Source organism: Haloactinomyces albus, from assembly GCF_031458135.1.
In the GTDB taxonomy this organism is placed as follows: domain Bacteria; phylum Actinomycetota; class Actinomycetes; order Mycobacteriales; family Pseudonocardiaceae; genus Haloactinomyces; species Haloactinomyces albus.
Genome location: NZ_JAVDXW010000001.1, coordinates 3663575 through 3718756 on the forward strand (window position 1 = coordinate 3663575; position 55182 = coordinate 3718756).

Here is a 55182-nt window from a genome sequence, read left to right on the forward strand (position 1 = left end):
GAGTGCACCACGCGTACTTGCTCGCCCCTTTCGCGATCGATGTAGTTGTGGCAGAGGCAGCCGTTGGCGAGATAGTGCCGATCATTGATCGCGGGGTATTCGCGGGCGATCGCGTCGTGGATATCGGTGGAGTCCAGGCCGGGCGGCACGGTGTGGAGTTCGCTGGGCACGGGGTTATTCCTGTGGTGATGGGGGTGGGGTTTCGGTGGTCGGGGAGCTTTCCGGGGAGTGCGGCAGGTTGTGTAGTCCGTTGAGGACGCGTTCCAGCAGTTCGTGTTCCGGACCTGCGTGGGGCTCGCGGGTGCTGCCGGGGTCGCTGTGTGACGTGTTGGACCGGCCGGTGCCGAACCAGCCGCCGTCGACAGGTTCGAGCTCGCTGCCGAGTTCGCCCTCGCGTCGCAGGGACAGGCCGGGGGTGCGCTTGTCGAGTTCGTCAGGCATAGCGCGCCCGCCAGACGATCAGGCACTCGGTGCAGGGACCCGTCGTGCTCGGTGCGTCGGCCCGGGGCAGCAGCGCCTCGCGCAGGGTGTGGAACTGCCTGCCGCAGGCGGTCAGTTCGTAGAGCGCGACGTAGCGGTCGCGGCGAAACCACGCGGCGTGGACGTGCACTCCCAGCGCGACGAAGGCGTAGGGCGCTTCGGCGAGGTCGGCCACCGGTTTCCAGCGAGCCGGGAGGCCGTACTCGTGAAGCAGCGCGTGCACCGAGGCGGCGGCGCCGGGGATTCCTTCCACGCCGATCGTGAAGGTCGTCGTGGTGACCAGACACGGCACGGTCCACGGTGGAGGTCGTGTGCTGAGCGGAGTTGCCATGTATCACTCCTTGGCTGTGCTGCGGAGGTGGAAGGCAGCGGACCGGTCGGGTCGGGGTCACGGCCGGTCCGCTGCCGTCTGGCGGCCAGGCGGCGGAGCAGCGACGGAGGGGAGACGCTCCGGTCAGGCATTCGGGTGTGCCCGCGCTCCGCCACCTGGCGGGTCTACGATCACCACTTAACGGAGCCCGTTACGAAGCGATCGCTCTATGCGGAGCAATTTACACATGGAGCATGCTCCATTGGTAGTCCTCCAATAGGGTGATGATGGCGGCGTGATCGAGAAGGGCACACTCCAAGTCGTCATCCACCGATGAAGGGAGCCGCCGTGGCCGCATCACAGAGCAGTCCGACCGCGTTGAAACGCTGGATCGCAGGTGAACTGACCAAGCTGCGCGAGCGCAACGGCTACAGCCGCGCCGACGCAGCCGCAGCCATCCACGGCAGCGTCCAGGGCATGGGGCACTTCGAGAATGCCCGGCGGCTACCGAAGCCACTGGAACTCAAGACGTTGCTGGAGTTCTACGGTGTCCCGGAGCGGGCAGACTTCTTCCTGTCGCTGCGCGAGCGCGCCAAGAAGGGCCGGGACTGGTGGATCGGATTCGATACCAACAATGGCGCGCTTCCGGAGTACTTCAAGCTCTTCCTGGGACTGGAAGCGATGGCCGCCAGGATCGAGAGTTGGGATGTGCAGGTCACCCCCGGCTTATTCCAAACCAGGGACTATGCGGAAGCGATCATCCGCGATGGCGAGCCGGAACTCTCCGACGATGAGGTGCAGCGCCGGCTGGAACTGCGGATGGCTCGGCAACAAGAGGTCCTGGAAGACGGCGACCAACCTTCGGTGTGGGCGGTGATCGACGAGGCGGCCGTCCGCCGTGTTGTCGGCGGGCCGACAGTGCACCGCGACCAGCTTGATCATCTGCTGAAGCTGGCCGAGCGGCCGAACATCGACGTGCAGGTGTTGCCGTTTGCCGCAGGCGCGCACACTGGTACCGAGGGTGCCTTCACACTCCTGACCTATCCGGCCGAGTTCGAAGGTGACCCCGGCACGGTGTACGCGGAGACCCGTGTCCGGGGTATCTATTACGAGGAGCCGGAGGAGGTCATGAACTACCGTGATGTCCTCACCCGGTTGCGCGTGAAGGCGTGCGACCAGCCAGACTCCCTGGCGTTGATCAATCGGATAGCGAAGGAACTCTCATGAGCTACGAGGACGCCCTTACCGCCCTCGGCAACGCGACCAACTGGCACAAGTCCAGCCGCAGCCAAGCCCAGAACGGTTGTGTGGAAGTCGGCTCCACCGGGGGTTACGTCGGTGTGCGCGACAGCAAGATCGGAGCGGAGAGTCCGGTCCTCCCGTTCACGGCGGCCGAATGGGCGGCGTTCACCGAGAAGGCGAAGGCGGGCTCCTTCGACCGGTAAGCGAGTACCGGGGCAGCGAGCACCTGGGACAGCCCGCCGGCTCATCTCACAGGGGCCGGAGGGCCGGGCGTCCCTGCTACCGCCGCGGTGGTGATCCCTACCGACCTACGTCACGGTGAGGATTCGGTCACTGATCGGATAACGATTCGTGGCGATGGATGACCTGCGACAGGGCGCGTTGGATCGCTCAGCGTGGCTCAACCGCCCGGAAATCGGACAGTTCGGAAAAGTTTTGGCCCCGGTTAGTGCACTTCAGCGCCTTAGTTGGTAGTACTTGCAGCGGCCGAAGTGCTCGTGCACGCCTTGTACGGGTTCTGCGGCAAGCTCGGCGACGGGAGTCAGGATGAAACCGACTCGGAAAAGTCGGACCCGCCTTTCAGCGGTCTGACCAGGGGCGGTACTGTCGCCGCACCGATCAAGAGAAACCCCACATCACGGAGGACATGGTGGCCCTTCCCCAGCTGACCGAGGAGCAGCGGGCAGCGGCACTGGAAAAGGCGGCTGCCGCCCGTCGCGCCCGAGCTGAGCTCAAGGAGCGCCTCAAGCGCGGTGGGACCAGCCTGGCCGAGGTTCTGGACAGTGCCGACAACGACGAGACCCTCGGCAAGATGAAGGTCTCCGCGCTGCTCGAGGCTCTTCCCGGCGTGGGCAAAGTCCGCGCTCAACAGATCATGGAGCGGCTGGAGATCGCCAACAGCCGTCGGCTACGCGGACTGGGCGAGCGCCAGCGCAAGGCGCTGCTCGCCGAGTTCAACGGCGCGTGATCGACGTAGGTACCGGCGTGGAGTCGGGGTCCGCCCGCACGGGCAGGCCCCGACTCACCGTCGTTTCCGGGCCTTCCGGGGTCGGCAAATCGAGCGTGATCGACGAATTGCGCAGTCAGGCCCCGGACGTCTACTTCAGCGTGTCGATGACGACCCGGCCTCCCCGCACGGGTGAGGTGAACGGTGTGCACTACCACTTCGTCGACCTCGGTGAGTTCCGGCGCATGGTCGATGACGGGGAGATGCTGGAGTACGCCCAGTATGCGGGCAACTACTACGGCACCCCCCGGATGCCGGTCGAGCGGGCGCTGGCCGCGGGCCGCTCCGCCGTACTGGAGATCGAACTGCAGGGCGCGCGCCAGGTCCGTGAGAGCATGCCGGAGGCACAACTCGTCATGCTGCTCCCGCCGTCCTGGGAAGACCTGGTGGAGCGGTTGACCGGGCGCCGTACCGAGGACTCGGAGCTCGTCCGGCAGCGGCTGGACACGGCACAGCGGGAACTCGCCGCTCAAACCGAGTTCGACGCGACCGTGGTCAACGCCGATGTGCGATCGGCGGCCGACGAGTTGGTACGATTGGTGACCGGTCACGGTTCGAAGTAGGTGCCCCCATGGCGGAATCCGGACTGCCGGAAACTCGGCTGTCGGAAACTCGGCGTTCCGCGCTGGTCGTTCCTACTGCGAGTCGTTCCCGCACAGAAGGTGTGACCCGGTGACCCGGTCGTTGCACACTGCCCGTACCGGATCGCCGAACGAGCTGCCGGTGCGGTCCGGACGGGTTCCAAAGTGCCGACATCGTTACCGACGTCCCATCGCAACCACCCGAGAGCAGGAGCCACGCACGTGAGCACGCCCAACGCTCTGGCTGCGTTCACCGGCAGCCAACCGACGAACGCTCAGCCGCGCAGCACCCCGGAGGGCATCACGAACCCTCCGATCGACGACCTGCTGGAGCAGGTCAGCTCGAAGTACGCACTGGCGATCTACTCCGCCAAGCGTGCGCGGCAGATCCAGGACTACTACGCGCAGCTCGGTGAGGGCTTGCTGGAGTACGTGGGTCCACTGGTCGAGCCGGGCCCGCGCGAGAAGCCACTGTCGATCGCGCTGCGTGAGATCCACGCAGGCGTGCTTCAGCACACCGAGGGCGAATGAGTCAGGAATCCTCCGAGGACCGCCCGCCGCGGGTGGTCCTCGGGGTCAGTGGTGGCATCGCCGCGTACAAGGCGTGTGATGTGCTGCGGAGGCTGACCGAATCCGGTCATGAGGTGCGGGTGGCACCGACCGAGGCCGCGCTGCGTTTCGTCGGCGCGGCCACCTTCGAGGCGCTGTCCGGTCAACCGGTGGCCACCGGGGTCTTCACCGACGTCGAGGACGTGCCACACGTGCGCCTCGGCCAGGAGGCCGACCTGGTCGTCGTGGTTCCCACCACCGCGGATCTGTTGGGCCGTGCTGCCCACGGCCTCGCCGATGACCTGCTGACCTCCACCCTGCTCACCGCGCGCTGCCCGGTGCTGATGGTGCCCGCGATGCACACGGAGATGTGGGAGCACGCGGCGACGCAGGACAACATCGCGCTGCTCAGGCGCCGTGGGGTGGTCGTCGCCGAGCCCGCAAGCGGGCGCCTGACGGGGGCCGATACCGGTAAGGGACGCTTGCCGGATCCCGCGGAGATCGTCGATCTCGCGCGGCTGCTGCTGACCAAGCGCGCCGCGCTGCCTCGCGATCTCGAAGGTCGCCGGGTGGTGATCTCGGCTGGTGGCACCCGGGAGCCGATGGATCCGGTGCGCTATCTGGGTAACCGTTCTTCGGGGCGCCAGGGATATGCCCTGGCACGCGTGGCCGCCCATCGTGGTGCGCACGTCACACTGGTCTCGGCCAACACCGCCGACCTCGTGGAACCCTCCGGGGTGCGGATGGTGCGCGTCGGTACGGCCGAGCAGATGCGGGCGTCGATGCTGACCGAGTCGGACGGGGCCGACGTGGTGGTGATGGCCGCTGCCGTGGCCGATTTCCGCCCGGTGGACAGGACCGGACACAAGATCAAGAAGACCGACCGGGATCCCGGAGCCCTCGAACTGACCCGCAATCCCGACATCCTCGCCGAGCTCGTCGAGGCGCGGGAGGCGGGCCGCCTGAGTGCGGAGGTCATCGCCGGTTTCGCCGCGGAGACGGGCGACCCCGACACGACCGTGCTGGAGCACGGTCGCACGAAACTGACGCGCAAGCGGTGCGATCTGCTGGTGGTCAATGCCGTGGGCGACGGCCGGGCTTTCGAGGTCGAGGACAACGACGGGTGGCTGCTGGCCGCCGACGGTGCCGAGTACCCGATCCTGCACGGCGCGAAATCACACCTGGCTTCCATACTGTGGGATGCCGTGTCCGAACAGTTCGCGCGTCATGAGAAACCGTCCGTAAGCTGAGTTCCCAGGGCCTCCGGTGTGGCCAGGGCTGTGTACATGGGCCGGGTCCGGAATGGATGAGGGTCTGCGGCGAACGGAGTCGGTGAGCGTAGTGGCCAATGCGATGAGTCGGCACTCGGCGGGGACCGGTCGAGTCGATCGTCGGCTGTTCACGAGTGAGTCGGTGACCGAGGGTCACCCGGACAAGATGGCGGACTCGATCAGTGATGCGCTTCTGGACGCGATGCTGGCGCAGGACCCGCGCAGCCGCGTGGCCATGGAGACCATGATCACCACTGGTCAGGTGCACCTTGCCGGTGAGGTCACCACCGAGGCCGACGTGGACCTCCCGACCATCGTGCGGGACAAGGTTCTGGAGATCGGCTACGACAACTCGGCCAAGGGCTTCGACGGCAACACCTGCGGCATCAACATCTCCATCGACCAGCAGTCCCCCGACATCGGCCAGGGTGTGGACACCGCCCACGAGTCCCGTGTCGAGGGCGCCATCGACGAGATTGCCAGCCAGGGCGCCGGTGACCAGGGCCTGATGTTCGGCTACGCCACCAACGAGACCGACGAGCTCATGCCGCTGCCGATCGCGCTGGCCCACCGCATGTCGCGGCGGCTGACCCGGGTGCGCAACGACGGCACGGTGCCGTACCTGCGCGCCGACGGCAAGACGCAGGTCACCGTCGAGTACGCCGGTGACCAGCCGGTGCGGCTGGACACCGCGGTGCTGTCCACCCAGCACGCCGAGGACGTCGACCTCGACAAGACGCTGACCAACGACATCCGCGAGAAGGTCATCAACCCCGAGATCGAGCGGGTCAACCTGGACACCGCCGATCTGCGTCTGTTGGTGAACCCGACCGGCCGGTTCGTCACCGGTGGTCCGATGGGTGACTGCGGTCTGACCGGCCGGAAGATCATCGTCGACACCTACGGCGGCATGGCCCGCCACGGTGGCGGTGCCTTCTCCGGGAAGGACCCGTCGAAGGTGGACCGCTCGGCGGCGTATGCCACGCGCTGGGTGGCCAAGAACGTGGTCGCGGCGGGGCTGGCCAGCCGGGTGGAGGTCCAGACCGCCTTCGCGATCGGCAAGGCCGCTCCGGTGGGTCTGTTCGTGGAGACCTTCGGCACCGAGAACGTGGATCCGGACAAGATCCAGGCTGCGATCAACGAGGTCTTCGACCTGCGTCCGGCGGCGATCATCCGGGACCTGGACCTGCTGCACCCGATCTACGCGCCGACGGCGGCCTACGGTCACTTCGGTCGCACCGACGTGGACCTGCCCTGGGAGCGCACCAACCGCGTCGAAGCCCTTCAGGCGGTTGCTCGTCCCTGAGCACCGTTCTCCGCTGCGGAGCCGTTGACCAATTTCGCGAGAAATTGACCGGACCAGGCCGGGGACGTTACTCGGCGTGATCGGGCATGGCAAAGTCCTGCCGACGCCATGCCTCGTAGACGGCGACGGCCGCCGAGTTCGCCAGGTTCATCGACCGGATCCCCGGGATCATGGGGATGCGGACCCGATCGGTGATCCGCTCGGAGTGCAGCACCTCCTCCGGAAGCCCGGTCGATTCGCGGCCGAACAGCAGCACATCACCGGGCCGGTAATCGATCGTCTCGTAGGACCGCTGTGCCGAGGCGGTGAACGCGATCACCCGTTGTGGCCGCAGGTGTTGCCACGCCGCTTCGAGATCGGTGTGCACGTGCAGGACGGCCTTGTCGTGGTAGTCCAGCCCGGCGCGTCGCAGCTGGGCGTCGTCGACGGAGAAGCCCAGCGGTTCGATGAGGTGCAGTGCACAGCCGGCTCCCGCGACCATTCGGATCGCGTTGCCCGCATTACCCGGGATCTCGGGGTGGTGGAAGACGACGTGGAACACCCGTGCTGCCTTTCGCGTCGTCGGCACCGAAACCGCCCTGCCGTGCGCGCGTCATCGTAACGAGCCCGCTGCGGGGCGCGTACCGCGCCCCGCATGATCGAGTGCCCTACGCACCGGCTGGTGACCTACGGTCTCCTCGGTTTCTGGTAAACAGGTGCGTATGGCAGCTGCGGGTTCCCAGCGCGGGAAAGCGCGGGGGACACCCCGGAAGCGCTCTCAGCGCGAGGAAGAGCGGGTGGCTGCGCCGTCCCTGCCGGTCGCGCGTGTCGCCGTCGATGTCTCGCCCCCGCATCTGGATCGTCTCTTCGACTACCTCATCTCCGAACGCCTCGACGCCGACGCCGTACCCGGCTGCCGTGTCCGGGTGCGTTTCAACCGTCAGCTGCTCGACGGCTTCCTGGTGGAACGTGTCGCCGAATCCGACTTTCCCGGCAGGCTGTCCTGGCTGGAGCGGGTGGTTTCCGCCGAACCGGTGCTCTCCGGTGATCTGCTGACTCTCGCCCGATCCGTGGCAGGCCGGTACGGGGGGACGCTCAGCGACGTGCTGCGGCTGGCGATACCGCCGCGGCACGCACGGGTGGAGCAGGAATCTCCGTGGGAGCGGGCAGCCTCCCCGCAACGCCCTCCCACCGGCGGCTGGTCGCGGTATCAGCACGGGACCTCGTTCCTGGATGCCGTGTCCGAGGGAAAGCCGGCTCGGGCGGTGTGGCAGGCATTGCCGGGCGAGCTGTGGCCGGAGCGACTGGCCGAGGCAGCCGCCACGGCTGCTGCCTCGGGACGCTCCGCGGTGATCGTCGTGCCGGATCACCGGGATGTGCGCCGGCTGGAAGCGGCCTGCGCCCACCTGGTCGGACGGCGTGGCGTGGTGGCGTTGACCTCCGAGTCGGGTCCTGCCGAGCGGTACCGCCGCTGGCTTGCGGTGCTGCGTGGCGCGGTGCGGATCGTGGTCGGGACCCGTGCGGCCATGTTCGCGCCGGTGCACGAACTGGGACTGGCCGTGGTGTGGGACGACGGGGACGAGTTGCACGCCTATCCGCAGGCGCCGTATCCGCACGCCCGGGACGTGCTGACCCATCGCGCGCATGCCGCGGGGGCGGCTCTGGTGATCGGTGGGTTCGCCCGGACGGCCGAAGCGGCACTGCTGGTCGAATCGGGGTGGGCCCGTGAAATCGTGGCTCGCCGCGACGACGTGCGGGATGCTGCTCCTCGCGTCACCGCGATCGGCGAGGACGACAAGCAGATCGCGCGGGATCCGGCCGCGCGGGCGGCCCGGCTGCCGTCGGTGGCCTTCGAGGCGGCACGTGCCGCTCTGCGCTCGGACGCTCCCGTTCTCGTGCAGGTTCCGCGGCGTGGTTACGTCCCCGCGCTCGCGTGTGCGCGGTGCCGTGAACGCGCGCGGTGCCGCCGGTGCGCGGGGCCGCTCGCATTGCCGGGAGGCACCGAGCAGGGCGCTCCGAAACCGGCCGCGTGCCGATGGTGCGGTGCGACGGAGGCGGCCTTTCGGTGCGACTCGTGCGGGGACCGGCGATTGCGGGCCGTGGTGGTCGGAGCCGGACGAACCGCCGAGGAACTGGGACGGGCCTTCAGCGGCGTGACCGTGCGCACCTCGGGTGGTGGGGACGTGCTCACCTCGGTTCCCGCTAAGGCCGCCCTGGTCGTGTCGACGCCGGGTGCCGAACCGGTCGCCGAGGGCGGCTACGGTGCCGCACTCCTGCTGGATGGCCGGGCTCTGCTGGCCAGGCCCGATCTGCGCTCCTCCGAACAGGCACTGCGCCTGTGGTTCGCCGCGGCGGCGATGGTGCGTTCCGCCCGCGACGGAGGGCGTGTCGTGGTCATGGCCGACTCCACGCTGCAGCCTGTGCAGGCACTGGTGCGGTGGGATCCGTCCTGGTACGCGGCGCTGGAGTTGGCAGATCGCGAGGAACTGGGCTTTCCTCCCGCGAAGCGGGTCGCCTCGGTGGACGGATCCCCGGAGGCCGTGGCGGACATGCTGGATTCGGTGGAACTTCCGGACAGCGGGGAGATCCTGGGGCCGGTGCCGATGGGCGAGATCGACGAAGATGGCCGGTCCGACCGTGAACGCGTCCTGCTGCGGGTCCCGCGCCGGGACGGACGGTCGCTGGCCGATTGCCTGCATTCCGCCCAGGCCGTGCGTGCTGCCCGGAAAGGCACCGAGCCGGTGCGCGTTCAACTCGATCCTCTGGAACTCCTCTGATCGGTGACTTCACCCTCCGGAGTGGTCCGGTTTCGGATGAAACTTTCGACCCCGGCCCCGGGGTGTGCAGTTCTGCCGGCAACTGCCACAGCCCTGCTCGCCGGACAGGCTCTAGTACGGATGGGCACGTTCCGCGGCCGATTCGACGATGCTTGCCTCCGTGCCGTCCGGGAAGGAAATGCGCTCGGGGTTCCCGTCCGAGGTGTAGCGGCTTTCCGGATTCGCCGCGAGTTTGTCCAGCCAGGACGTCGACCCGAATTTCGCTCCCTTGCCGGAATCGCCCTGGGATCGGATACGCGGCACGTTGAGCGGGTCGAACTCCTGCGAGAACGGCGACGGTGCCGGGGACGCGCCCACCAGTAGGACCGCCTCATGCCGGTATTGCACTCCCTCGAAATTGCCGGACCGGGCGAGTTCCTCGTTGTCGGGAGAGATTCCGTGCGGCAGGGCCAGGGTGCGAACCCGAGCATCGGGGACGGCGGAGGTGATCTCCTGCTGCATGGTCACGAGCTGGCGTTGCACCTCCCGCGCCGACACCTGGCTGAGCGTGGGGTGCTCCTTGGTGTGGTTGCCGATTTCGAAGCCGTGCTCGTGCAGCCAGCGCAGAGTGCGTTGGTTGTCCTGCTTCCCGAATACCGGCTCGGTGACGTAGAACGAAGCGACCGGGCGGAAATCCGGATGGCGGGCGGCAACGTCGAGCAGGATGCGTACCGCGGTGCCTTGCGCCGGTTCACCGTTGGCGTTGAGGGAGAACTGCGTGACCGAGGAGTCGTCGAACGTCAGCACCACGGGATGGGTGCCTGCCGGAATGTCCATGTTTCCGGTGGCGTACTCGGTGGTGGTGACGGGAACGTAGTTCTCCCGAGCGAGCCGTTCCAGCTCCGCGCGGAAGTCCTGCGGAGTTCGGTCGTACACGCTGGTGGGGGTTTCGGTGATCCGGTGATACATCAGCACCGGAACCTGACCCAGTTCGTTCGCCGACACGGAAGCGGGCGGAGGTGGTTGTGGGGTGGTGGTGGCCGAGGAGGCCGCGGGCTGCGGACGGCCCTGAGCCCGATCCGGGGCGGGGTCGCTGGGAGCGGCACAACCACCGGCCAGAGTCAGGCCGGTCACCGCCGCGAGCGTGAGGAACCGGACGGCCCTGTTGCGCCCATCCGGGGAGGAGTGAGCGAGTCGTCCGCGAGTATCACTAATTGAGAGCATGGATTTCACACTCCAGGGAATGTAGAACCGGTTTTGGTTACTCCAAGTCGGTCATTGCTGTCATCGGTGATCCCCTGTCAGCGTGAGTAAGCAACGTTGTATGCGGGACGTCGATATGCCGCCGTGGGATACGGGATGTGCCGCCATGGAACTCAGGGTGGCAGCGCGCGGCGATTTCGGCCACTGTGGTCACGGATTCGAGGAGGCACAGGATGGTTGATTCGACGCCGGACACGAGCGAGCACGAGGCCGACGCAACACGTCGAACGCCGCTGTCACGGATCAGGATCGCGCTGGTCACCGCTGCTCTCGTGCTTGTGGTGGCAGGCATTTGGCTGCTGCACCTGTCGTCCAGTTGGGACGTCAGGATCACGGGGCTGCCTGATCATCCTGTCACTCCATCGGCGGTAGCCGACGGTGCCATCCAAGTACACGGGGACTCGGCCGCGCATATTCAGGCGCGTGTGGATGGCAAGTCGGTCCCCTCCCGAGCCGGTCGGGGTCACGTCGAAATCCGGCCGGAGGGTCTTGCCGATGGGAAGCACGAACTGCAGCTTTCGGTGCCCTCGGTGATCCCCGTGCTCGGTGACCGCAGTGTCACCAGACAGTTCACCGTGGATGGAAAAGCGCCGCAGCTGAAAACCAAGAAATCCCTGAGCAGCGAGGCGTTCGGGGATCCCGTGACGGTCTCCGGCAAAGCCGGGGGAGCTGCGCGAGTCACCGTTGCGGGTGAAGCCGTGCCGCTGGACGAAGCGGGCAGGTTCAGCACCGAGGTAAAGCAGCCACCTGCCACGATCCCGGTCGTGGCCAGTGACCGCGCGGGCAACCGGACCGCTGCCGAGGTCACCGTCGAGGTCACTCACCCCGGTATGCGCGCGGTCCACATGACCGGACACGCGTGGACGAGTGCTCAGTTGCGCGAGCCGGTTCTGCGGATGGCCAGGCAGGGCAAGATCGACACGATCGAACTGGACATCAAGGACGAAAGCGGCGAGATCGCGTACGACTCGCAGGTTCCGCTGGCGAACAAGATCGGCGCGGACAAGGGCTACTACGACGCCCGCAAGGTCATCGACCGGCTGCACGACATGGGCGTGCGCGTGGTGGGCCGGTTGGTCGCCTTCAAGGACCCGATCCTCGCCGAGGCCTCCTGGAAGTCCGGACATCGTGAGCGGGTCGTGCAGACCCCCGGCGGCGGTGCCTACAACGGCGGCTACGGGCAGTACTCCTTCACCAACTTCGCCAATCCCGTGGTCCGCCAGTACAACATCGACATCGCCGCCGAAGCAGCGGCACTGGGCTTCGACGACATTCTGTACGACTACGTGCGGCGGCCGGACGGCAACATCGAGAGCATGCGGTTCGCCGACCTGGAGACAACCCCCTCGAAGAGCATCGCGAACTTTCTCAAGCAGACCCGCGAGCAGGTGCGCGGGCACGGTGCCTACCTCGGCGCCTGTGTCTTCGGCATCACGGTGACCCGCCCGGAATCGGTCGGGCAGAACATTCCCATGATGTCCGAGCACCTCGACTACGTCGCGCCGATGATCTACCCCTCGCACTGGGGCCCCGGGGAGTACGGGGTCGCCAATCCGAACCAGGAGCCGTACAAGATCGTGAATCGGTCCCTGCAGGATTGGCAGAAGGTCGTGCAGGGAACGGGAGCGCAGGTCATCCCGTGGTTGCAGGACTTCAGCCTCGGTGTCGCCTACGGGCCGGAGGAGGTCACCGCCCAGATCACCGCCACCAGGGATGCCGGGATCGACTCGTTCCTGCTCTGGTCGGCGGCTTGCGAGTACACCGCAGAGGCGCTGAAGCCCCAACCCTGAGGATCCACCCGGAATCCGATCCTGGAAATCCAGCCGTGGGGTTCAGCCGTGGTGCACCGGCCCGCTGTGCTGCCGTCCGGAGAGGTGAGCGGATACCGCGCTCACCTGCCCACTAAAATGGGTTCGACGTCGACACTTCAGGGAGCTCGCGTGATCGCCCAGCCGGTTCGGCTCTTCGGAAAGGCGCACTGAGATGCGCGTGGTTTTCGCCGGGACTCCAGCGCCGGCAGTGCCCGCGCTGCGGGCACTGCTCGACTCGCCGCGACACGACGTCGCCGCCGTGGTGACGCGGCCGGACGCACCGGCCGGGCGTGGCCGCAAACTGGTGCGCTCCCCGGTCGGTGCGCTCGCCGATGAGCAGGGCATCGAGGTACTGACTCCCGCGCGTGCCTCGGATCCGGACTTCCTGGCGAGGTTGGCCGAGCTCGAACCGGACTGCTGTCCCGTCGTGGCCTACGGCGCGCTCCTGCGGGAAAACGCTCTCGCTGTCCCGCGGCACGGGTGGATCAACCTGCATTTCTCGCTGCTGCCCGCATGGCGGGGTGCCGCTCCTGTCCAGGCTGCGATTCGCCACGGTGACGAAATCACCGGTGCGACGACGTTTCGGATCGTTCCCGAACTCGATGCCGGGCCGGTGTTCGGCGTGGTCACCGAGGAGATCGGCGGTGCCGACACCGCGGGCACACTGCTCGAACGGTTGTCGGTGTCCGGATCGGCCCTGCTGGTGGCGACGTTGGACGGGATCGAGGACGGCACCCTGCATGCCGAGGAGCAGTCGTCCGAGCACGTCAGTTACGCGCCCAAGGTCACCGTCGAGGACGCGAAGGTGGACTTCACGGCGCCCGCGCAGGCAGTGGACCGCATGATCCGATCGGTGAGCCCGGACCCCGGTGCCTGGGCGTGGCTCGGACAGGATCGCCTCAAGATCGGCCCCGTCACCGTTTCCGACGACACCGGCTTGTCGCCCGGCGAACTCGCCGTGCAGCGCAGGCGCGTACTCGTGGGAACCGCGACCACAGCGGTCCAACTGGGCGAGGTGCAGGCGCGGGGCAAGAAGTTGATGGCCGCTACCGACTGGGCGCGCGGGGCGCACATCGAGCAAGGAACGAGGCTGCAGTGAACCAGAATCGCCCCCGGCGGTCCTCCCGGCCGAAGCAATCCCGCCCGCCACGACGGCGGGAGGGGCCGAGTAGGCCACCGGCCGACGATCCCGCCCGCCTCGCGGCGTTGGACACCCTCCGGGCTGTTCGTGAGCGCGACGCCTACGCGAATCTCGCGCTGCCCGCGCTGCTGAACCAGCGGCGGATCAGCGGCCGGGATGCGGCGCTGGCCACGGAACTCACCTACGGTGCCTGCCGTGCGCAGGGCCTGCTCGATGCGATCATCGCGGAGTGCAGCGCGCGGTCACTGACCGATGTGGACCCGGTGCTGCTCGATGCGTTGCGTCTGGGGACGTATCAGCTTCTTCGGACGCGGATCCCCGCGCACGCCGCCGTCGCGGCCACCGTGGATCTCGTCCGTGGTCAGGTCGGCTCCAAGCTGGCCGGATTCGCCAATGCCGTGCTCCGACGGGTCGGCGAGCTCGACGAGCAGCAGTGGATCGAGCGGCTCGCGCCGGACCGCGCCACCGATCCGGTCGGGCACCTGGCGCTGCGCTACGCACATCCGCGCTGGGTCGCGCGGGCCTTCTCCGATGCCCTGGGCACGACAGGTGAGGAGCTCGAAGCGGTGCTGGCCGCCGACGATGCGCGCCCGGCCGTGCACCTGGTCGCGCGTCCCGGCGAGATCAGCGCCGACGAACTCGCCGCGATCACCGGCGGGGACCCGGCACCGTACTCGCCCTACGGGGTGCACCTGGACCCGGGCTCGGGCGATCCCGGAGAGCTGGAGCCGGTGCGGGAGGGCTTTGCCTCCGTCCAGGACGAGGGCAGCCAGCTCACCGCGCTGGCACTGACCAAAGTGGAGCTCGATGGTGACGATGCTCGCTGGCTCGACCTGTGTGCGGGCCCCGGCGGCAAGGCCAAGCTCCTGGGTTCCCTGGCCACCCTCGACGGTGGAACGCTCGATGCCGTCGAACAGGCCGAGCATCGTGCCGCCCTCGTCCGTAACAGCACCGAGGGACTCTCGGTGAACGTACACATCACCGACGGCCGCTCTCCCGACCTGACTCCCGGCTTCGACCGGGTACTGGTGGACGCGCCCTGCACGGGTCTCGGTGCGTTGCGCAGGCGGCCGGAGGCACGCTGGCGGCGCGGCCCGGAGGACGTGGCCGAGCTGACCCGATTGCAGCGGGAACTCCTGCTGTCGGCGATCGGACTGACTCGCTCCGGCGGGGTCGTGGCCTACGTGGTGTGCTCGCCACACCTGTCCGAGACCGAGGGAGTGGTGGCGGACGTGGTGCGACGCACCGGCGCACAGCCGCTCGACGCACGGCAGTACTTTCCCGATGTGCCCGATCTCGGCCAGGGGCCGCACGTGCAGTTGTGGCCGCACCGCCACGGCACCGATGCCATGTTCTGCGCGCTCCTGCGGGTGTGAGCACCAGCGAGGCAGCGGCGCCAGACAGCAACCTCCTGAACAGGGATGATCCGGGCAACGATGTCCGGGCGAGGACGGCCCGGCAGCAACACGACGACGGAAGCGATCGATGATGACCACACACGCGGACGCGCAGAGTTACCAACGATGGCTGGCGGTGGCGATCGCCGAGGCACAGGCCGGGGCTGCCGAGGGCGGGATACCGATCGGGGCGGCGCTGGTGGGCGGCGACGGCGAGATCCTCGGGAGCGGACGCAACCGCCGGGTACAGGACGACGATCCCTCGGCACACGGTGAGACCTGTGCTTTCCGCAGTGCCGGGCGGCAGCCTTCCTACGCGGCGACGACGATGGTGACCACGTTGTCACCGTGCTGGTTCTGCAGTGGTCTGGTACGTCAGTTCGGTATCGGTCGGTTGGTCGTCGGTGAAGCACGGAACTTCCACGGTGCCCACGATTGGCTGGCCGAACACGGTGTCGAGGTGATCGTGCTCGACGACGCGGACTGCGTGCGCATGATGGCCGATTTCATCGCCGCCAAGCCGCGACTGTGGCATGAGGACATCGGCGACGACGAGGCCGGGAAGGGCTGAGCTCGCACGGTGTGGTGAGGATTTCGGACACGGCGCTTCCTCGCCGGACTCGGGGGCGAGTAGGTTGCGGGATCGACATCCCCAACAACCGGAGTGGGACGGAAAAATACCCATGTCTTCCACACCTGTCGAGGTGCGACGCAGTTCGCAGCAGCGGTTCGTCGCGAGCAACGAGCGTGGCGGTGAGGTCGCCATCGGGCCGGACGGCGCTCCCGATGCGTTCACGCCGGGTGAGCTGCTGCTGGCGGCCATCGCAGGCTGCTCCGGACTGACCGGTGAACAACTCCTGATCCGACGGGTCGGGGAGACGGCCCCGCTGGCCGTGCACGCCGACCGCGATAAGGATCCGCAGGACCCGCACAAGTTCTCCTCGGTGCAGGTGTCCTTCGACGTCGATCTCTCCGGTGTCGACAGCGCCGAACGCGAGAAGCTGGTCACTGCCGTCAACAGCGCCATCGCGCGCCTGTGCACGGTGAGTCGCAGCGTCGAGGAGGGCACACCGATCAGCGTGTCGCTTCCGCACTGACGCCTCCGCGCGCACGGCGCCGTGGCGGGTGGCGTGCGCGGAACCGCAAATCGCCTTCCCAAGATCGGCCGCGGCCTGCTAAGCATGCTGCGACGGTGAGCACACCGGTGCGGAGGAGGGCGCAAGTGCAGCAGGAGGAGCAGACGGAGACCGGACTGCGCCGCGATCTCAGCAGCCGCCAGGTCGGTATGATCGCGATCGGCGGTGCGATCGGCACCGGCCTGTTCCTCGGTTCGGGACTGGCGATCTCCATCGCAGGCCCTGCCGTGATCCTCGCCTACGTGATCGCGGCGTTCGCGGCGCTGGCCCTGGCCTATGCGCTGGCGGAGATGATCGTCGTCCATCCCGAGGCCAGTGGATTCGGTGCGATCGCGCACCGCTACCTCGGCGGGCTCGCGGGGTTCGTGCAGCGCTGGATCTACTGGGCGGCTCAGGTCGTCAACATCGGCAGTGAGGTCGTCGCCGCCGGACTCTACGTCCGGTTCTGGTATCCCGATCTGCCGCTGTGGGTGCCGGTGGTGGCCTTCTCGGTGATCATGCTCGCGGTCAATGCCGCCGCCGTGCGCTACTTCGGCGAGTTCGAGTACTGGTTCGCGATGATCAAGGTCGTCACCATCGTGGTGTTCATCCTGCTCGGCCTGACCTACATCGTCGTCGGGCTCCCCGGGCAGCAGGCCACCGGCGTCGACGCGCTCACCGACCACGGTGGTTTCCTGCCCAACGGTCTCGGGGCCGTGTGGCTCGCCTTGACCGTGGTCACGTTCTCCTACCTGGGAACCGAGGCCGTGTCGGTGACGGCTTCGGAGTCCCGTGATCCGGGACGCGATGTTCCCCGCGCCGCGCGCGGCATGGTGCTGCGGCTGGCCCTGTTCTACATCCTCGGCATGCTCGTGATCGTCTCGATCCTGCCCTGGACGCAGGTCTCCACCGGTGGTGGCGTGACCCAGAGCCCATTCGTGCGGCTGTTCGCCATCGCGGGTATCCCGGCTGCGGCGGGAGTCATGAACTTCGTCGTGCTGACGGCCGCGTTGTCGGCGATGAACACCAACCTCTACGTCACCGCCCGGATGACCTACTCGCTGGCCCGGGACGGGTACGCGCCGAGGTGGCTCACCGGGCTCAGCCGCAGCGGCACACCCCGCCGTGCGCTGGTGCTGTCGGCGGCCGGTCTTGCCCTGGCGGCCGTCGTCTCGGTGCTCGCGCCGGAGTCGGCCTTCCCGCTGTTGCTGGGGATGGCTCTGTTCGGAGCGCTGCTGACCTGGCTGATCATCTTCATCAGCCAGCTCGCCTTCCGGCGTCAACGCAGCGCACAGGGGCTGCCACCGTCGCCGGTGCGGCTACCCGGCGCTCCGGTCACGACCGTGCTGGCGATGCTGTTCGTGGCCGGGGTGCTGGTGACCACTCCGTTCACCGAGCAGTTCGACACCGCCTGGAAGGCAGGCGTGCCATTCCTGGTGCTGCTCGTGATCGTCTACTTCCTCGTGCGCCACCGCGCGGTCCACCGGTCTTGAGCCCGGGTGACTCGCTCGCACCATCGATGACCTTCGGGCCGGCTGATTGACCGCACGGTGATGGGAAGCGATCTCGGCCGAGGACTACACTTCGCGTGTGTCGAATCAGCCGATGATCGCGCCGTCCTTGCTCTCCGCCGACTTCGCTCGGCTCGCCGACGAGATGGCCGCCGTCAGCGGCCGGCCCGGCCAGGGTGCCGACTGGCTGCATGTCGACGTGATGGACGCACATTTCGTGCCGAACCTGACACTGGGGTTGCCGGTGGTGCAGTCGCTGCTGAACACCACCGACATCCCGCTGGACTGCCACCTGATGATCGAAAACCCGGACCGCTGGGCGATCGGCTACGCCGAAGCGGGGGCCTACAACGTCACGGTGCACGCCGAGGCGGCCGACGATCCGGTGGCCCTCGCGCGCGACCTGCGTGCCGCAGGTGCCAAGGCGGGGCTGTCGATCAAACCGAACACGCCGCTGGAGTCCTACACCGACGTGCTCAAGCACTACGACACGCTGCTGGTGATGTCGGTCGAGCCCGGGTTCGGCGGGCAGAAATTCATCGCGGAAGTACTCGACAAGACCCGCCGAGCGCGCCGCATGGTCGACACCGGCCATCTCAACCTGGTGGTGGAAATCGACGGTGGCATCAACACCGACACCATCGAGCAGGCTGCCGAGGCCGGTGTCGACTGTTTCGTGGCAGGTTCGGCGGTCTACGGTGCCGAAGACCCCGTTCGTGCCGTCGAGGGCCTGCGCACCCAGGCGATCAACGCCTGCTCGCATGCACGGCAGTGATCGGCGTGAGTGGGGACGACTCCCGTGCCGATCGGTTCTCGGCCGCGACCGAGGACCCGCTCGACGCGGCGATGCGCAGGGCGATCGCGGCCAGTGAACAGGTGCGCGGAACGACGAGCCCGAATCCGCCGGTGGGCTGTGTGATCCTCGACGCCGACGGTCGGGTGGTGGGAACCGGGGCCACGCAACCCCCGGGCGGCCCGCACGCCGAAGTGGTCGCGCTCCGCGCCGCCGGTGCTCGTGCCGCGGGCGGGACGGCGGTGGTGACCCTGGAACCGTGCGTGCACACCGGTAGGACGGGACCGTGCGCGGACGCGTTGCGGCAAGCCGGGGTGGCCCGAGTCGTCCATGCCGTGGCGGATCCGACCGCCCGGGCGGCCGGAGGCGCCGCCGCGCTTCGTGCGGCGGGTATCGAGGTCCGCGATGGCCTGCTGGCCGAGGAAGTGTCCCGGGGGCCGCTGCGTGCCTGGCTGCACTTCGCCCGTACCGGGCGACCGCACGTCACCTGGAAGTACGCGGCCACTCTGGACGGGCGGTCGGCAGCGGCCGATGGCACCAGTCAGTGGATCAGTTCGGCGGATTCGCGGGCCGAGGTCCACCGGGTCCGGGAACGGATGGACGCGATCCTCGTGGGCACCGGCACGGTCGCAGCCGACGATCCGCATCTGACCGCGCGCGATGCCGGTGGTGAGCTGACTCGGCGCAGGCCGCTGCGCGTGGTGGTGGGTGACCGGGACATCGCTGCCGACGCCCGGGTGCTGGACTCGGCGGCCGAGACCATCCGAGTGCCCGGCGGCCCGCCCTCCTCGGTGCTCGATGCCCTCGCAGACCGCGGAGCGGTGGATGTGCTCCTCGAAGGCGGTCCACGGCTGGCCGGGGCATTCCTGGAAGCAGGATGTATCGATCGGATCCTGGCCTACATCGCACCGAGTCTGCTCGGCTCGGGCCCTGCCGCGCTCGGTGACGCGGGCGTGGCGAGCCTCTCGCAAGCATGGCGCCTGCGGATCGAAGAGACCACGATGAGTGGGGTGGACCTGCGGATCAGCGCGGTTCCGACATGGTAGGGATGTTCGAGACTTGCGTGGATGATCACTCCCACCGCCGGTTGATGCGCTCGGGCCGATCGCGCAAGCGAAACCACTGCGCCGGCATCCCGCCGGGCGCTGCCACAACATGATCGAGGAGGGCGTCACGTGTTCACCGGGATCGTCGAGGAACTCGGCACGATCACCGCGATCGAACCGCTGGCCGACGGTGCTCGGCTCACCGTTTCCGGGACGGTGGTGACCACGGATGCCAAGCACGGCGACTCGCTGTCCGTCAACGGCGTGTGCCTGACGGTGGTCGAGGTCGCGGACGGCCGGTTCACCGTGGACGTGGTCCGCGAGACGCTCCGGCGTTCCACACTCGGCGGCCTGAGCGAGGGCGATCGAGTGAACCTCGAGCGGGCGATGGCTCTGGGGGACCGCCTCGGGGGGCACATCGTGCAGGGGCACGTGGACGGCACCGGAACGCTGCGCTCCGCCGAGTCCGACGGTCTGACGCGCTTCGAGTTCCCCGAGCGGCTGTCGCGCTACCTGGTGGAGAAGGGATCGATCACCGTTGACGGAGTGTCACTGACCGTGGTCGATTCGGGGAAGGACGAGTTCAGCGTCGCCGTGATCCCCACCACCGGGGAACTCACCACGCTGGGCCTGCGACGCCCCGGCGACCCGGTCAACATCGAGGTCGATGCGCTGGCGAAGCACCTGGAGAAACTGGCCGAACCGCAGTTGACCGACCTCGGTCGTGGTCACCCGCCGCAGCGGGGGGACAATGGGGGCGTCACGGATCGGCAGGGCTGAGCCGAGTGTTTCCCGAACGAGGAACACCGAAACGAGGGACGCCGGGACGAGGGACACTCGAACAAGGGACACAGGACGGCAAGGGTGCAAGCAAGGTGAGCACGGGAACATTCGACGATATCGAGCGTGCGCTGGCCGACATCGCGGCCGGACGGCCGGTGGTCGTCGTCGACGACGAGGACCGCGAGAACGAGGGCGACCTGATTTTCGCCGCGGAGAAGGCGACCCCGGAGCTGGTGGCGTTCATGGTGCGCTACACCTCGGGTTATATCTGTGTCGCGCTCACCGGAGAAGACTGTGACCGGCTCGACCTTCCGCCGATGTACCACGCGAATCAGGACCTGCGTGGGACCGCCTACACCGTCACGGTGGACGCCGCCGTCGGCGTCACCACCGGGATCTCGGCCGCCGACCGGGCCCGCACGATCAAGGTCCTGGCCGATGCCGACACCGATGCCAAGGACCTCAATCGGCCGGGCCACGTCGTCCCGCTCCGGGCTCGTGACGGCGGCGTGCTCCGGCGCCCCGGCCACACGGAGGCCTCCGTGGACCTCGCCCGTCTCGCCGGGCTGCGCTCGGCGGGAACATTGTGCGAGATCGTCAGCGAAAAGAGCGAAGGCGAGATGGCTCTGCGCGACGAGCTGGAGGTCTTCGCCGCCGAGCACGACCTCGCGCTGATCACCATCGCGGACCTGATCGCCTATCGCCGCCGGTTCGAACGGCAGGTGGAGCGGGTCGCCGAGGCACGCATCCCGACCGAGCACGGCACCTTCCGCACGATCGGCTACGACAGCCTGCTCGACGGCATCGAGCACCTGGCACTGATCTACGGCGATATCGGCGACGGCGAGGACATCCTCGTGCGCGTGCACTCGGAATGCCTGACCGGTGACGTGCTCGGCTCGCTACGCTGCGACTGCGGCCCTCAGCTCGACGCGGCGATGGCCAAGGTCGCCGAGGCCGGGCGTGGTGTCGTGCTCTACATGCGCGGGCACGAGGGGCGCGGCATCGGCCTGATGCACAAGCTGCAGGCCTACCAGTTACAGGACGACGGCGCCGACACCGTCGACGCCAATCTCGAGCTGGGCATGGCCGTCGACGGCCGTGACTACGGGCAGGGTGCGCAGATCCTGTACGACCTCGGTATCCGGTCGATGCGGCTGCTGACGAACAATCCCGCCAAGCGGATCGGGCTGGAGGGTTACGGACTGCGTATCGTCGGCCGTGAGCCGTTGCCGATCCGGCCGAACGAGGAGAACCTTCGTTACCTGCGCACCAAGCGCGATCGGATGGGCCACGAGCTGGATGATCTCGGTGACGGGGAGGACTCGTCGATCGGCGGTGACTCGGAGGTGACGGCATGAGTGGCGAGGGCCGTCCGGAGGCCACCGTTCCGCAGGCCGGTGATGTGCGACTGGGCATCGCCGCGATCCGTTGGCACGGCACCATCGCCGACCGGCTCCTCGAACGGGCGCTGGCCGCCGCACGGGAAGCGGGCATTGACGCGCCGACCGTGGTGCGAGTGCCGGGGTCTGTCGAGCTGCCGGTGGTGTGCCAGCAGCTCGCGCGGCAGCATGATGCCGTGGTCGCGCTGGGTGTGGTGATCCGTGGTGGAACACCGCATTTCGAGTACGTGTGCGATTCGGTGACCACCGGGCTGACACGGGTGGCTCTGGACGAGTCCACGTCTGTGGGCAACGGTGTGCTGACCTGCGACAGTGAGCAGCAGGCACTGGATCGCGCCGGGTTCTCCGCCTCCGTGGAGGACAAGGGCTTCGAAGCGACGGCCGCCGCACTGGAAACCGCACTGGTGCTGCGGGAACTGCGCGACTGGAGTCACGAGTGAGGGTTGCTATGAGCGCGCGTGCCGAGAGTGCGGATACGACCGTGGTGGTTCGCCCGCGCAAGATCCGCCGTCTGGTGATTCCGGTGGCGGCGGTGGTGTTGACCGTCAGCACGATCGCCGGAATCCTCCTCCAGGACACGACGACCGGTGTGTTTTTCACCGTCTCCGACCAGGTGGCGATGGTGGGCATCGGGATGGTGCTGGCAGGCTGCATCCTGTTGCCGATGCGGCCGCGGATGCGTGCCGACGAGCAGGGGATCGAGATTCGCAACACTCTCATGACCTACCGTTACACCTGGCCGGAGGTGTTGGGAATCAGCTTCCCGGACGGTGCCGCGTGTGCGCGGCTGGAACTGCCCGACGACGAGTACGTCGCCATCATGGCCATTCAGTCCATCGACGGCGGCCATGCGGTTCAGGCGATGCGGGATCTGCGTGAACTTCGTCGCCGTATCGGCCACATCGAGTGAGAGGCGCCGATCGTCGGCGCCGGTACAAGGAGAGCGATCGTGAGCGTGACCCAGGAGCGGAACCTGCGGCTGGTCCGGGACGAGCCGAGCGAACCCGCAGTGCGGCTCGGCGACATCACGTTACGTAATCGCCTTGTGACCTCGTCCAGCCTGCTCGGCTACGGGGTGGCCAACAAGCCGCTGTTCCGCTGGGGCATGAGCCCCATCTCCACCTTCGTGCCGCTGGAGCGCTTCGGCGCGATCACGACCCGCACCCTGACCGTGCAGCCCCGGCAGGGCCACTTCGTCCTGCGGGACGACTGGAACCTCAACGAGTTGCCCGCACTGCTGCGCCGATACGGCCGGGTGCTGCAGCAGGTCGATGGCGGATGGCTCAACGCCTTCGGCTGGTGCAACGTCGGCATCGACGCCTATCTGCGTGACTACTATCCCCGCACCCGGGGGCAGAACACGATCATCTCGGTCGGTGGCTTTTCCACCGAGGAGTTCGTGACCCTGGTCGACAAGCTCAACGCGGCCGTACCGGCGGGCGAGATCGCCGCCGTCGAGTTCAACGTCTCCTGCCACAACGTCAACTTCGACTTCAACGGCATCATCGAGTCGGTGCTGGCCGAGGCGGTGCCGCGCAGTAACCACCCGGTCATCCTCAAGCTCTCCCCGGACTACGACTATCTCGCCCACGCCCGGCTGGCCGCCAGGCACGGCGTGTCGGCGCTGACCGCGATCAACACCGTCAAGGGACTGCGGCTGGATCCGGACACCGGCCAACCGCTGTTGAGCAACGGTTTCGGCGGCCTGTCGGGGCGGGCGATCAAACCGGTCGGTCTCCGGGTGATCTCCGAGCTGCGCGAGGCCGGGGTGACCCTGCCGATCATCGCCACCGGTGGTATCCGCAGCTTCGACGACTGCCGAGAGTACTTCTGGGCCGGTGCGGACGCGGTCAGCCTCGGCAGCGCGAGTTGGTTCGCCAGCTACCCCGGTTACGCGCTGTCCCCGCTGTATGCCGCGCGGATCCGCCGCCTGCTCCGGCGCATCGAGCACTACGAACCGCCGCGGGGTTGAGCCGGCGCCGTAGGTGGTAGTCCGTTCAGCAGTGCCGTATCAGCCAGGTGAATGTATTACATAATATGATACATACATGGCACAGACGCAGATCAACCTCGATGACGAGGCTTTGGAGCAAGCCAAGGAGCGTCTCGGTACACACAGTAAAGTGGATACTGTCAACACTGCGCTGCGCCTTGCCGCCGAAGTCGGCCCGCGTCCCCGTCGGCGTTACGTGCCCACGCGCGAGTTGAAGGCCGCGCTGGCCGAACTCCCGAATGTCGGTTTCGACGAATTCGACGAACTCCGCGCCGAAGCGGACACGGCAAGCGATGACGGTCTGGAAGCGGAAGAGGCCCACCTGGGCGCGCTGCTCGCCAACACCACCGACCCGGCCTGGCACACCCGATGAGCTCGCTCGGTCCGCGCGCGTTGCTGGACACCAGTGCGGTGCTGGACTTGAAGCTGCTCCCCGACGAGCAACTCCCCGAAACAGTCACCGGCCGAGTGCCTGACACGCGGCATATCCGGAGCCGGACTCGTGCCGAGCACCCATGACCGGGCATGTCGCATGCGTACGTAGGGTGGGACCGTGGCCGATCCGTCCACTTACCGACCAGCTCCCGGGACGATCCCGGACGCCCCCGGCGTCTACCGCTTCCACGACGCCGGGGGGCGAGTGATCTACGTCGGCAAGGCGAAAAGCCTGCGCAGCAGGCTGGCCTCCTACTTCGCCGACCTTGCCGGCCTGCACCCGCGCACCCGGCAGATGGTGACCACGGCGACCGGCGTGCAGTGGACCGTGGTCAACACCGAGGTCGAGGCGCTGCAGCTCGAGTACTCCTGGATCAAGGAGTTCGACCCGCGGTTCAACGTCCGCTACCGCGACGACAAGTCGTACCCGGTGCTGGCCGTGACGCTGCACGAGCAGTATCCGCGCCTGCACGTCTACCGCGGCCCCCGCAAGAAGGGCGTGCGCTACTTCGGCCCGTACGCCCACGCCTGGGCCATCCGCGAGACGCTGGACATGCTGCTGCGGGTCTTCCCCGCCCGGACGTGCTCCGACGGGGTGTTCAAGCGCCACGCGCAGATCGGGCGGCCGTGCCTGCTCGGCTACATCGACAAGTGCTCGGCGCCCTGCGTCGGGCGCGTCGACGCCGACCAGCACCGCGCCATCGTCGACGACTTCTGCGACTTCCTGGCCGGGCGCACGGACACGATGATGCGCAGGCTCGACAAGGAGATGCAGCAGGCCTCCGAGGAGCTGCAGTTCGAGCGGGCCGCGCGGCTGCGCGACGACCTGGAGGCACTGCGCCGGGCGATGGAGAAACAGGCCGTCGTCCTCGGCGACGGCACCGACGCCGACGTGGCCGCCTTCGCCGAGGACGAACTGGCTGCCGCCGTGCAGGTGTTCCACGTCCGGGGCGGGCGCGTGCGCGGGCAGCGCGGCTGGGTCATCGACAAGGTCGAGGAGACCTCGACCGCGGAGCTGACCGAGCAGTTCCTCACCCAGTTCTACGGTGAGCAGGCCTCGCTGGCCGAGCAGGCCGATGCCGGAGGGGGCAGCCCCGTACCGCGTGAAGTGCTGGTGCCCCAGTTGCCCGAGGACCCGGAGGCGGTCGGGCATTGGCTGAGCGGCCTGCGGGGCAGCCGGGTCTCCCTGCGGGTCCCGCAGCGCGGCGACAAGCGAACCCTGCTGGAGACCGTCGAGCGCAACGCGAAGGAAGCCTTCTCCCAGTACAAGCTTCGCCGTGCCGGGGACATCACGGCCCGGTCGGCCGCCTTGCAGGAACTGCAGGAGTCCCTGGCTCTCGACAGCGCGCCGCTGCGGATCGAATGCGTCGATGTCAGCCACGTGCAGGGCAGTGACGTCGTGGCCTCGCTGGTGGTCTTCGAGGACGGCGTCCCGCGCAAGTCCGAGTACCGCCGTTTCTCGATTCGCCAGGGTGCCGAGGGCGGCGATGTCGGGTCGATCGCCGAGGTCGTCCGGCGCCGCTTCGCCCGCTACCTCAAGGAAGTCGAGGCCGAGGCGGAAAGCTCCGAAACGGGACCCTCCGAGGCCGGTGCTTCCGCACCCGGGGCCACCCCACCGGGCGTGCAACCCGATGCCACCGTCGCCCTGGCGACCGAGGACGCTGCCGTGCCCGAGGGCGCTGCCGCGGCCGGAGCGGAGCAGACCGACGAGGAACCGGCGGCCGAGGAACCGGCGGCCGACAACGCGGAGCCGACTCCCGGCATCGATCCCGAGACGGGACGCCCGCGCAAGTTCGCCTACCCGCCGAACCTGCTGGTCGTCGATGGCGGTGCGCCACAGGCCAATGCCGCCGCCGATGCCCTGGCGGAGCTGGGAATCACCGACGTGGCGGTGATCGGCCTGGCCAAACGGCTGGAGGAGGTGTGGTTGCCCGCCGAATCCGAGCCATTGATCCTCGCTCGCACCAGTGAGGCGCTCTACCTGCTACAACGGGTCCGTGACGAGGCGCACCGCTTCGCGATCAGCTATCACAGGCAGAAACGCTCCAAGCGGATGACAAGCTCCGAACTGGACGCGATACCGGGCTTGGGACAGGTCCGCAAGGCGGCGTTGTTGAAGCATTTCGGCTCGGTACGCAAGATTCGCCAGGCCAGTGCCGAGGAGATCGGTGCGGTTCCCGGGTTCGGGGAGCGCACCGCCGAGGCGGTTCGCGCGGCCCTGTCGTCGGGTCCGTCGAACGAGGCGGGCTCGTCGAACGAGGACGAGGTGGCGAACAAGACCGAAGGGGAGGGGTAGTGAACGAGGAACGGTCGGGCATCGAGGTGGCGGTGGTCAGCGGCCTGTCGGGGGCGGGCCGGAGTACCGCGGCGAAGTGTCTGGAGGATCTCGGCTGGTTCGTCGTGGACAACCTGCCACCGGAACTGATCTCGACGATGGTGGAACTCGGTGCCCGTTCCAGCGGGGCGATCACCCGGGTCGCCGTGGTGATGGACGTGCGCAGCAGGGCGTTCACCGAGGACCTCGGATCGGTCATCAAGGACCTGGACGCGCGGGGTTACAAGCCCCGGGTGCTGTTCCTGGAGGCCACCGACGAGGTCCTGGTCCGGCGCTTCGAACAGGTCCGCCGGGGACATCCGTTGCAGGGAGAGGGGCGGCTGGCCGACGGGATCGCCACCGAGCGATCGCTGCTGTCGAAGCTGCGTGCCGAGGCGGACCTGGTTCTGGACACGACGGGGTTGTCGGTGCACCAGCTCCGCGCCAAGATCGAGGACGCCTTCGGCACGGAGTCGGGGACCAGCACGCGCGTGACCGTGCTGTCCTTCGGATACAAGTACGGTCTTCCGATGGATGCCGACCTGGTGATGGACTGCCGGTTTTTGCCCAACCCGTTCTGGATTCCGGAATTGCGCGATTTCAACGGTCTCGACGACGAGGTCCGCAACTACGTGCTCGGCCAGGAAGGCGCCGAGGAGTTCCTGAGTGGCTATCAGCAGTTGCTGCGGCTGGTCGGTGCCGGCTATCACCGGGAGGGCAAGCGGTATCTGACCCTGGCACTGGGATGCACGGGCGGCAAGCACCGCAGCGTGACGCTGACCGAGGAGCTGGCCAGACGCCTGGCCGACGACGATGGGGTGATGGTCAAGACGGTGCACCGTGACCTGGGGCGCGAGTGAGTGCCGCGCAGAACGGCCACGCTGCGGAACCGGCGTCGGCCGAGCGCCCGTTGCGGGCCGTGGCGCTCGGGGGCGGTCACGGGTTGCAGGCGAGCTTGGCCGCCCTGCGGCAGGTGACCTCCGATATCACCGCCGTGGTCACGGTCGCCGATGACGGGGGTTCCTCGGGCCGGTTGCGCCGTGAGCTGGGCATGCTTCCGCCGGGTGATCTGCGTAAGGCACTGGCTGTCCTGTCGACGGCCGACGACTCCGGCCGGTTGTGGTCGCAGGTTTTCGAGCACCGTTTCGGCGGTAACGGCGCGCTGGCCGGGCATGCGGTGGGCAACCTCCTGCTCGCGGGGCTGCTCGACGTGCTGGGGGATCCGGTGGCAGTGCTCGACGAGACGTGCAGGCTGCTCGGCGTGCAGGGCCGGGTGCTGCCGATGTCGGCAGCACCCGTGGACATGGAAGCCGACGTCGTCGGATTGGAAGAGGACCGTCGGGCGATTCGCACGATCCGGGGGCAAGTCGCCATCGCGAGTACACCCGGTCGTGTGAAAGAAATCCGCCTTTTCGCGACCAACGGGCAGCGCGAGAAGCCCATTGCCACCCCGGAAGCGGTCCGAGCGGTCTTCGACGCCGACGTGGTGCTGCTCGGCCCCGGATCCTGGTTCACCAGCGTTCTTCCGCATCTGATGGTGCCCGAGCTGCGAGAAGCGCTGGTGGCCACGCAGGCGCACCGGATCGTCGTGCTCAATCTCGTGCCGCAACCGGGAGAGACCGCAGGGTTCTCACCCGAGCAACACCTCGACGTACTCTCACAGCACGCACCGCAGCTGCGGGTGGATGCGGTCCTGGCCGATGCGGATTCCGTGCCCACCCCTGATCGTCTTCGCGCTGCGGCGGCGGAGTTGGGTGCGCAGACTTTACTTGATCAGGTCGCCACACCGACGGAGCCGGGCAGGCATGAGCCCGGTGCGTTGGCGGCGTGCCTGGCGGCCGCACTGGAGAGGAGGATGGACTGGTGGCGATGACCTCGACGGTCAAGGACGAGCTGAGCCGGTTGCCGGTGACCAAGATCTGCTGCCGGAGATCCGAGGTGTCCTCACTGCTGCGTTTCGCCGGTGGCTTGCACATCGTGGCGGGACGCGTGGTGGTGGAGGCCGAACTGGACACCGGTTCCGCCGCGCGGCGTCTGCGCGGGGAAATTCACGAGCTGTTCGGACATCATTCCGACGTGCACATGATCACCTCGGGAGGTCTGCGCAAGGGCACGCGTTACGTGGTGCGGGTGGTTCGCGACGGCGAGAGCCTGGCCCGGCAGACCGGCCTGTTGGATCCGCGGGGGCGTCCGGTGCGCGGGCTCCCGGCGCACGTCGTGTCCGGTGGTGCCTGTGATGCGGAGGCGGCGTGGCGCGGTGCGTTCCTCGCGCACGGCTCGTTGACCGAGCCAGGCCGCTCGTCGTCCCTGGAAGTGACCTGTCCGGGGCCGGAGTCGGCGCTGGCGCTGGTCGGCGCCGCCCGCAGGCTGGAGGTGCAGGCGAAATCGCGGGAGGTCCGGGGTGCCGACCGGGTCGTCGTGCGCGACGGGGACGCCATCGGGGCGCTGCTGACTCGCCTGGGGGCGCACACGAGTGTGCTGTCCTGGGAGGAGCGCCGCATGCGGCGTGAGGTCCGCGCCACCGCGAACCGCCTGGCCAACTTCGACGATGCGAACCTGCGCCGTTCGGCGCGGGCCGCCGTGGCTTCCGCGGCGCGAGTGGAGCGCGGCCTGGAACTGCTGGGCTCCTCGGTGCCGGAGCACCTGCTCGTGGCGGGCAGGCTACGTCTGTCACACCGGCAGGCGTCCCTGGAGGAACTCGGGCAGCTCGCCGATCCGCCGATGACGAAGGACGCCGTCGCCGGACGGATCCGCCGGTTGCTGGCGATGGCCGACAAGCGTGCCAGGGAGCTCGATCTGCCGGATACCGAGTCCGCGGTGACGGCGGAGATGCTGGAGGCCAATGTCCATGCCGATGCCGAGGCATAGGGTGCGAGCCGGTGTAGCTCCCGCCCGCGCGGGCCTGCCCGACCGGGGGATAGGGTTGTGGCGAGTCCATCAACCGCTCACCCGCCGCGCCGGCGGCCGGGTCAGTCACGAGGAGAGATCGGCGTGACCGTTCGCGTAGGGATCAACGGCTTCGGTCGGATCGGACGGAACTTCTGGCGTGCGGCGGCCGCCAGCGATCACGACATCGAGGTCGTCGCCGCGAACGACCTGGGCGATGTCGCGACCATGGCGCACCTGCTGAAGAACGACAGTGTGCTGGGCCGGCTCGCCGAAGAGGTCAAGGTGACCGACGAGGGCATCCAGGTGGGCAAGCAGACCATCAAGATCCTCGCCGAGAAGGATCCCGGCAAACTGCCCTGGTCGGACCTCGGTGTGGATGTCGTCGTCGAATCCACCGGCTTTTTCACCCAGGCTTCCGATGCCCGCAAGCATGTTGACGAGGGCGGCGCCAAGAAGGTCATCATCTCCGCTCCGGCCAAGGGCGAGGACATGACCGTGGTGCTCGGCGTCAACGACGACCAGTACGACGGTTCGCAGACCATCATCTCCAACGCGTCCTGCACCACGAACTGCCTGGCTCCGATGGCCAAGGTGCTCAACGACTCCTTCGGCATCGACAACGGCCTCATGACCACGGTGCACGCCTATACCGCGGATCAGAACCTGCAGGACGGCCCGCACAAGGATCTGCGGCGTGCGCGTGCCGCGGCGGTCAACGTCGTGCCCACCAGCACCGGCGCGGCCAAGGCCATCGGCCTCGTGCTGCCGGAGCTCAACGGCAAGCTCGACGGCTACGCGATGCGCGTGCCGGTCCCGACCGGCTCGGTCACCGACCTGACCGCGACGCTGAACACCGAGGCCACGGCCGAGGAGGTCAACGCCGCGTTCCAGGCCGCCGCGAGCGAGGGCACGCTCAAGGGCGTGCTGCGCTACAGCGACGAGCCGATCGTGTCCAGCGACATCGTCACCGATCCGGCCTCGACGATCTTCGACGCTCCGCTGACCAAGGTGATCGGCAACCAGGTCAAGATCGTCGGCTGGTACGACAACGAGTGGGGCTACTCCAACCGGTTGGCCGATCTGGCAAACCTGGTCGGATCGAAGCTCTCCTGAGGGATCGTTGTTTTCCGGCGTGGGGCCGGTGGTCCTCGGACCGCCGGCCCCACGCCGGAAGCGATCACCGTGCTCGGGCCGATCACTCGTGCGAGCAGGGCAACTGCCATCAGCACGGGTGAGACCGACTTTTCCTTGAATCCTGGCGAGGAGCGACAGGCGTGAAAAACCTCGACGATCTGCTGTCCGAAGGGGTTCGCGGCCGGTACGTGCTCGTGCGTGCCGACCTCAATGTCCCGCTGGACGGCGAGACCATCACCGACGACGGCCGGGTCCGTGCCTCCCTGCCGACCATCGAGAAACTCACCGCCGCAGGCGCGCGGGTCGTGGTCACCGCCCATCTGGGCCGTCCGAAGGGCGCACCGGACCCGCAGTTCTCGCTGGCTCCGGTTGCTCGCCGACTCGGTGAGCTGCTCGGTGCCGAGGTGGCCCTGGCCGAAGACGTGGTGGCCTCCTCGGCCCACTCCGTCGTGGGCGGGTTGACCGACGGTTCGGTCGCGCTGCTGGAGAACGTGCGTTTCGACGCGCGGGAAACCAGCAAGGACGATGTCGAACGAGCAGGACTCGCCGAGGACCTGGTGGGTCTCGTCGGCGGTGACGCCGCCTTCGTCTCCGACGGTTTCGGCGTCGTGCACCGTAAGCAGGCCTCGGTCTACGACGTGGCCAGGAAGCTGCCCGGCTTTGCGGGCGGTCTCGTCCTCGACGAGGTTCGGGTCCTGCGGACGCTGACCGGAGACCCCGAACGCCCCTACGCCGTCGTGCTGGGCGGGTCGAAGGTCTCGGACAAGCTCGGCGTGATCAAGGCGCTGCTGCCGAAGGTCGACAAGCTCATCATCGGTGGCGGCATGGTCTACACGTTCCTGGCGGCACAGGGCCACGACGTCGGCAGTTCACTGCTGCAGGAAGACCAGATCGACTCCACGCGACAGTTGCTCGACGAGCACGGTGACAAGCTCGTCCTGCCGGTGGATGTCGTTGTCGCCGACCGGTTCGCCGCCGATGCCGACACCCGCGTGGTTCCGGTGGAGGACATGCCCGCGGGCTGGCAGGGCCTGGATATCGGACCGCGCAGTGCGGAGCGGTTCGCCGAGCTGCTCGCCACGGCACGGACGGTGTTCTGGAACGGCCCGGCAGGCGTCTTCGAGTTCCCGGCCTTCGCCGAGGGAACCCGGAGTGTGGCCGGGGCGATCGTGGACTCCGACGCGTTCAGCGTGGTCGGCGGCGGCGACTCGGCTGCGGCGGTGCGCGGTCTCGGCCTGCCCGAGGACGGTTTCTCGCACATCTCCACCGGTGGTGGTGCCTCCCTCGAATTCCTCGAAGGACAGGAGCTCCCCGGCGTCGCGGTCCTGGAAGGGAAGGAGTGAGCATGGCCAGGCAACCCCTGATCGCAGGCAACTGGAAGATGAACCTGAACCACCTCGAAGCCATCGCGCTGGTGCAGAAGGTGGCGTTCGCTCTTCCGGAGAAGTACTTCGACAAGGTGGAGGTGGCCGCACTGCCGCCGTTCACCGATCTGCGCAGCGTGCAGACCCTGGTCGAAGGCGACAAACTGCTGCTCCGGTACGGCGCGCAGGACGTCTCGGACCAGGAATCCGGCGCCTACACGGGAGATGTGTCCGCGCCGATGCTGGCCAAGCTCGGTTGCAGTTACGTGGTGGTCGGCCACTCGGAACGCCGTGATTACCACGCCGAGACCGACGAGCTGATCAACCGCAAGGTTCGTGCGACGCTCAAGAACGACATGTCGCCGATCCTGTGCGTCGGTGAACAACTGGAGGTCCGCGAGGCGGGCAATCAGGTCGAGCACTGCACCACCCAGCTCATCAACGGACTCAAGGGGCTCAAACCCGAACAGGTCCGCCGCAGTGTGGTGGCCTATGAGCCCGTGTGGGCGATCGGTACCGGCAAGGTCGCCACCGCCGAGGACGCACAAGAGGTGTGCGGGGCGCTGCGGATCGCGCTGGCCGACAAGTACGGCACGGAGGTCGCCGACGAGGTACGGGTGCTCTACGGGGGATCGGTGAAGTCGAGCAACATCGCCGAGTTGCTCGGCCAAACCGATGTCGATGGTGCTCTCGTGGGCGGTGCCAGTCTCAACGGTGACGAGTTCGCCAAGATGAGCGCGATGGCCGCGGGCGGCCCCCTGCCCTGATCGCGTGACCGACCGGGCCACCGATACCGGACCACTGACCGGGCCATTGCTACGGACGGCGGTCTTCCCGCTGCGTGCGACCCGGTACGCTGTGTTGCGAACCGCTGTGCGAACGAGGACGATATGACACTTTTCCTGCGGATCCTGTTGCTCGTGACGAGTGTGCTGCTGGTGCTGCTGGTGCTGCTGCACCGAGCCAAGGGCGGCGGGCTCTCCTCACTCTTCGGCGGCGGCATGCAGTCCAGCCTGGCGGGTTCCAGCGTGGCGGAGAAGAACCTCGACCGGATGACCCTGTTCGTCATCGCGTTGTGGGTCATCTCCATCGTCGGCACCGGCTTGCTGGTCAAGCTGGGCGGCTGAACGGCCCGTCCGGTCGTCGCCCTCGGAAAGGACCGAACTCTCCCGCCGCACTGCGGTCGAGGGTTCACGACAAGCCGGTATCGATACGCAAACCGGTGGCTTGGTGGGAGCAGGGATGACTGGTGGTAGCACGATTCGCGGCACGCGCATCGGTGGCGGTTCGATGGGCGAGATCGAGCGCGGGGAGTCCGCTCCGCGGCAGCAGGTGGACTACTGGTGTGACAACGGGCACCATGTGCGGCCGTCGTTCGCCCTGGACGCCCAGGTACCGGATGTGTGGGACTGCCCCCGTTGCGGGCTTCCGGCAGGCAGGGATGCGGACAATCCCCCGGAGCCTCGGCGCCACGAGCCCTACAAGAGCCACCTGGCGTATGTGCAGGAACGTCGCAGCGACTCCGACGGGATGGCCATCCTGGACGAGGCGCTGACCAAACTCAAGGAACGCAGGGGGCGCTAGGGTCCGCTGAGCACGGGCCACGGCCAACCGGGCGGGCGAGGAACTTCCTCGCCCGCCCGATTTCTTCCGTCGGCCCTGCCCGCGGGAACCTGTCGTGGTGCCATCGCGGTTCCATTTCCCTCGACCGGGCGGTTCATGCCGGTTCGAGTTGTGTGGTATAGGTCACCGGCTTAGCTTGAAAAGCGCTGCATTCTCCCACCGCAACGAGAATCCCCACCACACGAGAAAGTGACCGACGATGGCGTACTCGTCCGGGATCGGTGCGCTCGACGCTGTCGAGAACCTTTTCGAGCGCAGGGTCGAACCGATCAATCATGTGCTCGCGAACGCGGAAAGCGTCGCGCGAGCCTGTCATGCCATGGCACGGCGTTTCCATCATGGTGGAAAACTCGTCGTTTTCGGCAATGGCGGCCCGAGCACCGACGCACAGCACGTCGCGGTCGAGTTCGTCCACCCCGTGATCGTGGGCAAGCGCGCCCTGCCCGCCATTTCGCTCACCTCGGATGTCGCGACGGTGACCGGCGTCGCCACCGGTGAGGGACTGGACGAGGTGTTCGCCCACCAGGTGCGTCATCTGGGCGAGTCGTCCGACATCGCGCTCGGAATCTCCACCGACGGCAACTGCACCAACGTGCTGCGCGGGCTGCGGGAGAGCCAGGAGCGGGGATTGCTCACGATCGGTCTCGTCGGCGGCGATGGCGGCGCGATCGGCCGGGCCGACCTCGATCACGTGCTCACCGCCCGCGCCGACGATCCACGTGTGGTCAAGGAAGTTCACGTGACGATGTATCACATCCTGTGGGAGCTGGTGCACGTCTTCTTCGAGCAGCCGGGCGCACTCACACCGGAAGTGTCCGCATGAGTACCGAACCGCTTCCGGATCCCGTTCCCGCCGGGCATGCCTGCCACGGCGACACCTGCGTGACCTGCTCCGACGAAGCCGTTCCGGTCACGGTGGTGCGGTTGCTCGACGATGCGATCGCAGTCGTGGACACCGGCACGGGGCAGGAGGAAATCAGCGTCGCTCTCGTGGCGGCCGGAGTCGGTGACACCGTCCTCGTTCACGCGGGCGAGGCCATCGCGATCGTGGAGGAGTGACCTGTGCAGAGTTCGCCCGATGATTCGACAAGCGACGTCGCCATCGCTGAATCGCTGTATCCGTTCCTGAACAGCTCCGCAGGCGATGTCGACGCCGTACTCCGTGACGTGCAGCAGTCCACTCGGGACAAAGCACGCGAGATCATGGAGCTGCGCCGTCACGTGTGCCGCCACGAGGGTGAAAAGCTCGTCGCCTGCGCGAGTGCGATGGCCGAGGAGTTCCGTACCGGGGGCAGGCTGCTGGCGTTCGGAAACGGCGGAAGCTCGACCGATGCCCAGGACATGGCCAGCCTGTTCCTGCACCCCGGCGTCGGCCAACGGCCGCTGCCCGCCTTCGGATTGACCAGTGACATCGCCGTGGTGACGGCGCTGTGCAACGACGTCGGATTCGACGTGATCTTCGCCAGGCAGATCGGAGCCTTCGGCAGGCGCCACGACATCGCGGTGGGGATGTCGACCAGCGGCAACTCACCGAACCTGCTGCGTGGCTTCGACGAGGCGAGCCGACGTGGTCTGCTGACCGTCGGGATCGCGGGCTACGAGGGTGGCAGGATGGCCGAGTCGGACAGCATCGACTACCTGTTCGTGGTCCCGTCGCCGTCGGTGCACCGGATTCAGGAAGCGCAGACGACGCTGTATCACGCGCTGTGGGAACTCACGCTGTTCGCGCTGGCCGAGGAGCACATCCCCGAGTCCTCGGCGATGTCGCTGCACGCAGGTCAGGAGATCGAGCAGTGATCCGCCGCGGCCGGAATCCGGGGGGCGCGGATCCGTGGCCGGCGGGATGCGGGCCGGTGAGGCGATGATGGCGGAGGCGAACAACGCGAGCGTGCGGACCACGTGCCTCGAGGAGCGGATCGCCGGTGCTCTCGACAGTGTCCGGCCCTACCTGAGGTCGCACTCCGGGGATGTCGGTCTGCTGGGCCTCGACGAGACCGCGGTACGCCTGCGGTTGCTGGGCAACTGCCGGGGATGCCCGTCCTCGGCGGTGACCGTCACGTTGGCCATCGAGGACACGATCCGCCAGGTCGCCCCGGAGATCACCGACATCGCCGTGGAGGGACTCGTGGCGCCGTGGCCCTCGGCCGAGACCGGCCCCGGTGGACGCCCGCTCCTGCCGGTGGTTTCCGCGGGATCCGAACCCGCCGATACTTCCGATCCCGCCGCTTCCCCGTGGCAGGCCGTCGAGGAGGTGGCCGGCCTTGCCTCCGGTGAGCTGACGTCCGTGGTCGTCGGCGACAACCCCGTCCTCGTGTGCAATGTGGATGGTGTGCTCTACGCCTACCGGGATCGGTGTCCGTCCTGCACCGCAGGCTTGTCCCCGGGAAAGCTGGACGGGGGTGTGCTGGGCTGCCCCGCGTGCCCGGAACGGTACGAGGTCCTGCTTGCCGGTCGTGGCGAGCGGCGTCCCACGTTGCACCTGGCACCGCTGCCGCTGCTGTCGGACAACGGGTCCGTCCGTATCGCAGTGCCCGCGAAAGGTGCGTCGAAGCAGCGTCCGGCCGAGCAGGCCGGCGCGTGAACAACGATTCGAGGAGGTATGCGGTGTTTCGTCGATGGTTGCTCAGGTCCGCGGTGATCGGGCTGGCTGCCGTTCTCGGCCGGGCACTCCGGCCGAGCGTGAAGCATTACATCAAAACCAGCCGGATGTGAGGGGAGAACGAATGTGCCTGGGTATTCCCGGTGAGGTTCTCGAAATTCTTCCCGACCGTCCCGACCTGGCCAAGGTGGATGTCAGCGGTGTTCGCCGCAACATCAATGTCGGACTGCTCGGCGACGATTCTCCCGTACCGGGCGAGTGGGTCCTGATCCATGTCGGTTTCGCACTGTCCAAGATCGACGAGCAAGAGGCCCGGGCGGTACTGGAACTCCTGGAGGACATCGGAAAGGCCTACACCGATGAACTCGAAGCTCTGCAGGAATCCCGGATCGAATGAGGCCAGCCGAACGCACGCTCGAAGGAGCTGACACGTATGCGTTTCGTCGACGAATACCGTGACGCCGAAAAGGCGCGCGCGTTGTCCGCGAAGATCGCCGATCTGTGCGAGCCGGGAAGGCAGTACAAGTTCATGGAGGTGTGCGGCGGCCATACCCACACCATCTACAAGCACGGGTTGGAGGACTACCTTCCGGAGAACATCGAGCTCGTGCACGGCCCGGGATGTCCCGTCTGCGTCATTCCGATGGGGCGGATCGACGACTCGATTCACATCGCGCGTCAGCAGGGCGTGCTGATGACCTCGTTCGGCGACATGATGCGCGTGCCGGGGAGCAACGGCTCGTTTTTCGACTCGAATGCGGAAGGCACCAACATCCGCATGGTCTACTCGCCGCTGGACTCGTTGAAAATCGCCAGGCAGAACCCGGACCAGCAGGTCGTGTTCATGGCGATCGGGTTCGAGACGACGACTCCCTCCACCGCGATGACGCTGTTGCGCGCGGAGGCCGAAGGACTGACGAATTTCTCGGTGTTCTGCAACCACGTCACCATCATTCCGGCGATCAAGGCGATCCTGGATTCACCGGATCTGCGGCTGGATGGTTTCGTCGGGCCCGGCCACGTCTCGACGGTGATCGGGTGCCGCCCGTACGAATTCATCGCCCGGGATTACGGAAAGCCGCTCGTCGTGGCCGGGTTCGAGCCGCTCGACATCCTGCAGTCGATCTACATGCTGATGCTGCAACTCACCGAAGGCCGTTCCGAGGTCGAGAACCAGTACCGGCGGGTGGTGCCGTGGGACGGCAACAGCGTGGCGCTCAAGGCCATCAACGAGACGATGGAGCTGCGCCCGTACTTCGAATGGCGGGGACTCGGATTCATCTCGCACTCGGCCACCCGCCTGCGTGAGAAGTATGCCGCCTTCGACGCGGAACGCCGGTTCGACCTGCCGGGCATCCGGGTGGCGGACCCGAAGGCGTGCCAGTGCGGGGAGGTCCTCAAGGGCGTGCTCAAACCGTGGGAGTGCAAGGTGTTCGGTACCGCCTGCACGCCGGAGACGCCGATCGGCACGTGCATGGTCTCGCCCGAGGGCGCGTGCGCGGCCTACTACAACTTCGGTCGCTTCAGCCGGGAACGTGTGAAGGAGGCGAGCAGGGCGTGACCACCGACCACGATCACCTGGGACGGGAGCAGACGGTTTCCGGCGTCGGCGCGCAGGAACCTCCGGCCAACTGGGTCGAGGAGGCGATGGCCGAGCATCACGCGCACGCCGAGCCCGAGCACGCCGCCCGGAAGCCGGGTAGTGAGTACCAGGACCGTGAGCAGCAGGTTCTCGATCGCATCGAGAAAGCCCGTAAACGCAAGGCGAAGATCAAGGAAGAACGGATCACGCTGGCGCACGGTGCGGGTGGCAAGGCGACCCAGACGCTGATCGAGGCGATCTTTCTGGAGCGCTTCCGCAACCCGCTGCTGGAGCGGCTGGAAGACGGTGCCGAATTCGCGGTCGATCGATCGCGCCTGGCGTTGACCACCGACTCGTTCGTGGTGTCCCCGCTGTTCTTTCCCGGCGGCGACATCGGTGATCTCGCCGTCAACGGCACGGTCAACGATCTCGCGGTCTCGGGTGCGACGCCGTTGTATCTGTCCGCGGGATTCATCATCGAAGAAGGATTTCCGGTTGCCGACCTGAAACGCATCGTGGAATCCATGGCCGCCGCGGCCCGATCCGCGGGTGTTCAGGTCGTGACGGGTGACACCAAGGTGGTGCAGAAAGGCAAGGCCGACGGCTGCTACATCAACACCACCGGTGTCGGCGTTGTCGAGACCGAGCACCGGCTGGGGATCGACACGGCACGGCCCGGTGATTCCGTGCTGGTGTCCGGCCCCATCGGTGATCACGGTGTCACGGTGATGCTCGCTCGCGGCGAGCTCGACATCGACGCGGATCTCACCTCGGACACCGCCGCGGTGAGCGGTCTGACCGCCGAGCTGCTGCGCTCGGTTCCCGGTGTTCGGGCGATGCGGGATGCGACACGCGGAGGTGTGGCGACCATTCTCAACGAGGTCGCCACGGCTGCGGAGGCGGCCGTGGTGGTCGACGAGGACCGGTTGCCGGTCCGGACCGAGGTGCGCGGCGCTTCCGAGCTGCTCGGGATCGACCCGCTTTACGTGGCGTGCGAGGGCAGGATCGTCGTGATCGTCGACGGGGAGCAGACCGATGCGGCCCTGTCGGCCTTGCGTGCGCACCCGCTGGGAGCCGATGCGGACGTGATCGGCCGGGTCGGGGAGGACCCGCCGGGACTGGTGTTGTTGAACACCGCTTTCGGGGGAACGCGCATCGTGGACCTGCTCGTGGGAGACCCTCTGCCGAGGATCTGCTGAGGGAGGTGCCCGCGGTGCACGAGTTGGGTATCACCCAGAGCATCGTGGAGGCGGTGCTCGACGTGGTCGAGGAGCCGCGCATCACCCGGCTCCAACTGGAGATCGGCAGGCTCTCCGGCGTGGTCCCCGACTCGGTGCGGTTCTGCTTCGACCTCGTGGCCGAGGGAACGGCGTTGGACGGTGCGCAGCTGGACATCGTGGAACCGGAAGGGCGCGGTTCCTGCAGGCGGTGCGGAGCCGAGTTCGAGGTGCCGGATCTCATCGTGCTGTGTCCCTGCGGGAGTGCCGACGTGGCGGTACTCGAAGGTCGGGAACTACGGGTCAGATCGGTGGAGGTGCCATAGCCATGTGCAGCACGTGCGGATGTTCGGCCGGTGCCGGTGTCCGGGTGAGCGGCCCGGAGGTCGCGGAGCGCGGGCAGGGCCGTGATCACGGGCATGGCCACGCGCACGAGCAGGACCACGAGCAGGACCGTGCGCCTGCCCACGGGCACGGTCACTCGCACGGCCACACGCAGGAAGCGGCTCCCGCGGAGCCGGGCAGGACGCGAACGATCCTGCTGGAGCAGGAGGTGCTGGCCAAGAACGACCTCCTGGCACAGCGCAATCGCGCATGGCTGGCCGAGCGGGAGATCCTCGCCCTCAATCTGATGAGTTCACCGGGCTCGGGGAAGACGACCTTGCTCGAACGCACCCTCCGGGAGGCCGGAGCCCGGATTCCGGTGTCGGTGATCGAGGGGGATCAGGAAACACTGCTGGACGCCGGTCGGCTGCGGGCCACGGGGTGCACCGTGGTTCAGGTCAACACCGGCGCCGGTTGTCACCTCGATGCGGACATGATCGAGCAGGCACTGCGCTCGCTGGCTCCGCCCGAGCGGTCGGTGGTGTTCATCGAGAACGTCGGCAATCTCGTGTGCCCGGCGCTGTTCGACCTCGGAGAGCGCGGCAAGGTCGTGGTGGCCTCGGTGACCGAGGGCGAGGACAAACCACTGAAGTATCCGAACATGTTCGCCGCGACCGATCTCGTCCTGCTGAACAAGGTCGATCTGCTCCCGCATCTCGACTATGACGTGGAGCTGTTCACCAGCTATGCCAGGCGGATCAACCCCGATGTCCGGGTCCTGCCGGTCTCGGCGACGAAGGGGGACGGTCTCCGGGACTGGTACGCCTGGCTGCACCGGCACGTCGAAGAAGGTTAGCGGGCGATCCTGTCCCGCGCTCCGGCGATGACGGCCTGCCCGAGGCTGATGCCGCCGTCGTTGGCAGGCACCCGTGCATGCAACAGGACGCGGAACCCCCGTGCTTCCAGGCGTGCGGTGGCGCGCTCCAGCAGCAGCACGTTCTGGAAAACCCCACCGGACAGGGCCACTGTGGACACCCCGGTGGCCTCGCGCAGGCTCGTGCACACCTCGCTGATCATGTCCGCTACCCCGTTGTGGAACCGTGCCGAGATCACCGCCGGGGTCGCGCCTGCCCGCAGATCCTCGGTCACGGCCCGAATCAGATCGGCACCCTGCACCCGCAGCGGCTCGGCCCCGCCGGTGACCGCGACCGGGTAGCTCGCCGGTTCGTCGCGGTCGGCGGCCTGTTCGAGTTCGATCGCCGCCTGCCCCTCGAAGGTGACCGTGTTCCGCATGCCGAGAATGGCCGCGGCGGCGTCGAAGAGGCGACCTGCACTGGAGGTCAGCGGTGCGTTGATACCGCGTGTGGCCATCTCGGCCACGGTGGGCCACTGCTGCTCGTTGCGCCGAAGCAGGTCGAGGTCCTCCTGCGGGTGCTGCCCGTAGGCCGAGAGCAGATGTGCGACAGCCATCCGCCAGGGTTGCCTGATCGCCGTGCTCGCCCCGGGCATCGGAACGGGTTCGAGGTGGGCCAGGCGACGGAAGTCCACCAGATCGGCCAGGAGGAACTCGCCACCCCAGAGAGTTCCGTCCGTTCCGTAGCCGAGGCCGTCGAAGGCCACGCCGATCACCGGCCCGCTTTCGGCACTGTCGGCCAGACATGCGGCGATGTGCGCGTGATGGTGCTGCACCCCGACGAGTTCGACACCGTCGCGGTCCAGTGCGTACTTGGTGGACAGGTACTCCGGGTGGAGATCGTGCGCCACGATACGGGGGTCCACTTCGAACAGCCGCCGGAAGTGTTCGATCCCGTCGGTGAAGGCAGTCAGCGTCTCGTGGTTCTCGAGGTCACCGATGTGGTGCGAGACGACGGCGTGGTGCTGCTTGGTCACGCAGAAGGTGTTTTTCAGTTCCGCGCCACAGGCGAGCACCTGCCGTGGGAAGTCCCAGGCCAGCGTCACCGGCTGCGGGACGTAGCCGCGCGAGCGGCGCACGAGCCTCTCGCGGCCCCGGAACGCCCGGACCACGGAGTCATCGGTGCGCAGGTGAATCGCCCGGTCATGGGACAGGAACACATCCGCGATGCCCGACAGTCTCGCCAGCGCATCGTCATCGGAGTAGGCGATCGGTTCGTCCGAGACGTTGCCACTGGTCAGCACGATCGGCGCGCCGAACCGCCGGAGCAGCAGCTGGTGCAGCGGCGTGTAGGGCAACATCACGCCGAGCTCGTGATTGCCGGGTGCCACCGCCGCGGCCAGGGCCGTATCCGGCCGGGTCCGCAGCAGGACGATGGGTCGCCGTGGCGAGGTCAGCAGTGCCTGCTCGGTTTCGTCCACCACGCACAGGGATCTCGCCCGGTCCACATCGGCGACCATGATCGCGAACGGCTTGTCCTCGCGGTGCTTGCGCTTGCGCAGGGTCGCGGTGGCGTCCTGGTGGGTGGCATCCACGGCGAGGTGATATCCGCCGAGCCCCTTTATCGCGGCGACCTCTCCACGTCCCAGTGCGGCAACGACTCCGGTCAGCGGATCACCCGCCAGCGGCAGACCGTCGGCATCACGCAGCCGAAGTCGAGGTCCACAGTTCGGGCAGCACACCGGCTGCGCGTGGAATCGCCGGTCGGCCGGATCGTGATATTCGGACTCGCACCGAGCGCACATGGCAAACGCCGCCATGGTGGTCAGCGGCCGGTCGTACGGAATATCACGCACGATGGTGAACCGCGGACCGCAGTTCGTGCAGTTGATGAACGGGTATCCGAATCGCCGGTCGGCCGGATCGGACATCTCGTGGAGACAGTCCGCGCAGGTCGCGCTGTCGGCGGGAACCAGCGTTTCGCGCGTGCCCGCGGCGTCGCTGACCACGATCTCGAACGAGTCCCCGCCCTGTGCGGAGAGCTCCTCCACCGCCATGCTCTCGATCACGGCCAGGGGCGGCGACTTCTCGGTCAACGAGTCCAGGAAACACTCCACGGCCGCGGGTTCTCCCTCGACTTCCAGGAAAACCCCGTGCACGTCGTTGCCCACGTGCCCGGACAGGCCGAACCTGGTGGCCAGCGAGTGGACGAAGGGACGGAAACCGACGCCCTGCACGATCCCGTCCACGCGTGCTCGCCTGCGAACTCGTTCATCCATCCGGCCAGTGTCGCGCCGTGATCGCCCGGCAGCCATCCGAAAAGACATGGTGCTCGGTGCAGCACGATCGAGCCGCCATCAGCCATCAGGACGGGTCCACCCCGGTCCGTTCCCGGCGGATTCCGAACTACCGGCCCGGCCGGATGGTAGGTGCTTCCCAGGACGCAAGAGTGGACATGCCGCGCATGCTCAGTGCGGAGGGGACCAGCCGCAGCGCCGCGTCACGCATGGCGACGGCCGGTGGGCTGCTCAGCTGCTGGCCGAACCTCCCCATCCGGCGGGACGAGCGGGAGATCGCCTGACTGCGCGGTCTCCGCAGCCTGTCGTAGCGGTGCAGGATCTCGGGCACGGAACCGCGTTCTGCGGCCGACGCCGCGAGCACCACAGCGTCCTCGATGGCCTGGCAGGCACCCTGCCCGAGATTCGGAGGCATGGCGTGTGCGGCATCACCGAGCAGCGCGACACGGCCACGGGCGTAACAAGACAGTGGTTCCTGCAGAAAGGCGCCCTCGTGCCGCAGAATCGCCCCGGCGGGCGTGGACGCGATCAGGTGGCCGACCGGATGGTGCCAGGAACGGAAGTGCCGAAGCAGGAACTCCTCGTCCTCGCCGTTCTCGGTGACGACATCCGCGTTGATCGACGCGTACCAGTACAACCGCCCGTCGGCCAGCGGGACACTGCCGAACTCGGTTCCCGGTCCCCAGCTCATCCCGAAGGCGGGGGCGCCGGGATCGTCGATGACGGCGCGCCAGTCGACTGTCCCGGTCGGGGACGGACCCGGGTGCTGCGGCCACAGACTCGACCGTACCCGGCTGCGGATGCCGTCGGCGCCGACGACGAGATCGGCGTCGTCGATGTCGCCGGAGGACGAGGTGAGTCCGGCGACCGCTGTGACGCCGGTGATCTCCGTGCCCTGTCGCAGCGACTCCGGGGGCAACGCCTCCAGGAGCGACGCAAGCAGGTCCGCGCGATGCACACCGAGCACCGGGCCGCCGAGCCGGCGTTCGACGGCGGAGTGGTCCATACGCATCAGCCACGTGCCGCGGTGGGTTCGTATCCCACCCTGAACCTGCGGTGTGCTCAACGCGCGCATGCGCTCGTGCACGCCCAACTCCCGCAGGGCCCGAACGGCGTTGGGCCACAGCATGATGCCGGCCCCGATCTCGCCGAACCGCGAAGCTCGTTCGGCGACGGTGACACGCCATCCCGCCGTACGCAGGCCGATGGCCGCACACAGGCCGCCGATTCCGCCGCCGACGACGACCGCATGCTGTCCGTTCATCGGAATCTCCCGGTGCTTGTCTCCACAGACCGAGCAATGACACCGGACAGGACCGTTGTCAACAGGGATGCAAGGTTGAGCACTTCGGGGCCGTGCGGCGGGGTCCGACCGGTAGGCTCCGGCGCATGTCGGCACCGTCCCTGCTCGCGACCAGTGATCTGCACGTCTCCCACCGGGGCAATCGCGCGATCTTGGACGACATCCGGCCGCACTCGTCAGCCGACTGGCTGATCGTGGCAGGCGATGTCGCCGAGAACATCGAGACGGTCACCTGGGCCCTGCGGACATTGCGGGACCGCTTCGAGCAGGTCATCTGGGTTCCGGGCAATCACGAATTGTGGGCCACGGCCGGGGATGATGCCGGGCTGAGAGGGGTGGCCCGCTACGAGCATCTCGTCGAGCTGTGCCGGGACATGGGAGTGCTCACGCCGGAGGATCCCTACCCGGTGTGGGAGAGCGGCGGTGAATCCGTGGTCATCGCACCCCTGTTCGTGCTCTACGACTACAGCTTCCGGCCCCCGGGACAGTCCGTGGACGAAGCCCTGGCACATGCCTACGACACCCGGGTGGTCTGCTCGGATGAGGCGCTGCTCAGGCCCGATCCGTACGAGACTCGGCAGGCCTGGTGCAAGCAGCGGGTCGCCGAGACCCTGCCGCGGCTGGAAGCGATCCCGGAGGAGTACTCGACGGTGCTGGTCTCGCACTGGCCGCTGCATCCCGAGCCGACCCTGCGCCTGCGGTATCCGCAGTTCGCCATCTGGTGCGGTACCGAGTTGACGGCGGACTGGCATCGTCGTTTCCGCGCGGTCGCCGAAGTGCACGGACACTTGCACATCCCGGTCACCGACCGCATCGACGGCGTTCCGTTCGAGGAGGTCTCGCTCGGGTATCCCCGGGAGTGGCAGCGGCGTACGCAGGACCCCGATCCACTGCACAGCATCCTTCCACCGGCGGGGGAGCGCACGTTCGAGGAGTTCGTGAGGGCGCACCGATGATCGATCGCCTGCTGCCCGACACCGTCGCCTCCGCCGAGATCCTGGGCGAGGACCCGACCGCCTGCCTCCTGCCGGAGGAGGAGCAGCTGGTCACCAGGGCCGTGGAGAAGCGGCGGCGTGAGGTCACGCTCGCGCGCACCTGCGCCCGGCGCGCTCTGACCGATCTCGGCCGAGACGCGGTCGCCGTTCTCAGCGGCCCCAAGCGCGAGCCGCTCTGGCCCGACGGCATCGTCGGCAGCATCACCCACTGCGAGGGGTACTGTGCAGCGGCCGTGGCCGAGCACGGACCGACGACCGCGGTGGGCATCGACGCCGAGGTCTCCGACGTTCTCCCCGAGGGGGTTCTGGAGTACGTCGGTTCTCCGGGGGAACGCGCACTGCTGGAGAAGCTGCCGCAGGGCCGGCACTGGGATCGGATCCTGTTCAGTGCCAAGGAGAGCGTCTACAAGGCGTGGTTCCCGCTGACGGGACGCTGGCTGGGGTTCGAGGATGCCTTCGTCACCATCGATCCGATCCGTGAGACCTTCCGGGCCGATCTGCTCGTCGATCCACCCGTGACGGAAGACGGGGCACTGTCCGGTTTCGACGGGCGATTCCTGACCGACCAGGGCCTCGTGATGACCGCGGTCACCGTGGCCTCCCACCGTGTATGAACCGACCGAGGAGCTTCGATGGATCTCTCGACCGCCGACCTCGCCGACCGGGACGGTGACGCCGTCCGTAGCTGCGACGTGCAGTTCCGCCAGTACGGTGGCCGTTCCGTGTTTGCCGGGCGCATCCGCGCGGTGCGCTGTTTCCAGGACAACGCGCTGCTCAAGAGGGTGCTCTCGGAGCCAGGAGACGGGCAGGTCCTGGTGATCGACGGCCACGGCTCGATGCACACGGCCCTGATGGGGGACCTGATCGCCGAGCTGGGCCGCTCGAACGGCTGGAGCGGTGTGGTGATCAACGGTCCCGTGCGCGACTCGGCGGTCCTGGCGGAGATGGACTTCGGGATCAAGGCGCTGGGCACCAACCCGCGCAAGAGCGCCAAGACCGGTGAGGGAGAGCTGGACGTCGAGGTCGAACTCGGCGGGATCAGCTTCGTCCCCGGTGAGTACCTGCTCAGCGACCACGACGGCATCGTGGTGACGGAGAGCGATCCGCGCGAGTGAGGCGGAAGTTCCAGGGAAAACCTCAACTCCACCAACGCGTCCCGTCGGATCCGCACCCGTGCTCGGCTTGGAGCGCTTCGAGGGGAGAGCGGAGGTCGTGCGGGAAGCTGCGTGTTGCGGCACAGCGGCACTCAAGACGTGAGCACGCCGTCGCACATGGTCAACCTGGGTAGACCTGAGAAGTCGATGAGGACCATCCGCTCGATCAGATCCGGCGGCGGTGAGGAGTGCGAGGCTCACCAGGATGAGCGGAGCCACCAGGGCAGCGATTCGTTTCCGCTGCCCGGCCGTCGTGTCGGCAAGGGAAAGCACGACGACCACGGCGCTTGCGGGGCTGGACTCCACCGAATTCGACGGGGTGGCCACCACGTGTCTGGTGACTGATCACCGCATCGACCCGGCCCTGCCTGTGAGTGGGGCAGTGGTGTGGGACGTCGGATTCGATCCGCTGCTGCTGGAGGCGTGCAACCTGTTCCCCGTGCAACCGCGGTGCTGCGTCGGCCTGCCACAGTTCGGCTGGACCCGGCGCTACCGGCGATCGAGGACTGGGACTTCTGGCTGCGCCTGACCCGCGAGCACGGCTACCGTTTCGCTCGGCTGCCCGAGCCGACCGTGGTTTATCACCGGGTACCGCAGGCGGGCAGCATGATCGGTGCCGTGGCCGAGGAGGCGGCGGCGATGGCGGACTTCAGTGGCTTGGTGCGCCGCGTGTGGGCCCGGTGGCCGGCCACCACGGCGCGGTCGGCGCGGTTCCGCCTCTACAGCGGCATCATGTACTGGCAGGTCCTCGGGTGCCTGGCCACCGGGCACTCGCCGAACCCGCACTACTACCTGCACTCGGTCCAGGCGATCGAACACGCCTGGCGCAACCCGGACGCGGAAACAGGCCTGATCGAGGCACTGACCGTAACCCTCCACAGAGAGGACACCGATGACCAGCGCGTCGCGTGAGTTGGCTGACGTCGACCTCGGTGGCGCCGTGGTCGGTGAAGTGTTGCGTACCGGGGAGAAGTCTCTGCTCGCGCTCGGCCATCGGCACGGGCGGCCTGTGGTGATCAAGGTACTGCGCACCGACGAGGAGTTCTGGCGGGCCAAGTTCGCCCACGAAATTCGACTTTACCGAACCTGGGGCGAGCATCGGCCACCGGTGCGGGTGCCCAGACTGGAGCACACCGACGGGCACCGGGTGTTGATCCTCGAGCACATCCCCGGCTGTGTGGTCGACGCCGAGCGCTACCCCGATCCGGTGGACCCGGCCACGCTGGAGGCGGTGCTGCAGACTGTTGTCGCGTTCGCCCAGTGGCGCCCGCCGCCCGGAGTGTTGACGCCCGTGTTCGAGTACTCCGACCGCGTGGAGCGCTACCACCGCGCCGGGTTCTTCAATGCCGCCGACCGTGCGGCCTTGCACGCCCTGCTCGCCGACGTGGCCCCGCCGTGGCAGGCCAACCACGGCGATCCGCTGCCGTCCAACCTGCTGCTGGCCGCCTCCGGCGGATGCGTGCTGCTGGACTTCGAGTTCACCGGCCTGTTTCTGTCGGGCTTCGACCTGGCGATGCTGCACACCCTGCTCGCCACCACACCCGGCGCGCAGGAGCGCATCGAGCACCACGTGGCCGAGGCGGGAATCGAAGTGCCGTTTGTGCTCAACCAGGCGATGGTGCTCTCCCGCGAGCTGCGCTTGCACACTGACCTGGCCGAGAGCGCCTTCCGGACCCGGCGGCTGGCCCTGCTCCAACCGCAGTGGGAGACATTCCAGACACGCCTGCACACCGGGTGGTGACAATCATGCGTATCGCACTGGTGCATCGGGACCTGCACGCGGTCACCCGCGGCGGGATCGGCACGCTCTACCGGGCGCTTGCTCCGCGACTGGCCGAGGCCACGCTCCCGACCGTCACGATCCAGGTCGTACAGCCCGAGAGCGGTCCACACGCTGCGATGGGAGGGTCGTTTTTCATCCTGGATTTCGCGGAAGCCCGTCCTATCGCCTACACCGAGCTACTCGACGGAGCCATCTATGTCCAGGACCCGGATCAGGTGAGCTCTTATACCATGGCAGCGAAGAACGTGCAGGAGACAGCGTTGCAACCGGATGACTCGCTCGCGTTCATCAGGTCACTGTTGGGTGAGACCTAATCAGGAGGCCCCGATGTCGTCGCCGGACTTCTTCGGCAACGCGCAGTGGAGAAAATCCAGTCGTAGCGTCAACAACGGTGCCTGCGTCGAGGTGGCGTTCGGGGTGGGCGCGGTGGCGGCGCGGGATTCGAAGGATCCCGCCGGGCCACGGTTGTTGCTCTCCGAGCGGCGGTGGGGGAGTTTCCTGCGGGCGCTCAAGCACCGTGAGTTCGAGGACTGACAGCGAGTTCGCGGACGAGCTTTGCCGGTGTCTGGCTTCGGTTGGTCATTGGTAGTGGTAGCGGGCCTGCAGGATCACGATGTCGTCGCCGTCGGCGAGATGGACGAGCCTGTGCTCCTCGCTGATGCGTCGGAACCAGCTGCCCGCGAAGGCGTGGCGCAGTGGCTCGGGTTCCCCGATCCCGTCGAACGGGTCCCGAAGAACGTCGTCGATGAGCCGGTTGATGCGCTTGAGGGTGGCTCGGTCGGCAGCGAGCCAATGTTTGTAGTCCTCCCAGCCGTTCGGAGTGAAGACGAGCCTCATCGCGACAGTGGGTGCTCGTGGCGCTCGCCACCGCGTGCCTGGGCCAGGCTCTCCAACAGGCGGCGAGCGTTGGCCGGGGAGCGCAACAGGTGGGCGGTTTCCTCCAGCGCTTCGTAGTCCTCGCGGGAGACCAGGACCGCATCACCGCGACGAGAGTTGATCTCCACGGGCGTGCGATCGTCGTTGACCTGCTCGATGAGCGGAAACAGGTTCTTGCGGGCTTCGGATGCGGTGATCGCCATTGTGTTACCTCCAATAAGGGCACGGCGGTTTTCGACTGGCGAGTTCGGCCGCCGGGCTTCAGGCTGGCCGAGGTGGGGTTGTGTCTGGGGAGACTCGTCTGGATCGTCGTTGGTCCCCGGGCAAGCTCTACCCCGGCGGCCGGGCGGGGCGAAGTGGTGCAGCATTTTCGGGCGACGTCCGCCATGTGTCGCCCGGCAGCGCTGGGCTCCCCGTCGCCGGTCCCGGCCGAGGCGGCCCGTCTTGGCAATGCGGGCACGGCGCCGTGCTCGACCCACGAGAGCGTGAACAGGCGCCACGAGAGAGCCGTCTCGGCGGCCCGCCAGTCCCCGCCGAGACGCACCCGGTGGCGGGAGATGGGTTCACAACCCCGGGGCCCGCCCCGCCACCGGGCCCGCTCACCCGCACGACGAATTCGGCTCGGCGCCAAGTCCTGTATCGCTCCTCCGTAGACCGTGGGGCGGTCAGTTACCCTGGAGTACTGCTCTCCTGATGAACTTCCTTCGGTACGGAAAAATCCCTGCTTCAGCCCGTCGGCAGGCAGGACATGAGCACGCCGACCAGGTAGGAGACGAGGAAGGCCGCACGGATTGGCGTGCCCACGCTCGGCTGACCTCCGGGCTCTGCGGGGCTCGGGGCGGCACATCCTCGAGTGCCGCCCCGAACCCGTTCTGCGACTGCTCCAGCCGGCCTCTCGTGCTCGACTAGCGATCTCGGCCGGTGGGCTACAGGCTGGGATGGGCGGAATGCCACCCGGACACGCCCGCCTGAAGCGGGGCCGTTACCCACCCGGGCGGACTCCGCACCCGGTGGCGGGTCCCGCAGCGAGGTGTGCGTTGTCGAGCAGGTCCTTTTTCGGAAAAGACGCCGCAGCGCTGTCGCCCCGCCGCCGGGGTCGAATATCCTGGCCTGCCCACATCGGGTTGCGCTGCAGCCCACCCGCGCGACCATGGGTGTAGGCACACGAGTAAGCGAGACTGCGGCGACCTATCATCCTTTTTCGCCGTCGCGGTGCGTGCCACGGTGGCAGGGCGAGCTCGCCCGTGCTGGCCCTGCCACCGTTGGTGCGCGTCAGTCGCTGTCGGTGTGGGTGGCCGCGCCATCGAGCGGGGTGTGCAGGTGCTCGCTCGAGCAGGCGGTGCGGACGGTCTCGCTGCCGGTGACCGGATCGAGTGCCAGACGCCAGAGCACGGCCTGCGGGTCGAGCACGGATCCACACCAGTGACACCACCGCATCTCGGTCATGGTCCCAGGATGCCGCATGTGACCGGGCCGAGCGGGGCTCGTACGGCGAGGCACCCCGGCTTGATCAGCACGAAAGTGCAGTGCCTCGAAGCCTGGCAAGGTAACTTGTCGTATCGGGCGTGGCAAGGTACCTTGGCATGGTGTCGCATGCCGAGCCCGTGATCCTACCCAGCGCCCGCCGACACGGGATCACCGACACCGACATGCGCCACGCGGTCCGTAACCCGATCAGCGCCTGGGAGATGGACGAGGGCATGACCATGCTCATCGGCCCGGACACCGCCGCCCGGCTGCTGGAGGTCGGCGTGGTCGACAGCAACGAGGGACCGGTGCTCGTCCACGCCATGCGCGCCCGAGTCAAGTTCCTGTGATGGAGGTGAGCCCAGTGCCCCGCAGCATGCAACAGATCATCGACTCCGCCGAGACCCTGGCCGACCGGTTCGAGGCCTATGCCCCCGAGCCCGGCGACCAGCGTGACCCGCGCCCGCTGGAACAGCTGCGCTCAGCGGTGGCCGACCGCGCCGCCGCCGAAGCAGCACTCGCGGCCGCGGTGACCACCGCCCGCCAGACCGGATACTCCTGGGCCACGATCGGCACCTTGCTGGGCACCTCCGGCGAAGCCGCCCGCCAGCGCTACACCGACGCAGCAGCGGCATGACACCGGAAATCGAACTCATCGCCGGTCCCCGGGACGGGATGACGTTTCCGGACGCGGGCATCGCCACGCATGAGCCGGGGACTTACATGCAGGTTTCCGGCACCGACGCGCGTGCCATCTACGAACCCCTCGAACAGGACACCCCAACCGGTGGCACTTCCACGGCTGGATCGGCAGATGATCCGGTATCGCGCAAACGGGAAGGCAGAGGCGAGGATGACCGAGCCGAATTGGCCAGCCGATCACGATGCTGCCCACCCTTGAGGGCATGGTCGCCCAGGCCCTGGCCGATAGCGCCGAGCAGTACGCCACGCTGGACCCAGGCGCGGACCAAGCCACACGTGCTTGACGACGCCATGCTGGACCGCGCGCGGCGGCTGTACTGTGAGCAGGCCGATTTCGCCGACATCTACGTCGAGCAAGCCCGCCGCTGGTCGGTCCTGGACCTCGAAGACGACCAACGAGCACGCGTCAAGATGCTGTCCGAGCAGGCCGCACAGTTACGCCCCGACACCACCAACATCCTCGCGCTGACCGACGAACTCGCCCACGGCACCATCGACACGGTGCTGGCCACCCGCGATGAGGACGTGGCACTACAGAGGCTGCTGGGAAACATGCGGCCTTGACTCCCCGGTGCTTGACCGGATCAGCCGAACCCCACAGAACGCTCTTCGTGGAACCGCGCGTGTGATGGGGCCGGGCCGATGGAGCGGTGTCCTGAACACGTGGGGGAAGAAGCGTGTTCAAGACACCGCAGCGGTCACTCGTGTCAACAGGGGGCGCGAACGAGTGACGCGAGGGAGTCTAGACCGCACCCACGGTGTTGATCATGGGGGCTGGGCATTCGATTCCATGCCCGGCAGCCCGCGCCGCCGCGGCCGGGCATGGGAGGAGGACGACACACGAACGTGGCCGGAATCGACATTGTCGGCCCGGCTGCGGGGCTGCAGCACTGTGGTGTCTTTCTGAAGAGATCCAGCTCGAAGACGTAGGCATCGCTGCGGAGAACCCCGCCGCCGGATGCGGAGTCCACCCGGGTGGGTAACGGCCTGCTCCAGACGGGCGTTTTCCGAGTGGCGTTCCGCCCGTGCCAGCCTGCGGCCCACCGGCCGCCAGCGCCAGCCGAGCACCCGGGTATTCGGGCCGGATTGTTCTGACCCCGCCGTCCGGCGGTCGGGCGAGAAACCAACCCCGAACAGGGGCTTGTGAGGGTGCCGACCGGCTACCCCGAAAAAGGGGAAGCGCAGCACTGTTAACGCTGTTCAGGGCACATTTACATTCTACTGTGTCCTGTCTGGTGACATTGCCGGGATCTTCCGGCGGGCTTTCCGGTGTTGCGGTGGGTCGACAGCCGGCTCGATGGGCATCGCTCTCGGCGGGTGCCGCCGTCGGCGATGCAGCCGGTCACGATGTCGCGGTCGGTCAGGATGCCGGTGGGCCGCTGGTCCTCATCGCAGATCGGCACGGATCTCCCCCCAGCCGCATCGCGCCTCTTCGCCGCGAGCGTGACCAGCGCCTCCTGCGCTTGAGCGCACTCTGGGGTCGGTGACATCAGTTCGCGCACGGTGGTCATCGCCGTGTCTGCCTCCGCGCGGTGTTCTTGGAATTACCCAGTGCCGTGTGACCGCACCCAGACCCTCGGCCGGAAGCACTCGGCTGCGGGCTCGCGCAGTGTGTCGGCTCAGTGTGGTCCCGGCCCCTGCTGTTGTCCGACGATGACCACGGGGCAGGGCGCATGATGCAGGGACCGTGTGATCAGAGAGCCCGCGATCATCCCCGACACGGGGTTGTACCCTTTGCCGCCGAACACCAGCAGCTCGGCTTGCTGGGCCTGCTCGACCAGGACCGTGACCGGTTCCCCCCGCTCGAGTCGTGCCTCCACCGGGATCTCCAGGCCACTGGTGCGGATCTCGCCCAGGGTCGCCTCCAAGTTGGCCCGCGCCTGCTGCTCGTAGGACTCTTCCGATGCGGGCATTCCTCCCTGGAACGGAACACCAGCCCTCCAGACCGTCACCGCACGCACCGTGGCCCCTGTCTTCCGGCCGTACCGCACCGCCCAGTGCAACGCGGCCTTGGAAGCCTCCGACCCGTCGACCGCCACCACGACACGTTCCCCGTCGAATTCCGCGGACGCCATCCGAAATCCTTCCCGTGTGCGCACCATCGGCACCGGCCCCCGGGCAGTGCCGGACAGACTTCACCCGGCCTCTCCCGGCCAGGCGAGCCAGGCCCGCGACAGAGCGTGCCCCATTGTCGTGACGGGCGCACAGACTCCCACCACAGACAGATGGCACACCATCCCGAGCCACTCCACCCCGCAGCCAAGAGCGGAGCTCGCCCGAGGCGGGAACGACGATCCAGCTCGACATCCTCAAGGCAAGGCCCCGCCCCGGCCAGCCTGGCCCACCGAAGCCGAACTCGCCAGCCGAGCCCCCGGTGCCTTCTGCCCATGTCCTGAAGTCCGGGCCGTCGCAGCCTCGAGGAGAACGAGCCGGATCTGCTTCCCCTGCTCTAGCCACTCACATGCACGGTTGGCACGGGGCGCGCTTCTGGGCAGGCACTGGAGAGAAAACCCGCCCAGAAGCGCGCGTGTCTGCGGACACACACCCCAAGGCCGCTGAAGGTCTGGCCCGCATCCCGGCAGCCACACCCCACCGGCTACCGAGTCAGGGAGCGGCGGCAGGACCCGCTGTATCACGTCTCTTCCCGGATGCGCCCTCGGGCAAGAGTGTGCGCACCACCGTGCCGGGCCCTGCCGCCGGATCGTGCAGGGGCACTGCCCGGGCGCGTGTCAGCGGCCCCGATCCCGGGCCATGGTGTCAACGCCGGACGAAAACCCTGCCGGGCCAGCATGGAGCAACACAGCCGGGATCGCCAGTGGAAGAACAGCCCGCCCGGCGACGACCGCGGGCCTGCCGATCACGAGGACTCGCCATCCTGGTGCTGCTTGGTGGCGGCGGTGGCCGCAAGCGCGGGTGGGTATGCGCTGCGGCCACCGCCGAGGCAGGGCACCGGGGTGAGGCGATGCGTTTCACAGCCGGTTGTCCGGCCACGCGATCCCCGGTGCCTCCAGCAGAGCGGATACCCACCGCACCGAGCCGTAATCCTGGCCGCCATCCGCGCGGGTACGGGCCCGCAGCGGCGGAAAGGCGAGCCCGAGGGAGGGCTTGAGTAGCAGCGGAACTGTGAGTGGCGCTACGGCGTCCAGTTTCCTGAACAGTCGATGTGGCGTGATCGCATGATGATGCGGATCCGCCTGTATATCGGGACGTTTCGGATGCTTGCTGCGGTGATAACGGCCGGTTGTTGTGCTAAGGCTGGTGAGTGGATCGTGGACGCGCCGAGAAGAGCGATTCCGTCAAGCCCACCGCGTGCCGCGTGGTCGCGGTAGCGCTGCAGCAGCTCCAGGGCGTGCATGATCGGACGGTAGGCCGTGTTTTTACACCAAAAGTCCAACGCGGCCAACAGCGTCAGCCGCACCTCGCGGGGGCTGTTTCGCAGGTTGGAGGGGTACGAGCGCATCACCCGCGCCCGCCAGGCGGCCACCAGCTTCTCCGAACCCTAAAGGCACGCCTGCACCGACGGTGTGCCCGGCCACGGTCATGATCGACGAGGCGGCATTGTCGGCAGCACGGCGCGACCGCAATTCGCGGCCGCGCAAGACGGGTACGCGTATGAGTGTTTGACTTCATCACCCAGTGGATCTCCGGGTCGCCGGTCACCTATCCTGTGATCTCGGCCTTGGCCGTTCTCGACATCATCGGCATCGTGCCTGCCGAGACCGTGATCATCACCGCGACGTTGGCTGCCCTGCGCGGCGATCTGTGGGTGGTGGGAGTGGCCGCCGCTGCCATCGTCGGGGCCTTGGTCGGCGACAACATCCTGTACTTGATCGGTCAGCACGGCGGCGGACGCCTGGTCAACTGGCTCTTTCGGAGCGAGAGGTCTCGGGAACGCCTGGATTGGGCACGTCGACGGATGCATCGGCACCGCAACGTCATCATCATCGGCGGACGGTTTCTTCCCGGCGGCCGCACTGTGGTGATGTTCGCTGCGGGAACTTTGCAAGTACCGTGGCGCCGCTTCATCCCCGCCGACGTGGTCGCTGTCGTCATGTGGGCGGGATACTACGTGGGCACGACCGTGGCATTCGGCGAGGTGTTCTCGGGCAAGCCGTGGCTGACCCTGCTGCTATCGGTGGCCGTGGGAATCACGCTCGGTGCCGTCGCCGAGGTGGTGCGCCGCTTCTCCGAGCGGCGGAACCGAGGCGGCAGGAGCGGCGAACATGAAAAGATCCGGACGGAGTAACAGCGAAACCCGATACGGGTCCTCGGCCAGGACTTCGCGAAGTGATCACCGTAGAACTGTCGCCGACGAGAAACCGGCTCACACACGAGGTCCGGAGAAGAGCCGGGACGGAGTGCACGTCAACGCAGGCCACGACACCGGTACAGCTCGGCTGGGCACTCCGGCGAGTCGCCTTGCCCAAGCTGGAGTGACGATCACCGGCTTGCCGGTTTCCCGCACGGGGCCCGATTCGGTCGAGGATGCGCTCGCTCAGGCGTTGGTGGTGCCGGGCAGAGACCGCAGGCCTCCT

General features: G+C 67.7%; 64 protein-coding genes (1 of these 64 running past the window's edge). 51 read left to right on the plus strand and 13 right to left on the minus strand.

Annotated features, from left to right (window positions below):
* The 3 genes in view from JOF55_RS17475 to JOF55_RS17485 are tightly spaced (at most 4 nt apart) and all read right to left on the minus strand, a layout consistent with a single transcriptional unit that may run on beyond the window.
* Nucleotides 1–170 carry the 5' portion of a hypothetical protein gene (locus JOF55_RS17475; RefSeq protein WP_310275562.1) on the minus strand. The gene continues 118 nt to the left of window position 1, outside the view, so 170 of the gene's 288 nt are visible here — the first part of the coding sequence; its start codon is at nucleotides 168–170; its stop codon lies off the left edge, out of view.
* A gap of 4 nt (nucleotides 171–174) precedes the next feature.
* Complete coding sequence (locus tag JOF55_RS17480; RefSeq protein WP_310275564.1) at nucleotides 175–441, minus strand: hypothetical protein; 267 nt, start codon at nucleotides 439–441, stop codon at nucleotides 175–177.
* The gene (locus JOF55_RS17485) at nucleotides 434–811 is read right to left on the minus strand and encodes a hypothetical protein (protein ID WP_310275566.1); all 378 of its coding nucleotides are present in this window, start codon (nucleotides 809–811) and stop codon (nucleotides 434–436) included. The genes JOF55_RS17480 and JOF55_RS17485 overlap by 8 nt, the downstream gene beginning before the upstream one ends.
* 327 nt (nucleotides 812–1138) lie before the next feature.
* Here JOF55_RS17485 and JOF55_RS17490 point away from each other — a divergent pair, with 327 nt between their 5' ends.
* From JOF55_RS17490 to metK, 7 genes are all read left to right on the plus strand, one after another.
* Entirely contained in the window at nucleotides 1139–2017 is an 879-nt protein-coding gene (locus tag JOF55_RS17490; protein WP_310275568.1) for a helix-turn-helix domain-containing protein, read from the plus strand.
* A complete protein-coding gene (locus JOF55_RS17495; protein WP_310275571.1) occupies nucleotides 2014–2235 on the plus strand; it encodes a DUF397 domain-containing protein in 222 nt (73 codons plus the stop codon). Before JOF55_RS17490 ends, JOF55_RS17495 begins: the two co-directional genes overlap by 4 nt.
* 446 nt (nucleotides 2236–2681) lie before the next feature.
* Complete coding sequence (gene mihF, locus JOF55_RS17500; protein WP_043575279.1) at nucleotides 2682–2999, plus strand: integration host factor, actinobacterial type; 318 nt, start codon at nucleotides 2682–2684, stop codon at nucleotides 2997–2999.
* Between the two features lie 17 nt (nucleotides 3000–3016).
* Nucleotides 3017–3601 (plus strand): guanylate kinase, encoded by a 585-nt coding sequence (gene gmk / locus JOF55_RS17505; protein ID WP_310275576.1) that lies wholly within the window; start codon nucleotides 3017–3019, stop codon nucleotides 3599–3601.
* Between the two features lie 240 nt (nucleotides 3602–3841).
* A complete protein-coding gene (gene rpoZ / locus JOF55_RS17510; protein WP_374727302.1) occupies nucleotides 3842–4150 on the plus strand; it encodes a DNA-directed RNA polymerase subunit omega in 309 nt (102 codons plus the stop codon).
* The gene (gene coaBC / locus JOF55_RS17515; protein ID WP_310275578.1) at nucleotides 4147–5418 is read left to right on the plus strand and encodes a bifunctional phosphopantothenoylcysteine decarboxylase/phosphopantothenate--cysteine ligase CoaBC; all 1272 of its coding nucleotides are present in this window, start codon (nucleotides 4147–4149) and stop codon (nucleotides 5416–5418) included. The genes rpoZ and coaBC overlap by 4 nt, the downstream gene beginning before the upstream one ends.
* Before the next feature lie 103 nt (nucleotides 5419–5521).
* A complete protein-coding gene (metK, locus tag JOF55_RS17520; protein ID WP_310278424.1) occupies nucleotides 5522–6745 on the plus strand; it encodes a methionine adenosyltransferase in 1224 nt (407 codons plus the stop codon).
* 67 nt (nucleotides 6746–6812) lie between these two features.
* Here the strand turns inward: metK and JOF55_RS17525 are convergent, their stop codons facing one another.
* A complete protein-coding gene (locus JOF55_RS17525; RefSeq protein WP_374727536.1) occupies nucleotides 6813–7286 on the minus strand; it encodes a tRNA (cytidine(34)-2'-O)-methyltransferase in 474 nt (157 codons plus the stop codon).
* A 160-nt stretch (nucleotides 7287–7446) separates the two neighbouring features.
* Between JOF55_RS17525 and JOF55_RS17530 the strand changes: the two genes are divergently transcribed.
* Entirely contained in the window at nucleotides 7447–9501 is a 2055-nt protein-coding gene (locus JOF55_RS17530) for a primosomal protein N' (RefSeq protein WP_374727303.1), read from the plus strand.
* Nucleotides 9502–9612: 111 nt separating this feature from the next.
* Here JOF55_RS17530 and JOF55_RS17535 read toward each other — a convergent pair whose 3' ends face one another.
* Nucleotides 9613–10614 carry a polysaccharide deacetylase family protein gene (locus tag JOF55_RS17535; protein ID WP_310275585.1) on the minus strand — a complete coding sequence of 334 codons (1002 nt, stop codon included), beginning with the start codon at nucleotides 10612–10614 and terminating at the stop codon, nucleotides 9613–9615.
* Between the two features lie 302 nt (nucleotides 10615–10916).
* Between JOF55_RS17535 and JOF55_RS17540 the strand changes: the two genes are divergently transcribed.
* From JOF55_RS17540 to hypB, 32 genes are all read left to right on the plus strand, one after another.
* The gene (locus tag JOF55_RS17540; RefSeq protein ID WP_310275587.1) at nucleotides 10917–12533 is read left to right on the plus strand and encodes a putative glycoside hydrolase; all 1617 of its coding nucleotides are present in this window, start codon (nucleotides 10917–10919) and stop codon (nucleotides 12531–12533) included.
* A gap of 193 nt (nucleotides 12534–12726) precedes the next feature.
* A complete protein-coding gene (gene fmt / locus JOF55_RS17545; RefSeq protein WP_310275589.1) occupies nucleotides 12727–13653 on the plus strand; it encodes a methionyl-tRNA formyltransferase in 927 nt (308 codons plus the stop codon).
* Nucleotides 13650–15071, plus strand: coding sequence for an RsmB/NOP family class I SAM-dependent RNA methyltransferase (locus JOF55_RS17550; protein WP_310275591.1), 1422 nt, complete (start codon nucleotides 13650–13652; stop codon nucleotides 15069–15071). Before fmt ends, JOF55_RS17550 begins: the two co-directional genes overlap by 4 nt.
* A gap of 112 nt (nucleotides 15072–15183) precedes the next feature.
* Nucleotides 15184–15663, plus strand: a complete 480-nt coding sequence (locus tag JOF55_RS17555) for a nucleoside deaminase (RefSeq protein WP_374727537.1) — start codon at nucleotides 15184–15186, stop codon at nucleotides 15661–15663.
* A gap of 112 nt (nucleotides 15664–15775) precedes the next feature.
* Nucleotides 15776–16189, plus strand: a complete 414-nt coding sequence (locus tag JOF55_RS17560; protein WP_310275595.1) for an OsmC family protein — start codon at nucleotides 15776–15778, stop codon at nucleotides 16187–16189.
* A gap of 125 nt (nucleotides 16190–16314) precedes the next feature.
* On the plus strand, nucleotides 16315–17700 hold the full coding sequence (locus JOF55_RS17565; RefSeq protein ID WP_310275596.1) for an amino acid permease: 1386 nt from the start codon (nucleotides 16315–16317) through the stop codon (nucleotides 17698–17700).
* A gap of 112 nt (nucleotides 17701–17812) precedes the next feature.
* A complete protein-coding gene (gene rpe, locus JOF55_RS17570; RefSeq protein ID WP_374727538.1) occupies nucleotides 17813–18493 on the plus strand; it encodes a ribulose-phosphate 3-epimerase in 681 nt (226 codons plus the stop codon).
* Between the two features lie 71 nt (nucleotides 18494–18564).
* A complete protein-coding gene (ribD, locus tag JOF55_RS17575; RefSeq protein WP_374727539.1) occupies nucleotides 18565–19557 on the plus strand; it encodes a bifunctional diaminohydroxyphosphoribosylaminopyrimidine deaminase/5-amino-6-(5-phosphoribosylamino)uracil reductase RibD in 993 nt (330 codons plus the stop codon).
* Nucleotides 19558–19686: 129 nt separating this feature from the next.
* The gene (locus JOF55_RS17580; RefSeq protein WP_310275602.1) at nucleotides 19687–20337 is read left to right on the plus strand and encodes a riboflavin synthase; all 651 of its coding nucleotides are present in this window, start codon (nucleotides 19687–19689) and stop codon (nucleotides 20335–20337) included.
* A gap of 95 nt (nucleotides 20338–20432) precedes the next feature.
* On the plus strand, nucleotides 20433–21701 hold the full coding sequence (locus tag JOF55_RS17585; protein ID WP_310275604.1) for a bifunctional 3,4-dihydroxy-2-butanone-4-phosphate synthase/GTP cyclohydrolase II: 1269 nt from the start codon (nucleotides 20433–20435) through the stop codon (nucleotides 21699–21701).
* A complete protein-coding gene (gene ribH / locus JOF55_RS17590) occupies nucleotides 21698–22183 on the plus strand; it encodes a 6,7-dimethyl-8-ribityllumazine synthase (RefSeq protein WP_310275606.1) in 486 nt (161 codons plus the stop codon). Before JOF55_RS17585 ends, ribH begins: the two co-directional genes overlap by 4 nt.
* Nucleotides 22184–22191: 8 nt before the next feature.
* Complete coding sequence (locus JOF55_RS17595) at nucleotides 22192–22653, plus strand: PH domain-containing protein (protein ID WP_310275609.1); 462 nt, start codon at nucleotides 22192–22194, stop codon at nucleotides 22651–22653.
* 39 nt (nucleotides 22654–22692) lie between these two features.
* A complete protein-coding gene (locus tag JOF55_RS17600) occupies nucleotides 22693–23715 on the plus strand; it encodes a beta/alpha barrel domain-containing protein (RefSeq protein ID WP_310275612.1) in 1023 nt (340 codons plus the stop codon).
* A 76-nt stretch (nucleotides 23716–23791) separates the two neighbouring features.
* Nucleotides 23792–24109 (plus strand): type II toxin-antitoxin system VapB family antitoxin, encoded by a 318-nt coding sequence (locus tag JOF55_RS17605; RefSeq protein ID WP_310275614.1) that lies wholly within the window; start codon nucleotides 23792–23794, stop codon nucleotides 24107–24109.
* 180 nt (nucleotides 24110–24289) lie between these two features.
* Nucleotides 24290–26467 carry an excinuclease ABC subunit UvrC gene (uvrC, locus tag JOF55_RS17610; protein WP_310275616.1) on the plus strand — a complete coding sequence of 726 codons (2178 nt, stop codon included), beginning with the start codon at nucleotides 24290–24292 and terminating at the stop codon, nucleotides 26465–26467.
* The gene (rapZ, locus tag JOF55_RS17615; protein WP_310275618.1) at nucleotides 26467–27345 is read left to right on the plus strand and encodes an RNase adapter RapZ; all 879 of its coding nucleotides are present in this window, start codon (nucleotides 26467–26469) and stop codon (nucleotides 27343–27345) included. The genes uvrC and rapZ overlap by 1 nt, the downstream gene beginning before the upstream one ends.
* A 50-nt stretch (nucleotides 27346–27395) precedes the next feature.
* The gene (locus JOF55_RS17620; protein ID WP_374727540.1) at nucleotides 27396–28358 is read left to right on the plus strand and encodes a gluconeogenesis factor YvcK family protein; all 963 of its coding nucleotides are present in this window, start codon (nucleotides 27396–27398) and stop codon (nucleotides 28356–28358) included.
* Nucleotides 28349–29353 (plus strand): DNA-binding protein WhiA, encoded by a 1005-nt coding sequence (gene whiA / locus JOF55_RS17625; protein ID WP_374727304.1) that lies wholly within the window; start codon nucleotides 28349–28351, stop codon nucleotides 29351–29353. Before JOF55_RS17620 ends, whiA begins: the two co-directional genes overlap by 10 nt.
* Nucleotides 29354–29476: 123 nt before the next feature.
* The gene (gene gap, locus JOF55_RS17630; RefSeq protein WP_310275621.1) at nucleotides 29477–30487 is read left to right on the plus strand and encodes a type I glyceraldehyde-3-phosphate dehydrogenase; all 1011 of its coding nucleotides are present in this window, start codon (nucleotides 29477–29479) and stop codon (nucleotides 30485–30487) included.
* Between the two features lie 161 nt (nucleotides 30488–30648).
* Nucleotides 30649–31851: a phosphoglycerate kinase gene (locus JOF55_RS17635; protein ID WP_310275623.1), complete on the plus strand. Its 1203-nt coding sequence runs from the start codon at nucleotides 30649–30651 to the stop codon at nucleotides 31849–31851.
* 2 nt (nucleotides 31852–31853) lie between these two features.
* Complete coding sequence (tpiA, locus tag JOF55_RS17640) at nucleotides 31854–32639, plus strand: triose-phosphate isomerase (protein WP_310275625.1); 786 nt, start codon at nucleotides 31854–31856, stop codon at nucleotides 32637–32639.
* A gap of 123 nt (nucleotides 32640–32762) precedes the next feature.
* The gene (gene secG, locus JOF55_RS17645) at nucleotides 32763–32999 is read left to right on the plus strand and encodes a preprotein translocase subunit SecG (protein WP_310275628.1); all 237 of its coding nucleotides are present in this window, start codon (nucleotides 32763–32765) and stop codon (nucleotides 32997–32999) included.
* A 115-nt stretch (nucleotides 33000–33114) separates the two neighbouring features.
* Nucleotides 33115–33456 (plus strand): RNA polymerase-binding protein RbpA, encoded by a 342-nt coding sequence (locus tag JOF55_RS17650; protein ID WP_310275631.1) that lies wholly within the window; start codon nucleotides 33115–33117, stop codon nucleotides 33454–33456.
* Nucleotides 33457–33694: 238 nt separating this feature from the next.
* Nucleotides 33695–34318 carry a D-sedoheptulose-7-phosphate isomerase gene (locus JOF55_RS17660; RefSeq protein WP_374727305.1) on the plus strand — a complete coding sequence of 208 codons (624 nt, stop codon included), beginning with the start codon at nucleotides 33695–33697 and terminating at the stop codon, nucleotides 34316–34318.
* The gene (locus JOF55_RS17665) at nucleotides 34315–34554 is read left to right on the plus strand and encodes a HypC/HybG/HupF family hydrogenase formation chaperone (RefSeq protein WP_310275633.1); all 240 of its coding nucleotides are present in this window, start codon (nucleotides 34315–34317) and stop codon (nucleotides 34552–34554) included. Before JOF55_RS17660 ends, JOF55_RS17665 begins: the two co-directional genes overlap by 4 nt.
* A gap of 3 nt (nucleotides 34555–34557) precedes the next feature.
* Nucleotides 34558–35292, plus strand: coding sequence for a D-sedoheptulose-7-phosphate isomerase (locus JOF55_RS17670; RefSeq protein WP_310275635.1), 735 nt, complete (start codon nucleotides 34558–34560; stop codon nucleotides 35290–35292).
* Between the two features lie 34 nt (nucleotides 35293–35326).
* On the plus strand, nucleotides 35327–36076 hold the full coding sequence (locus tag JOF55_RS17675; RefSeq protein ID WP_310275637.1) for a NifU family protein: 750 nt from the start codon (nucleotides 35327–35329) through the stop codon (nucleotides 36074–36076).
* Between the two features lie 142 nt (nucleotides 36077–36218).
* Nucleotides 36219–36491 carry a HypC/HybG/HupF family hydrogenase formation chaperone gene (locus tag JOF55_RS17680; protein ID WP_310275639.1) on the plus strand — a complete coding sequence of 91 codons (273 nt, stop codon included), beginning with the start codon at nucleotides 36219–36221 and terminating at the stop codon, nucleotides 36489–36491.
* Nucleotides 36492–36527: 36 nt separating this feature from the next.
* Nucleotides 36528–37655 (plus strand): hydrogenase formation protein HypD, encoded by a 1128-nt coding sequence (hypD, locus tag JOF55_RS17685; protein WP_310275641.1) that lies wholly within the window; start codon nucleotides 36528–36530, stop codon nucleotides 37653–37655.
* Nucleotides 37652–38875, plus strand: coding sequence for a hydrogenase expression/formation protein HypE (hypE, locus tag JOF55_RS17690; RefSeq protein WP_310275643.1), 1224 nt, complete (start codon nucleotides 37652–37654; stop codon nucleotides 38873–38875). The genes hypD and hypE overlap by 4 nt, the downstream gene beginning before the upstream one ends.
* A 14-nt stretch (nucleotides 38876–38889) precedes the next feature.
* Nucleotides 38890–39219 (plus strand): hydrogenase maturation nickel metallochaperone HypA/HybF, encoded by a 330-nt coding sequence (locus JOF55_RS17695; RefSeq protein WP_310275644.1) that lies wholly within the window; start codon nucleotides 38890–38892, stop codon nucleotides 39217–39219.
* A gap of 2 nt (nucleotides 39220–39221) precedes the next feature.
* Nucleotides 39222–40073 (plus strand): hydrogenase nickel incorporation protein HypB, encoded by an 852-nt coding sequence (hypB, locus tag JOF55_RS17700; protein ID WP_374727306.1) that lies wholly within the window; start codon nucleotides 39222–39224, stop codon nucleotides 40071–40073.
* Here the strand turns inward: hypB and hypF are convergent.
* Together hypF and JOF55_RS17710 are read right to left on the minus strand one after the other, a co-directional pair.
* Nucleotides 40070–42349, minus strand: a complete 2280-nt coding sequence (gene hypF, locus JOF55_RS17705) for a carbamoyltransferase HypF (protein ID WP_310275647.1) — start codon at nucleotides 42347–42349, stop codon at nucleotides 40070–40072. The genes hypB and hypF overlap by 4 nt on opposite strands.
* Before the next feature lie 127 nt (nucleotides 42350–42476).
* A complete protein-coding gene (locus JOF55_RS17710) occupies nucleotides 42477–43631 on the minus strand; it encodes an FAD-dependent monooxygenase (protein ID WP_310275649.1) in 1155 nt (384 codons plus the stop codon).
* A gap of 125 nt (nucleotides 43632–43756) precedes the next feature.
* On the opposite strand from JOF55_RS17710, the gene JOF55_RS17715 reads away from it, so the two are divergent.
* From JOF55_RS17715 to JOF55_RS17745, 7 genes are all read left to right on the plus strand, one after another.
* Nucleotides 43757–44626: a metallophosphoesterase family protein gene (locus tag JOF55_RS17715; RefSeq protein ID WP_310275651.1), complete on the plus strand. Its 870-nt coding sequence runs from the start codon at nucleotides 43757–43759 to the stop codon at nucleotides 44624–44626.
* Nucleotides 44623–45279, plus strand: a complete 657-nt coding sequence (locus JOF55_RS17720; RefSeq protein WP_310275653.1) for a 4'-phosphopantetheinyl transferase family protein — start codon at nucleotides 44623–44625, stop codon at nucleotides 45277–45279. The genes JOF55_RS17715 and JOF55_RS17720 overlap by 4 nt, the downstream gene beginning before the upstream one ends.
* A gap of 18 nt (nucleotides 45280–45297) precedes the next feature.
* Complete coding sequence (gene rraA, locus JOF55_RS17725) at nucleotides 45298–45780, plus strand: ribonuclease E activity regulator RraA (RefSeq protein WP_310275655.1); 483 nt, start codon at nucleotides 45298–45300, stop codon at nucleotides 45778–45780.
* Nucleotides 45781–46242: 462 nt separating this feature from the next.
* Entirely contained in the window at nucleotides 46243–46731 is a 489-nt protein-coding gene (locus JOF55_RS17730) for a hypothetical protein (protein WP_310275656.1), read from the plus strand.
* Nucleotides 46712–47560, plus strand: coding sequence for a phosphotransferase (locus JOF55_RS17735; RefSeq protein WP_310275658.1), 849 nt, complete (start codon nucleotides 46712–46714; stop codon nucleotides 47558–47560). The genes JOF55_RS17730 and JOF55_RS17735 overlap by 20 nt, the downstream gene beginning before the upstream one ends.
* A gap of 5 nt (nucleotides 47561–47565) precedes the next feature.
* Entirely contained in the window at nucleotides 47566–47916 is a 351-nt protein-coding gene (locus tag JOF55_RS17740) for a Scr1 family TA system antitoxin-like transcriptional regulator (RefSeq protein WP_310275661.1), read from the plus strand.
* A 13-nt stretch (nucleotides 47917–47929) separates the two neighbouring features.
* Nucleotides 47930–48136: a DUF397 domain-containing protein gene (locus tag JOF55_RS17745; RefSeq protein WP_310275663.1), complete on the plus strand. Its 207-nt coding sequence runs from the start codon at nucleotides 47930–47932 to the stop codon at nucleotides 48134–48136.
* A gap of 45 nt (nucleotides 48137–48181) precedes the next feature.
* Here the strand turns inward: JOF55_RS17745 and JOF55_RS17750 are convergent, their stop codons facing one another.
* The 3 genes from JOF55_RS17750 to JOF55_RS17760 all read right to left on the minus strand — a co-directional run bounded on the left by JOF55_RS17750 (nucleotide 48182) and on the right by JOF55_RS17760 (nucleotide 49924).
* A complete protein-coding gene (locus JOF55_RS17750) occupies nucleotides 48182–48439 on the minus strand; it encodes a Txe/YoeB family addiction module toxin (RefSeq protein WP_310275666.1) in 258 nt (85 codons plus the stop codon).
* Nucleotides 48436–48681, minus strand: coding sequence for a type II toxin-antitoxin system Phd/YefM family antitoxin (locus JOF55_RS17755; RefSeq protein WP_310275668.1), 246 nt, complete (start codon nucleotides 48679–48681; stop codon nucleotides 48436–48438). Before JOF55_RS17755 ends, JOF55_RS17750 begins: the two co-directional genes overlap by 4 nt.
* Nucleotides 48682–49750: 1069 nt before the next feature.
* A complete protein-coding gene (locus tag JOF55_RS17760; protein ID WP_310275670.1) occupies nucleotides 49751–49924 on the minus strand; it encodes a hypothetical protein in 174 nt (57 codons plus the stop codon).
* Between the two features lie 137 nt (nucleotides 49925–50061).
* Between JOF55_RS17760 and JOF55_RS17765 the strand changes: the two genes are divergently transcribed.
* From JOF55_RS17765 to JOF55_RS17775, 3 genes are all read left to right on the plus strand, one after another.
* On the plus strand, nucleotides 50062–50295 hold the full coding sequence (locus JOF55_RS17765) for a hypothetical protein (protein WP_310275672.1): 234 nt from the start codon (nucleotides 50062–50064) through the stop codon (nucleotides 50293–50295).
* Between the two features lie 14 nt (nucleotides 50296–50309).
* Nucleotides 50310–50582, plus strand: a complete 273-nt coding sequence (locus JOF55_RS17770) for a hypothetical protein (RefSeq protein WP_310275674.1) — start codon at nucleotides 50310–50312, stop codon at nucleotides 50580–50582.
* A gap of 341 nt (nucleotides 50583–50923) precedes the next feature.
* On the plus strand, nucleotides 50924–51211 hold the full coding sequence (locus JOF55_RS17775; protein WP_310275676.1) for a hypothetical protein: 288 nt from the start codon (nucleotides 50924–50926) through the stop codon (nucleotides 51209–51211).
* A gap of 647 nt (nucleotides 51212–51858) precedes the next feature.
* On the opposite strand, the gene JOF55_RS17780 is transcribed toward JOF55_RS17775, so the two are convergent.
* From JOF55_RS17780 to JOF55_RS17790, 3 genes are all read right to left on the minus strand, one after another.
* Nucleotides 51859–52158 carry a CBS domain-containing protein gene (locus JOF55_RS17780; RefSeq protein ID WP_310275678.1) on the minus strand — a complete coding sequence of 100 codons (300 nt, stop codon included), beginning with the start codon at nucleotides 52156–52158 and terminating at the stop codon, nucleotides 51859–51861.
* A 108-nt stretch (nucleotides 52159–52266) separates the two neighbouring features.
* Nucleotides 52267–52722: a universal stress protein gene (locus JOF55_RS17785; RefSeq protein WP_310275680.1), complete on the minus strand. Its 456-nt coding sequence runs from the start codon at nucleotides 52720–52722 to the stop codon at nucleotides 52267–52269.
* A gap of 1058 nt (nucleotides 52723–53780) precedes the next feature.
* On the minus strand, nucleotides 53781–54131 hold the full coding sequence (locus JOF55_RS17790; protein ID WP_310275681.1) for a hypothetical protein: 351 nt from the start codon (nucleotides 54129–54131) through the stop codon (nucleotides 53781–53783).
* Nucleotides 54132–54263: 132 nt separating this feature from the next.
* Here JOF55_RS17790 and JOF55_RS17795 point away from each other — a divergent pair, with 132 nt between their 5' ends.
* Entirely contained in the window at nucleotides 54264–54893 is a 630-nt protein-coding gene (locus JOF55_RS17795) for a DedA family protein (RefSeq protein ID WP_310275683.1), read from the plus strand.
* The last annotated feature ends 289 nt before the right edge of the window (nucleotides 54894–55182 follow it).

Coding starts and splice junctions, on each gene's coding strand:
- JOF55_RS17480 (WP_310275564.1), bottom strand. CDS start 441: ATGCCTGACGAACTCGACAAGCGCACCCCCGGCCTGTCCCTGCGACGC.
- JOF55_RS17485 (WP_310275566.1), bottom strand. CDS start 811: ATGGCAACTCCGCTCAGCACACGACCTCCACCGTGGACCGTGCCGTGT.
- JOF55_RS17495 (WP_310275571.1), top strand. CDS start 2,014: ATGAGCTACGAGGACGCCCTTACCGCCCTCGGCAACGCGACCAACTGG.
- coaBC (WP_310275578.1), top strand. CDS start 4,147: ATGAGTCAGGAATCCTCCGAGGACCGCCCGCCGCGGGTGGTCCTCGGG.
- metK (WP_310278424.1), top strand. CDS start 5,522: ATGAGTCGGCACTCGGCGGGGACCGGTCGAGTCGATCGTCGGCTGTTC.
- JOF55_RS17530 (WP_374727303.1), top strand. CDS start 7,447: ATGGCAGCTGCGGGTTCCCAGCGCGGGAAAGCGCGGGGGACACCCCGG.
- JOF55_RS17540 (WP_310275587.1), top strand. CDS start 10,917: ATGGTTGATTCGACGCCGGACACGAGCGAGCACGAGGCCGACGCAACA.
- fmt (WP_310275589.1), top strand. CDS start 12,727: ATGCGCGTGGTTTTCGCCGGGACTCCAGCGCCGGCAGTGCCCGCGCTG.
- JOF55_RS17555 (WP_374727537.1), top strand. CDS start 15,184: ATGACCACACACGCGGACGCGCAGAGTTACCAACGATGGCTGGCGGTG.
- JOF55_RS17560 (WP_310275595.1), top strand. CDS start 15,776: ATGTCTTCCACACCTGTCGAGGTGCGACGCAGTTCGCAGCAGCGGTTC.
- rpe (WP_374727538.1), top strand. CDS start 17,813: ATGATCGCGCCGTCCTTGCTCTCCGCCGACTTCGCTCGGCTCGCCGAC.
- ribD (WP_374727539.1), top strand. CDS start 18,565: ATGCGCAGGGCGATCGCGGCCAGTGAACAGGTGCGCGGAACGACGAGC.
- ribH (WP_310275606.1), top strand. CDS start 21,698: ATGAGTGGCGAGGGCCGTCCGGAGGCCACCGTTCCGCAGGCCGGTGAT.
- JOF55_RS17595 (WP_310275609.1), top strand. CDS start 22,192: ATGAGCGCGCGTGCCGAGAGTGCGGATACGACCGTGGTGGTTCGCCCG.
- JOF55_RS17605 (WP_310275614.1), top strand. CDS start 23,792: ATGGCACAGACGCAGATCAACCTCGATGACGAGGCTTTGGAGCAAGCC.
- tpiA (WP_310275625.1), top strand. CDS start 31,854: ATGGCCAGGCAACCCCTGATCGCAGGCAACTGGAAGATGAACCTGAAC.
- secG (WP_310275628.1), top strand. CDS start 32,763: ATGACACTTTTCCTGCGGATCCTGTTGCTCGTGACGAGTGTGCTGCTG.
- JOF55_RS17650 (WP_310275631.1), top strand. CDS start 33,115: ATGACTGGTGGTAGCACGATTCGCGGCACGCGCATCGGTGGCGGTTCG.
- JOF55_RS17660 (WP_374727305.1), top strand. CDS start 33,695: ATGGCGTACTCGTCCGGGATCGGTGCGCTCGACGCTGTCGAGAACCTT.
- JOF55_RS17665 (WP_310275633.1), top strand. CDS start 34,315: ATGAGTACCGAACCGCTTCCGGATCCCGTTCCCGCCGGGCATGCCTGC.
- JOF55_RS17680 (WP_310275639.1), top strand. CDS start 36,219: ATGTGCCTGGGTATTCCCGGTGAGGTTCTCGAAATTCTTCCCGACCGT.
- hypD (WP_310275641.1), top strand. CDS start 36,528: ATGCGTTTCGTCGACGAATACCGTGACGCCGAAAAGGCGCGCGCGTTG.
- hypB (WP_374727306.1), top strand. CDS start 39,222: ATGTGCAGCACGTGCGGATGTTCGGCCGGTGCCGGTGTCCGGGTGAGC.
- hypF (WP_310275647.1), bottom strand. CDS start 42,349: ATGGATGAACGAGTTCGCAGGCGAGCACGCGTGGACGGGATCGTGCAG.
- JOF55_RS17710 (WP_310275649.1), bottom strand. CDS start 43,631: ATGAACGGACAGCATGCGGTCGTCGTCGGCGGCGGAATCGGCGGCCTG.
- JOF55_RS17715 (WP_310275651.1), top strand. CDS start 43,757: ATGTCGGCACCGTCCCTGCTCGCGACCAGTGATCTGCACGTCTCCCAC.
- JOF55_RS17720 (WP_310275653.1), top strand. CDS start 44,623: ATGATCGATCGCCTGCTGCCCGACACCGTCGCCTCCGCCGAGATCCTG.
- rraA (WP_310275655.1), top strand. CDS start 45,298: ATGGATCTCTCGACCGCCGACCTCGCCGACCGGGACGGTGACGCCGTC.
- JOF55_RS17735 (WP_310275658.1), top strand. CDS start 46,712: ATGACCAGCGCGTCGCGTGAGTTGGCTGACGTCGACCTCGGTGGCGCC.
- JOF55_RS17740 (WP_310275661.1), top strand. CDS start 47,566: ATGCGTATCGCACTGGTGCATCGGGACCTGCACGCGGTCACCCGCGGC.
- JOF55_RS17745 (WP_310275663.1), top strand. CDS start 47,930: ATGTCGTCGCCGGACTTCTTCGGCAACGCGCAGTGGAGAAAATCCAGT.
- JOF55_RS17750 (WP_310275666.1), bottom strand. CDS start 48,439: ATGAGGCTCGTCTTCACTCCGAACGGCTGGGAGGACTACAAACATTGG.
- JOF55_RS17755 (WP_310275668.1), bottom strand. CDS start 48,681: ATGGCGATCACCGCATCCGAAGCCCGCAAGAACCTGTTTCCGCTCATC.
- JOF55_RS17760 (WP_310275670.1), bottom strand. CDS start 49,924: ATGACCGAGATGCGGTGGTGTCACTGGTGTGGATCCGTGCTCGACCCG.
- JOF55_RS17765 (WP_310275672.1), top strand. CDS start 50,062: ATGGTGTCGCATGCCGAGCCCGTGATCCTACCCAGCGCCCGCCGACAC.
- JOF55_RS17780 (WP_310275678.1), bottom strand. CDS start 52,158: ATGACCACCGTGCGCGAACTGATGTCACCGACCCCAGAGTGCGCTCAA.
- JOF55_RS17785 (WP_310275680.1), bottom strand. CDS start 52,722: ATGGCGTCCGCGGAATTCGACGGGGAACGTGTCGTGGTGGCGGTCGAC.